The following is a 57,671-nucleotide window of genomic DNA, read 5'->3' on the forward strand; positions in this document are numbered from 1 at the left end:
TTGTTTAAACTTCATAGTAGAGCATCTCCTAAGATAGAATAGTGCCTTCGTCCGGCCTATCTCTATCCTACAGGGATGCTTCCTTATTTACAAAGTCCAAATTTAACGCTCTACAGGAATGCTGAGCAAATGGGATACGCTTATAAAGGAGAGGAAGAAATATGTTCCTACTTCTATTCATGTCTAGCCATACTTTCCTCATCATTTCTATATTCCAAAATATCGCCAGGCTGACAATCTAGTGCTTTGCAAATTGCTTCTAGCGTCGTTAACCGAATCGCTTTTGCTTTGCCGTTTTTTAATATAGAAAGGTTAGCCATCGTTATACCAACTCTCTCCGAAAGTTCTGTTACACTCATTTTCCTTTTGGCCAGCATCACATCAACATTAATAATAATCGCCATATTTATTCACCTCAAACCGTCAAATCATTTTCAGATTTAATAGCAATCGCCTCTTGCAAAAGCTTCTGGAGAACTGCAGCGAACACAGCAATCACTACGGAGGCAAACATAATAACTAAGCCGATAACTATAATACCCGGGGCGTCATCCTTCTCCGCCAACAAATAAAATAGTGGCATACCGATCAAATACAAACCACTGATGATAATCGCACAATATTTAATATACTTCAACGCACGTACCGACAAACTAGAGAAAGCTTCGTTTCTATCAATGTAAGTTAACAGTTGAAACGCTTGATACAAAGCAACATAAAAAGGTACCACCGATGCGTACAATACAGTAGCGATAAGATATTTCAAATATGGCATATCCGGATACAGTTCATCTGAAAACTTAACTATCTCAGGCACTGCAAAAATACATAGAGCAAGTACCGGTATACCGATCAGAATAACAGCTACTTTCAAAAAAAGTGTCGTTCCTCGTTTCATTACAAGCCCCTCACTTATAATTTTAATTACTACGACTTTACCACAAAATTTATCGCAAAACAATAAAAAAATATTATTACACGGATATAATTGTGGTATTTTGTAAATAAAAGTTGACTTTTCTTCCATAACACAAGAACAGAAGAATAGAAGAATAAAAATCAGATAGTGACATACTAGTTTTATTTCATTAAAACGTTTTTATAAAAACAACAAAGATTAGTTATAAGGTTGGACAATGAAGGAGGTTACGCAATTTGTGGAGTAGCATAGTCCGAAAACTTATTGCAACATTAATTACCTTATTAAATTAATAACAGAATTTGACTTGCTTTCTTATCCACTTCTTCTAATTCTTCACCCATAGTAGATGTTGTGGCAAGCTTTATTAAATCACTTCTTAACAATTCCATATATTGCGAAGGTAACTCTTTGACTAAGTATTCTAAACACCAAAATTTCCATATATCATCGCTAGTTGAAAACACATCTTTTATATGAGGAATAATTTCTTTTGGAAAAGATATCAGAATGTTAGCGACTTCGGGTGCTATTGGCCAATTCATATCTTGCATCCACTCCAACAGCCCGGGTAACAAAGGAACAATATCTTTTTTATTCATCTTTTTTATAGTATTAACTCTTTCAAAATCAAATTTATTTCTTGGAAGTTTATTTTCAAATGTCATCATTTCCATCCCCTATATTACAGCTACTTTCTCCAACTACTCCCACCAAACATAATAAGTACCGATCATCTGTTTGAGTTCCTCCATCGTTGCTGGGATATCTAGCGATGTTTCGACAATCGAAACGTCTCCTATAAGAGGCAAAGAGAGGTAGAGTTTATTCAAAATTGTAGTTTCCGCCGCAACGGCAGGTTTTTCCTGCGTCACGCGAATACGCCATGATTCCATAAGCAGCTTATCATACTCTTCTTTTGTTTCGCCACTGCTGTATAGTAACTGCTCTATTTCTGCATCCGTCATGGTAGGCAATCTAGTAACTTCAAGTTGATCATTAATAATTAAGCGGCGAACCAACTTACGCATCATCACGTTTACTCCAATATTAGCAGGAGACGCATGCATTCGAGCCTCTTCCCAAATAAGTTCAGTAATGCGCTTGCCCGCTTCCAGAGTAAATCGGAGATGACCATCTCTGTAATTTATCTGCTTCAAAAGTTCACCCGGAGAAATAGACATATAACCGCCGACATACGCACTCCGAACCCACGAATCCAGATGATCAGCATGGAGTATACCATCCTTGTTCCTCAACAAGCTGCGTTGTAAGCCATCAATATAGTCCATAACTTGGGCAGAATCGATATTCGCTTCGGAAAGTATATTCACAATCTCCTCCGAAAATACGGCCTCCCGCGTCCATGGATGATGATCCACACCTTCTAGTGATTCTAACGTATGGCTAAACGGCGCATGTCCAATATCGTGTAGCAACGCCGCTGCCCTTAACGAGCGGTTATCCGGCTCAAAATATGCCGTCAGTGCAAATACACCTAACGTATGCTGTAATCGACTAAACGTATGGTGGGAATTGATAAACGACGCACCGCCATGCCGAATCAAATGAAGTCGTCGTACTTTTTTGCTTCTCAAGAGTGCTTTTTCCTCATCAAACAACCGAATCGAAAGCCGCCATAAAGGCTCATATAGCTCGTCTAAAGCGCCATCATGTCTTAACCGATAATCCACCATTTAGTGCCCCCTAGTATGTATAAGTTTTAGATTTTATAATAGAAAAGATAATATGATTACGATAGATTAGTTGTTTACTCTATTCGCAAATGTAACTAAAAAAGACTTCTCGTCTGAATAAAGAAATATCATTCGAAACAGAAGGAATGTGATTTTCTAATATAGCAACAATTTCCTTGAATGTACTATCTATATCATCTCTTGAATTTAAAATACGGTACTCATTTGGCAACTTCTTTCTTCGTTTTATTAAGCCATTTGTTTTTACTGATTGTTCCCAGTCTCTAAAATCATTCCCGTTATCTCTAGTAAGAATTCTATGCTTAATTATTTCATCACTATCACCATAAAGAGTTATGATAACATAGTTATAACCAGAAAAAACATTAGGAATATCTATCATTCTTATGTCATCTAAATCCGTAATTATTATGTTTTTAAATCCGTGCTTATTGTAGTTTTTAGCTACCGTAATAAGATTTTCAAACGAAAGTTGTTCTTCTTGTCGTTGAGATATTTTGATTAACGGTGCTAGAGTACGATATTCCGGAATCCAACCGAACTCAAAATATGGCGATTCAAAATGCTCATGAAGTTTTCTTGCTAATGTTGTTTTTCCATTTCCCGGTGAACCGTGTAAAATGATAAAGTCTATGTTCATCGTTTTCAGCACCTCTTACTTCGTTCGATTTGAGGGTTATCTGTTTCGTAAAAATGAATTTGGTGAGTCCTTTCTTCACCACCTAATGAGGTTATGAATCAGTAACATGGTTAGATTCAAGAGGCATATCACTTAAACTTATTTGCTAATTAGTGAACTTTCTTTGCACGTTAGCGCAGTAAGACCGACCTCCGTTTGATTCTAGCTTCCTTGTTCTACTCACTCCGTAAAATTATCCAAATTGTATTCTTTAAGCACATTATTCCAGAAAAACTTAGCAGGAACGTTCTTCTCTATCTGAAAAACTTTCCCTCCAGTTTTATAAAATAAGGAAATCGTCTGTCATAGTCCCCAAATCCATATGAACTTCTTCTAATTCTTCACCCATAGTAGGTGTTGTGATCAGTTTTATTAAGTCATTCCTTAATAATTCTATATACTGACAAGGTAACTCTTTAACTATGTATTCTAAACACCAAAATTTCCATATATCATCGCTAGTTAAAAGAACATTTTTGATATGAGGCATAATTTCTTTTGGAAAAGATATCAGAATGTTAGCGACTTCCGGTGCTATTGGCCAATTCATATCTTGCATCCACTCCAGCAGCCCGGGTAACAAAGGAACAATATCTTGCTTATCCATCTTTTTTATAGTATTAACTCTTTCAAAATCAAATTTATTTCTTGATCACATCATATGTGCTTTTTACTAGAAATGATGTAAAGGACGATGGCGTTGGCATTTCAGAAGTTGAACTGGGACGGATTTTCACACGATTTTACCTAGGAGAAAATTTAGGGAGCTACAAGGAGTTGGCATTGGATTGTATCTCGCTTGCAAAATAGTTGCTTCGCAGCATGGATATATGGAGGTTAACATAAGTATGCTTTCTCAATGTAGCCCTAATTATGTTATTGATCCTTCTTCTCAGGTCTTGTTTTCCAGATTTCTTCAATGCCATTCATATCATTATTATGCAAAAATTCTACTGTTTTTGTCTCTAATTCATCTAACAATATTAGCCAAGCGCTTTGGTTTAACTTATAATTTTTTGAAGTATCTTTATGCGTGACTTTTATCCAAACTTCATTCAACTCGCTTGATTTTTCAATTTGATTTTTCATTTCTTCATCTAATTTGGTATCAGTTTTGAAAACCTCTTCATGCCAAATATAATAAAGACGTGTAAGCATACCAGCATTAGCAGAGCTCTCATTGTACTGATATCCATCTTTTCTCTTTTTTGTAGCAATTGCAAGTTCTCTGGTTTTATTAATTATATCTCTAATTATTTCATTATTATGCATTAAGGTCTTAGATTGTTGTGGTGTAATTAGATTATTAGAGATCACCTCAGTATACGTTCGTTGATTCTCGTCAATTGTCAAAATTAGAGTTTGTATATTACTTGCTAATTGATTAGAAATGTACTTCTTATACATTTGCTTTTCTCTTTGTTGATTAAACATAAAGATCATAAGAATCAAAATAATTACAACGAAAATAATAACATACTTCTTCTCCTTCACTAGATCATCTCCATTTCCTTTTATTATATCACTCCAATTAAAATAACATTTGATTAAACATTGTTCCTATTTTAAGCTTTATTAGAAAAGCGGCAAATGTTGCATTCGCCGCCTGTTTACTAGCCTTTAATTGTATAAGTAAACGGTAATTCTTTATAACCAGCGCCAAATTTCGTTGAAGCTGGATAATAAACTTCCCATTTAATCTTCATCAATCCATTGGTTTTTGTGGCTACAGTAGTTGGTGTACCCTCATATTGTACAGTAGTCTGTAATGTAAGGTAATGTCCAACGTTTTGTTTAGTTGGTGAATCTGTAGATTTGAACATATCTGCGCTTGATTGTTGATTTAATCCTTCAACAATAGTTTTATCATTATTTAGCTTAATATTAGTCGAGCCTAAAGTAATTGTTTTACTCGTTCCAGCATCTATAATTGCATCAACCCATTCCTTAATTTTACCAGGAGTAGGTAATGTGGGTAAGAGATTGGACCACGTTTTCTCAATTATCTTTGATGCCAATGTACTGCCATTACTTTTACCTTGAAGTTTTCCATCAACCATTGCATTAATAATTATTGATTTGCCTCCCACTGCAGTTACAAGTTTTACATTGCGATATTTAAATGGGTTGTCTATGATAGTACTTGTAGTTCCATTAATAGCAAGATGCTCCGCTATTTTAAAGCTATTTGTCCAGATATCACTACCATTAACGTTAGTAGATTTCCATGTACCATAGGGCAATGACCACACTTGAACATAATCCATACCAACATACAAAGTAGTATAATAAGTAGTATCTCCTGCCCAATCTGAAAAACTACCAACTGCCTTTGGGGAAATTCCAGGGTTCACAACACCAAGTTTTTCTTTCAGTGCCTCTGTTGTTGGAATTTGCTTTTGCTCACTTGGTTTAATAACATTTGCGAACCAAAAAAAGTCTTTTAACGTGTCGATTTTATCATCATTTAATATTTGAATATTATTAAGTTCCACTGGAAGTGCAACCTCAAAAAGTAATATATTTCCTGAATTATCAGTAAGATATAATTTTAAATGTGGAGCATTTCTAAGCTCACTATCAATGATAGTCTTGTCATAAGATTTATCATTATAAATTTCAAATTTCAGTATAGTAAAATTCCCATCCTTATCAGTTATGTCTCCAACAATGCTATTTATAGATTCTTGTTTCTTATAACTGTCAAATAAAGTTCCTGTAGCAACCAAATTCTTGTTTTGACCATTATAAGCAACAGTAGCATTAAAACTAATTTCATTTCCCTGTACCAAAAAATCTCCTAAAGTAACTTCTGCATTTTTCTCCAGCTTTAATAAAGCATCATCTGAACTGGTTTGTGAACCATAAAGTTTATTAAAATTATCAATACTAATAGAAACACCTGATACGTTTTTCACATTGATATCTTCGTTTTGTTGAGCTTGCGCCTGCAACGGAATACAGAAAGAAAATAACACAAAAAGTGATATAAATAAACTTGTATACCTTTTCATTTAATTCATCTCCTTGTAATTGTTAGTATTTATAAACTTAAAACCACCCCTCCTTGCTCCTTAAAACTTTATTCAACTGAGTTGTTAAGGGGAATTCATTATTACACCACTTAACAACCATAACTTAACATTTTTGTATCTCTTTACTCAATAGGGCTTAAGTAGTATACTATTATAGGAATTTTTTATATTTATTTCAATTTTACAATTAAATGAGACTTAAAAGTAGTTTGTCGCAAATCCTTTATAGATTGCACTGTAGCTTATGTAAGTGAGCGGTTTTCGTTTATGATGATAACGTTAGATCAATATTCGTCGCACCTGCTTCCACCCCCTCAGCAAGAGTTGTAATTCTCCTGTCGTTCTCCAAGAACAATAGAAATCTCTTTTCCTCTGAGATCCGGTACAGTTTCCCCATTTCGCTTTAACCAGGAATAAAACCTAACTATCCCCTCCTGTGCCAGCTCGAAAACCTTTTCAGGACTCGTACTTTTCCAAATGCATCCGATCTCAGTAAGGATATGCCCCATCCATCGACCATCGGAAGTTCCATCTATGTCAACACGAAACTGCAAAAAGCTCATCACCTCTGTTAATTTTCACCACTTAATATCGCATTAATGCTTTTTCATTGGAGATTATCAAATTTATTCTCTGTCATTCTTACTATCTCGTTACTTTAATCAAATACATACTAGTAATTTTCTTGGTTTTTAGTAAACCAGGATAGTGCAAGTTGTTCCATTTCCCTCACAAATGTTTTTTTTGCTGGGCTATATTCACTTGTGTTTTCGAAACGTTCAGCTAATTCTTCCTTAAACCGGCTATATTTTGCAACTTCTTCAGGATGACATCTCAAATAATCTCTAAATATGAGATGTCGTTTGATTTGAGGGTTATCTGTTTCGTAAAAATGAATGTGATGAGTCCTTTCTTCACCACCTTTTCGGAATAACCTTCTACCAGAAATACCCCACTCTCCAGCTACATCATATCCAAGCAATTTCATTTTATCGTTATATGAATCGATCTTGCTAATATCTTGTACTATACACATCATGTCTATAACGGGTTTAGCTTTTAAGCCTGGTACTGATGTGCTTCCAAAATGATCAAAACGAACGATTTCATCCGTAAATATAGTTGTTAGAAACTTAGCTTCATCTTCGTAAAGTCTTATCCAGTCTTTATTATAGTCGCTTAGTCTGATCTTCATAAAACAACCTCCTAGAGACACCAAATAGTGGATTCCCATTCACTAATGGTACAGCTTTCCATATCACTCTAACGGCTAAATTCTTTGAGCAAAAAGGATCTGGAAGCTTACTTTCAGATCCTTTGTCCATATTAAGGCTTTGAATTCCTTTATTTTTACATCAAACACTAACGAATTTTTCAGGGGTAACTAATTATTATTTCTTTTGTTAACTTCAATCGCAATGAACTCCGGCAAATATTTGGGAGTACATCCCTTTGATACCATTTCATCTTTATAAAGACCCGTTTTCTCACCAAGTTTAATACAACGTGCACGATTATGTTCATCATAAACGCCTATCCAGCCTGCGATGAAATTCATTGCCCATTGAACTTCCGGTTCTTCTTGCGTAATATTAGCTTCAATTGCAGATAGTAAGTCTTCGGTGTTATCAGGCGGTGTTTGTCCAGTCCATCTCAATCGCGCTTGATAATACCAGAAAGCTCGCCTTTGAAGAGCAGAAGGGCTATTTTCCCATAATTCCATCCATGCAATTGTCTTCTTGTCTTTGGTGAGCTGATTAGCCATTAACCAATCCATTAAATTATTTCGCTCATCAAAAGTGTGAGTCTGCATATCCTTATCAAGCTTATTTAGCACTTCTTGTGAAAGAAGTTTTTTATCCATAATTAAGATTGCTAATAGTCTGGGCAAAAACTCTTCGGTTGACCAAAGTTCCATAGCTAGTTCGTGATCTTTTTTAATGTCCTTTGCAATTTTTCGTAAGTCACCTAGCTTAGTTTTACTATTGATCTGAGGTAGAATGTTTTCTGCTTTTGAAGAACGTTTTATTTCTGTACCTTTATTTTCATTCATTTGACACAACTCCTTTATTAGAACACTGTTTCATATTGAGTGAAGTAAAAATGCTTAACCGCATCTGCTATATATTTTTCTCAAGGGAGAGATGAGTATATACATACCATTGGATATTCAAACAGACATTGAGTTTTGTAGTTTACTATATTTACCTAAAATAAAATCATAAGTACTAATGAGGTGTGAGATAATTGAAAATACAAAGTGTGAAGCTTTTAACTAGTAATCTGGAAAAGCAGAAAATATTTTATACCCAACTAATGGAACTCCCTTTATTGAATGATCATTCTGACACATTCACCATCATTGTAGGAACTTCTCATTTAACTTTTGAAAGGTCATCCAATGTGAATGAGAACCCCTTTTACCATTTTGCTTTTGACATTCCTGGGAATAAAGTAGATGAAGCAATAACATGGTTAGATTCAAAAGGCATATCACTAAACTTATTGCCGCAGGATAAGCATCAGATTTACTTAAAAACATGGAACGCTACTTCCATCTATTTTATGACCACATTGGAAACATTGTTGAGTTTATAGCAAGACATAACCTTACTCATTCATCAACTGCCAAATTTTCTAGCGAGTGCTTACTGAATATTAGTGAAATTGGTCTGGTTGTTAATGATGTATCTTCAACAAAGAAATTACTGGAATCACGTTTCGCTTTCATTTGCCGCAGTTGGTGATGAGAATGGCTTATTTATTTTATCTGCAAATAAAAGAGTCTGGCTTGGATCAAATAAACAAGCGGATGTATTTATGACAGAAGTTATAATTGAAAGCAATATAAATAAAGGTGAATTTACTTTGAAAGGTTACCCATATAAAATTATCGCATATTAAAACAATGATCTAGTCTAGTAAAGTAAGGCAGCCCTCTTTGCTCACCACTGAAGACCATCGAAATACTCGGCTACCTGAATGACAGATTTCATTTAATACAAGTAGATAAAAGTAACATGACAATCACTTCATCTGGTTGAACTTCTTTCTTGAACTTCATACACATAGTAGGATATTTATGCAGTCTACTTTTGCAAACGATTGCTGGTTCGGAAGCGGTAACTTCTTCGTCGGATAGAGCCGCTTCTTTTCTATTATACTAAAGCAATTACTACTCTTACTCTTTAATCACTCACAAATCTTTTTTCAAATAATAGTGTGTATGTCCACCAGCATTAGCAATAGTGCCGTATATTTGATAACCTTGATTTTTATAAAAATCTAACGCTTGAAAACTTAGTGTGTCTAATTTTATAAAATCACATTGCTGTTCTCTGGCAAGTTTCTCTGCTTCCATTAACAATTTCGTACCATAACCTTGATGACGTAATTGTTCATCAACTATAAGTATATGGACTTCCATCCAATTCCAACATATTTCTCCTATCAATCCACCATAAATATGACCATCGTCATTTTTAATAAATAAATTAACTTCCTGATATTTATCTCGCAATTGTTCTGGAAAATGGAAATAATTGAAAGCAATTAATTTGTCTCTAACAATAATTTTATCCTCTTGGTTCATTCCTCTGGCTATATGTAGTGCCATAATTTCGCCTCGTTTCTACAACTACTGGAGTGATGAGTCCTTTTTTTCTAAACAAATAGTAACTCATTTTGCTTTGACTGAGTTGTCAATATTAGATAAGTATAGTGAAGGAGATTCCTATTATTTAAACATCAGTATAGATAGTAAGTATTTTCATTCTAAATATTAATTAATTTTCCATATCGATTATTGAAATTCCTTCGTAGTTACAGTTGACATCGTTTCGCCAAACCGCACCAACACATGCCATATTAACTTTAACTCTTGCAGCACTTTCTCGTAACTTCCCCTATCGCTCCATCGTTCCGGATTACTGTGCAAATTATTAACTGCCATACCATTGGTATATGCATCAATTCGATGGTGAACAGCTATTCGTTGGGCTAGTGAAGGCATCGTTGGTTCTCTATTTTCCTCCTATGACAAACGATTAGTCAGTCAATGATTAGCCCATTCCGACACTTTTTTCATTATCTCATTGGCAAACGACTGCTTACTTTTTTGAATGTTTATATGCTCCGTAGCGTAAATATGGACATGATGCGTTCTACTATTACCACCTTTCGTAAAATACCTTCTTCCAGCGTAAGTAATTTGCCGAAATCCGACTCGAATAGGACATATCTGAATGAGTTCCGTCTACGCTACATCTCGGTATAACTTCGCACGTAACGTATAGAGGTGTGGATGCTCTGCATCCCACTTGATTGGATTAGCTATCGAGAACACCTTTTTTTGTAAAGACATCTGTGAATCAAACAAAATTACCGCTTCGTCCAAAGGAATGGTGTGCTGCTCTGGGTCTAATAACTTCAATTGGATTACTGCTTGCTCTGCACTACCTAATTCAACTCCAAGCATTACCGTTAATTCTGCATCTGTGTAATCCGCATCAAATTGTACATCATAATGTAATTTAGTTATATGTGTGTGTGGAACTGCAATAAGCTCAACACTATTAATTATTCCGCCGATATTATGATGTGCATAATAACTTCCGACAGATGGGTCCAGAATATTATCCATGAATTCTACAATAATTTCTGTTTGTTTTCCTGCCATCACATGAGCAGTAATATCGCAATCCCACGTAGTGAATCCGCCTTTATGACTGCGAATACACGATCCATTCACCCATACGGAAGTTGTGGAACAGCGACAACTGTCTTGTAGTAATATGGCGTATCATTTTCAATATCGTATCCCTACATGGCTACTTCACCAGGAACATGAATATCGCTCCATTTGAAAACACTATTTTCCAATTACAGCACTTCATCAATCGAGTTGGCACCGCATCCAAACTTCCATACAGCATCAGCACTACTGTTTAAATCAATAACAGACACTGGTAATCCAAACGAATAAACCGCTCTCCACACTAGCTTTACTAATGAGTAACTTCATTGCTTCCGGTGAGTTAGAATCCAACGACAGGCCTGTTCCTCCAATTGAACAACTGTCTGTTCGAATTTTTTAATTGGATGGTAGCCTAAGTCGTTTTTTATTTTGTTGTAACTATACGTCATTCTTATTGGGCTACCATCGGGTATGATGAGCTGTTTTTGCATAGCAAGCGCAATACGTACAGTAAACTCCTTTTCTGTATAGTTTCCGTCCACAGCGTTGTAAATTTGATTTACTGCCGCAGGATGTTTCGCTGCTAATACACACATCTCAGCCAAGTTATCTGCATGCACCCATGGGGTCAAATCATCAGGATGAATCCATGTTACATTTTCTACTTCAGCAAGTTTTGTAATCAGTTTATCGCCCCAGTGAGAGTTATGTTCGGCGCAAACAACGCCAGGACGTAAAATTACACATTCTAGCCCATTAGCTATTGCATCTTGTAAAATTCGTTCCGATTCACATTTCGTTGAAATGTATACCTCAGAGTGACCGTATGCTAAATCACTTGCTTCATTCAACTCCACATCTCCTTCAAGATGACCATAGACAGATACAGTAGAAATATGTACGAAGCGTTCAACTCCTGCTGATATAGCCCCGTCTACTAAGCTTTGAACCCCTTGAATATTTGATTCCTCAGCAATGGTTCTATCACCACCGAGATACGCAGCAGCGTGAATGACAATGTTTACATTTTTGAGCGATTCCTCAATCGCACCTCTATTCGTTAAATCTCCGATTATTGGTGTAATGCCGAGTTTGTTACAAAGGGAAATATCCTCATTGTTACGTATAAGCCCTTTGACCTTTGCACCCTCTCTAAGACATTTAGTGGCAATTTTGTCCCCTACGGTTCCCGAAACACCTGTTACAAGAACAACTTTATCGCGAAGTTTCATTTAACCTCTCCTTTATCTAAACTAGCAATTGCTTTGCAAATGAATTTTATACTTATATCGCTTTATCCTAACCGTGAGCTCAAAACCATTTTAAGAAATTTTTGGTATACATATCTATCATATTCGTGTTCTAGAGCAAAGACCCTTTTTCGAAAGTCACATCAAGTTTAATTTTCCTGATGCCCTTAGAGTGTTTTAATGGACTGTATTGCCTTTTATTGAACATGATTTGTTTTTTTAAATCGTTTCATTTCTACTTCATGGAATGGATACGGCGAGTTGATATCTTCTACACTTTTTTGAAGGATCAGCCGGACACCAACCACGTACCAAATAACCATAATAGCAATACCTATAACCCATATTTAAATGAAGGTGCTACCTTATAACATTACATTACCGCCAATTCATCAAATACACCAAGTTCAAACGTAAGCACTGGGCGTCCTTCTTTCTCGGAAACAACGAACCGCATAATCAACTTTATTATTTCTTCTCGGTAATAGTCATTCGTTTTCCACTTCAATATCTATTAGTTCCGTTTGTTTCTCTTCCAACTGTTCAACGGCGGGAGTATTAATACGATCCTTTAATTTGTCGATTTGATCGAGAAGCTTCATTAATTAATTTCATCCATTTTTTTCCGTTAGGCTTCAAATAACTGGTTAAGCATCTTTTCCTTATTATTTATAAATTCTCTCATAATCACGTAATGATCTGTTTCCTCCAAAGAACTGATTTCTATACCATCTGGCTTCAGATTGTATATAATCGAATCCGGATATGCCATAAGAATTGGGGAATGAGTTGAAATAATAAACTGGGAGTTTTGTTGAACCAATTCATGTATTCGAGTAAGCATCGCCATTTGGCGCAGAGGAGACAATGCGGCTTCGGGTTCATCCAAAATATATAATCCTTTGCCCCCAAAACGATGCACGAATGCAGAGAAAAACGACTCACCGTGTGACTGCTCATGTAATGACTTCCCACCATAAGATTCTTTAAGTGGAGGACCAAATGAAAATTGGCTATCGAGATCGTCCATATTTGTAGCAAGATTGTAATAACTTTCGGCTCTAAAAAAGAAACCATCTTTGGGACGATGCGGACCTTTTATCAATTGAATGTATTCATATAAGTTAGAATGTGTAGATCGAGTCGAAAAGGAAAAGTTTATCGTACCACCCTCAGGATTAAATCCCCATGCTACAGCAATTGACTCCATTAAAGTCGATTTTCCCATCCCATTTTCGCCAACGATATACGTTACTTTAGGGTGTAAATCAAGCTGATTGAGGCTTTTAATTACACCTAAGTTAAATGGATAGGAATTATAAGAGGGGATTAACGTTCTCTTAAGCTGAATTTGCCTTAAGTAGGAGTTATGAAAATTCATTTCTTAACACTCCAGTTCAATCTTATTTTACTAAGGATATTGTTTCTTTTTCAATTTTAACATAAAGAAAAACGCTTATAATAATCACATAATAAATCATAACGGAGAACTGCACAGAACTCCCGTTAGTTTAGCGCTCTTGCTTGAAGTAATGTTTCCTTTGTAAATGTGCATCGCAATTGCTGGCAACTCCTCGAACTTCCCGATATCTTTCAGAATAATCATCCATCTTCCCCTCCAGTTTTATAGAAGTAAATCAGTGCTCTACTTCTAAAATCGTTCTATAACTCTTTTCATGAAACCTTCAGCTGCTTTACTCAAATATTTGTCATTACGATAGAAGATATCAAGTTCTCTTGTTGGTGCGTTTTCAATTGGTATTGATCGAATACCTAGCGATTGGAAGTTTTCGATAAGTTGGCTAGGTTGAATAGTAGCACCAATGTCTTTTTGAACGAGTTGAAATAATGATGTAGCCGAGCCGGTTTCCATCACACTATTAATCGTTATTCCTTGTCTAGCACACCATTTATCGACTAAGTCACGACCACATTTCCCTTGAGGATACATGACAAGTGGTACATCTACCAACTCTTCTGGTTTGATGTTCTTCCTCTGAGATAAGTCATGATTTTCATTCACAAATAGACTGTACCTCTCCGTATAGAATGGAATACGCTCTAAATGAGGCTCTGCTTCTACCTTTAAGCCAATGCCAATATCAACTTCATTACCTAATACTTTTTTTAAACATTCTATTGTCGGAAACACTTGCACTTTCGTATTCGGGAATTCCTTTCGAAAATCAATTAAAATCTCGGTTAAGCGATAATCAAGATCCGAAGGCAATATTGCGATGCGCAAATGTCCCTTGTTTAAATCTATCAAATCAGAGATAGCTTTTTTGGCATTTTCTAGGTCCTGAATAACTTGTAGAGCATAGTGCTCAAGTAACTCACCAGCTTCCGTTTTCACTGTTTTTTTGCCGATTCGATCGAACAATGGTACCCCAATTTCCCCCTCTAGAACACGTATCTGCTGACTTAACGTCGGTTGAGAAATCCCCAATTTAAAAGCAGCTTCCGAAAAATGTAACTCTTTACATAGCATGAGGAAATATTTTAATTGTCTAATCTCCATATCAACTTCTCCTTTTTAATAGCCAATAACTATTGTTTGTATAGAAAAAATAGTATTGAACTATTATACATCAAATTTTACAATGAACGTATAAAGAAAGAAAGGAACTTAGGTAGGATATTGTGATGAGAAATTATCTGAAAAGGAGATTTTAAATATGAAGAACAGATATATTGAATGGATGGAAAAGAGGCGTTCCACTTACGCCCTAGGAAAAAATTTGGAACAGACGGAAGAAATACTTCAATACACTATTATGGAGGCAATAAAGCATAGTCCAACTGCTTTTAACTCACAAACTTCACGAGCAGTGATTTTATTTAACGAACATCATAATAAATTATGGAACCTAGTCGAAGAAAAGCTACGCTCCATTGTTCCAGCAGAAAATTTTGCCCGAACAGAAGAAAAAATAGAATCTTTCCGTGCAGGTTTCGCTTCCATTTTATTTTTTGAAGACCAAGACGTCATCCAACAGTATCAAGATCAATTCTTTCAATACGCAGAACAGTTCCCTATCTGGTCTGAACAAGCAACCGGAATTGCGCAGCATTCTGTATGGATGGCATTAGCACAAGAAAAAATAGGTGCCTCCCTTCAACACTACAATCCACTTATCGATCAAAATGTGAAAGAGGTATGGGGAATTCCGGATTATTGGAAATTAACTGCACAAATGCCATTTGGAAGTATTGAAGCAGTGCCAAGTGAAAAAGAATTTATGGCAAATGAAGAGCGCTTTAAAGTGTTTCGCTAATAAAGAATTGGAGTCGTAAAAATGTCTAAAAAAACAAAAGCTTATTTCGCTGCAACCATGTATGCACTCATCATCGGCTTTTCATTTATGTTCGTAAAACTGAGCCTTGTTGCCGCTTCACCGCTTGATACACTGGCACACCGCTTTTCTATAGCTTTTATCATCGCTACTGCTATTATTGTCTTGAAAAAGATTCGCTTAAATGTGACAAAGAAGGACGTATGGCGGATTGTTCCGTTAGCTTTGGTTTATCCTACTTTGTTTTTCACATTCCAAACGTTTGGCCTAGTCTACACTTCTTCTTCAGAAGCTGGTATTATTCTAGCTACTGTACCAATTTTCACACTGATTCTAGCAGCAATATATTTGAAAGAACATACAGTTCCATTACAAAAGGCATCGATTTTATTATCGGTCTCAGGTGTTATTTTCATTTTTGTTATGAATGGAGCAGATGCAGGTTCACAAAATGTAAAAGGAATTGTCCTTATGTTACTGTCAGCCCTTACTGGTGCTTACAATACCGTTTTAGCACGTAAACTTGTGCAACATTACTCATTTTTCACGATAACTTACGTTATGACGTTCTTCGGCTTTATCTTTTTTAACATGATAGCTATTGGTAATCATATGATAACGAATACGATGCATCAATTCATCGAACCATTTTCAAGCGGAACGTTTATCATCGCTATTGTTTATCTTGGAGCACTATCATCTTTAGGAACTTCCTTTTTCTCAAATTATGCACTTTCGCAAATTGAAGCGTCAAAAATGAGTGTCTTTAATAATTTAGCTACATTAATTACGATTATTGCCGGTGTCCTTTTCTTAAACGAAACGATACAATCCTATCATATTTTCGGTACCATCATTATTCTCCTAGGTGTTTTAGGATCAAACTATAACGCTAAGCAAAAAAGGAAAAGAGCCTATGCTATTCCTAGACAAGCAAATGAGGAATAATAATGATGATTATTAAATATGGCTTATTACCATAACTTAGGATAGAACTTATAGCAATTTAAGAATTTTACAATTCACTATAGTATAAAAGCGAAAACTCACGTATCGTAATTGTTGCCGAGACAAATCACGTTAGGAGTTTTCGCTTTGTGTTATCATTCTATTAATTTACTTTACAATTACCTTTTTAATATGTTTATCAGAACCATGTTTCCAAAAGTTTGGATGTCTCTTACATAATCATAACCTGCTGGATTTCGCTCGGTTTGATTCACATTCGTACTGCCACTACATTAAATTCAAGTATAACTAATACAGCATTTCCAAAAATGCCAAGTGATTGGAAAGCCCCCTTGGGAAGCTCCCCTAGTTCTGACATATTGCGATGTCTATCCTGTACCCACCAAAAGAAACCATTGCGGGCAAGGTTTCGTTAACCCAAACTAAGTTTTCATTATTTTCTTTTCTCCAACCTGTTTCTGAGAAGCCATACGGCGCTAGAACCTTTTCTTCAATAATCGCAGCAAGGGGGCGACCAAATACTTTTTGAACAATCCTCATAAGCAAGTTGAATTGACCCAAGACATATATCATATTAGTGACCCACCCCAAGGCCCCCTTTTCCGAGTTTTTATTTTTATTCTTTTATTGTCGGAGAAATGTTCTTTTTATTGTTCTACCAAATATTCCACAGGTGATTGTAATACTACTTTAAAAAAGGTTGAATTTTACAATTTAGTGAGTTATTATACTACCATTACCGAATTTAGTAATAATAAGGACTGTTTCTTAAATTAGCATATTTTAACATAAAGTAGTTTATCAAACCTCATATTCAAGTGACAATTACTAATTCATAGGGAACTATAATCTACAAATGAAATTATTTTGTGTACCATCAAGAAACAAGTAAAGGTCTAAAAGAGGTTATATTAGCAAAGAGATACAGTGTAAAGGTGGAATAATCATGTATCAGTTTATTTTTCGGCAATGGAAAAATAGAAAGGCAACAATTCTATTAATTGTTATTGGCTTTTTTATTGGTAGTTTAGTAATGTCACTTGGGACAAGCGCATCAGTGGAATCAATAGTATATATCAATGATCAAAGAGCTGGAAATCCTGAACAGCAATTAGATATATTTTTATCACAAGATGATGAATGGAATCAAAGAGATGTTGAAGATACAGTAGAAAGATTAAGTGAATTTGGAGAAATACAACTTCTTAGTATGGGAAGTCGAAAGCTCGATCAATATAATGACAGCTTTCCAATCGTTCCAGTGTTATTTCATCAGGATCCAAGCTGGCATATACCTTTAGTAGAGGGGAAGTACTTTTCAACAGAAGACATGGGGGGAAATAAATCAATTATCATCGGGAAAAGTATTGCGGATAAGCATAAGATTAATTTAGGCGATAGAGTAGTCATTGAGGGTGAAAAATTTCACGTAATTGGTATTGGCGGGCGTTCGTCGAGAGAAACTTCATGGGAGCATGCTATATATATGCCTTGGAAAGATTATCTGGATATATATGATGATTTTTTTCTTGAAGAAAACAAGCTTCATACTGTTAGCATTCGTTTAAAAAGTGGAAAAGACCTATTTATGCAAAACAGCAAGGGGCTTATAGAGACAGCGAACCAGAATGGGATCAAATTAGTTTACGAGAATGTGAATGATGTAGATAATAGTTCCTTGCGAAATACACTTATTATCACTATAGTAGCCACAATACTTATCTATACGATAGCAATTATCAACATTATTCATTTAATGCTGTATTGGTTATTAGAGCGAAAAAGAGAAATTGGTATTATGAAAGCTTTAGGAGCGAACAACGGCTATATTGCCAAAACAGTTCTGCTTGAAGTCTTAATCATGTCTATCATTGGTGGCTTACTAGCGATCTTAGTACAATATCTTGCAATGCTATTTTTATCTAATTCTTCAATTGGAAAAGAGATTACCTTTCAAGTAACATGGTTAAATTTATTCTCTGCACTTGGTGTGTCTTTATTTTTCGGAATGATTTCGGCAATAGTTCCTGCGTTGAAAGCTATGCGTTTTGAGCCAATCAGTGCAATTAATCGTACGTGAGGTGTTATATTTGATAAGACTTATCTACCAATCAATGATCAATAAGAAAAGTAAATTTTTATTGCTGATGGTACAGTTTACAATTGGTTTTGCTGCGTTAATATTTGGATTAACCTCTATTTTTAATCTGCTACAATATAAAAAAAGTGTTGAAGCGTTGGTACCCTTAGATACAGTTCATGCTTATATTAATATAGATATTGGTTTAGCAGAAAAAAATTTAGATATGCTTAATGAATATAGCAATGTTTTCAAACAACTAAAGGAAAAGAATCTAGTTGAAAAACTAGGTTTGTTTGAGACTATGTATGTTTATGACAGTCCCAATCAACAAGAAATAAAGAAAGAATCACGTTTATATATTCTAAACAACGACAGTATTGAAATGTCGAAACTTACTTTGCAGGAAGGAACAATAAAACCATTAGAAACTAATTTGCATTCTTCTAAAAATATACCTGTTGTTGTTAGTTCTGCACTGAAAGATCAATATAAAGTAGGAAAAACTTATCAACTATATTATATAAATGGACAGACACAAAAGTATGAAAAGATAGAAATTAAGGTTGTTGGAATACTGGCATCTTCTGTACTTTTTTGGCCTGGGAATTCAACTTATATTAGTGAAAATATTATAAACAATAAAGAGTTTATCTTAGCTCCCCAATTTAAGGAGTTTGAATTAGCTATGTCATTTGCATACAACTCGTTAATTCAATTGCCAGAGCACGAAACAAGAGAAGAGAACTTGAAGCAAATTAAATCGGTGTTTGATCATAACGGGTTGGATTTACAATATACTACATTGCAGGATGAAATAGACTCCTATAATGAAGGTAGAAAAGTAGTTATTATAAGTACAACAACTTTCGCTGCCATTCTTTTATTACTATCGTTGTTAGGAAGTATCGGTGCTATTTTAACTAGTATATCTACAAGGTACAAAGATTTTGGCATTTACTATTCATTAGGATTTACAAAAAACAATATGATTCGTTTAGTATTCGGGGAAATAATCATTGTTTTTGGGGTTTCCTTCATTTTAGCTATAGTTATTTGTAAAATTCTGTTTGCAACCCTTTTAGTTAATGAAGCACTCATAATGAATTCATCTGTTATTGCTATTGCATTCGTCATTATGATTATTTGCATTATGCTATCTACAATCATGCCTTTTATAAAACTAAAGAAGATAGAACCAATTGATTTGATTAAAGGAGTGAATAAGTAGATGAGCTATATTGAGCTAAATGGAATTAATAAATATTTTGAAGTAGCAGAAAGAATAAATGTCTTAAAAGACATATCCCTACGCATACATCATGGTGAAATGATTGCCATTATGGGTCCATCTGGATCGGGGAAATCTACATTACTTAATATTCTGGGACTACTAGACCGACCGTCACTTGGTACATATTTCTTGGATGATAAAGATATGAGCTTATTAAAAGAGAAAGAGAGAGCTTTCACCAGAAACAAGAACATTGGGTTTGTATTTCAAAACTTCAACTTAATCAATGAGTTATCTGCGTTGGAGAATGTTAAGATAAATCTACAATTTTATAACTTGTATAGCAAGAAAAAAGTAACTCATAAAGAGGCATTACAAAGAAGCAAAGATGCATTAATATCTGTAGGCTTAGAAGACCACATGTATAAACGACCGTTACAGCTTTCTGGGGGACAGCAACAAAGAGTAGCAATTGCTCGTGCGATAGTGAATAATCCATCATTTATTTTGGCAGATGAACCAACAGGAGCACTCGACTCAAATACAACTGAAGAAATTATGCAGGTATTAAAAAGATTAAATCAACATGGAAACACAATTATTATTGTGACACATAATACAGATGTAGCAAATCAATGTAATCGTATTATTGAATTAAAGGATGGAGAAATAGTTGCAGATGGAGCATAGCTAGTACGTCAATAAGAGAGCCATCCCAATTTGAGATATCCCTCAGGAACAATATACCTTAAGATTGTGGAGCTTTTCTTTAAGGGCAACTAGGAACCACTCGTCAATAATGAGAAGCCTGATCTTCCTGTACTGGATTATGACCTTCTTATATGATCCTTCATCATAAAGCCGGGGATGGAAGTAGATCCGGTACAACGATGACGGCGTGCGTAATTGGGATGCCTACCTTGTGTTTGATATATTCATAGGGACACTGTAATGCATATTGCCCACATCTATTTCGTTACTTATGACACGGTTCTCCTCTCTGTCTGTAACGGTAAGTTTTATTAAAAAAACGGGGCACCTAATCCGGCGCGTCCGTTTTTTTATATTGGTATTCGACTCAAAATTCCATATGCCAAAATCTACTGAATGCCGAGACTAGAAATAATTCTGTCGTATTCCTTCAAATCATCATCCTGGTACCGAGTCTTATCAACAAAGAACATTATAGTTGCAAAATTGGAATCCTTTTGGATAAAGAGCAACTTGCCTACCGCATCACTTGTCTCGTATGTAATCTCCTTGGCTTCTGCTCCAGCGACCTTTGTGTTCATCTGCTGGGTCACTTTGAGATACTTAAATGTACTTTTCAATTCCTGCTTGACATACTTATCCAAACTTAAGCCTTTCTCTGACTCTAAATAGAAGTCCACTCCCATATAATAGTTACTGTACATCTTTTGACTTTCAGTCATTATCGAGGGTTTCCAATTGCCGTTAACAACAATATGGAAGAAGTTTTTGGTGACCCGATCAGACACATTTAAGTACATAGGACCGCCGATGATTAGTTTATTTGTTTTTTTGTCAAAAACAAGCTTCGAAGTTAGACCAAAATAATCAGAAACACTTTTAGCTGGCAAATATAAACTTCCATTATACTGTAACGCTTTGACACCATCCATCTCCTGCCCGTTCAATTCCACTTTGAGTGAAGAATTAAAAAGTGCCTTTACTTCCTTCCAAGCAGATCCTGCCCATGCTCCAGTTGCGTTGCCAAGCAAGAACACTGCCACAATTAATCCTATCCAATATTTCTTGTTCATTTGTCTTCCCCCCTATTATTAAATAACACCCAATTCTACTATATATTGTTTTATAAATGAAATTTTAAGATAACGTCGCACGTGACTAAATGGATAAAAAGTCTCCATACCTCAACTCTGTCACTTCACTATGGATCGTCTTTTCTCGTGCTAATAGTAGACGGTCAGAGTTCCCGATAGCGAATGCTTCTACTCCGCTGCTTCTGCCAAGCACATTTGCATAGCCGGTGATTCCGCCCGATTCAAACGAAGGGCGATTTCGGTATTGATCTCATCCGGCGGCATGACTTCGACAAGGACGCATATCGACTCTCGCGGCTGATTCGAAGAAAACACGCCTTCATGATCGAGTATTTTCGTCTCCAGCTCCATGGCCTTTAGCCTCAAATCAAACTCGCGATTTCCTTCGTCATTCTCAAGATCCGCTATGAAAGGACGCTCCATAAATCGTTGTTTAACGTGATCAAAGTTCTCATCCCCGAAACAACAATAGGGCGAATCGGCGTAGAACCATTTGATGAGTTGCGCAATCGTCGATTCCGATGTGTCACTCACTTCTCCTTGCCTAGTCGATTCCATCTCCAAAGCTTCCCACGACCAGGTTCGGAGATGCTTGGCGCATGTCCCTCTCCAGTAGTATATAGCGTACAGTAATAGTAACGTTCACCATTTTCAAAAAGAGTGCGAAATGACGTTCTGGCAGCATCGGCGATCTCTATCGCCATCGTCTCTATTTCTTGCATCGGCTTCATAACAATAGCCCTCCTTTCCGTTAGTCGATTTGCACAACGCGATTATCGATCAAAGCCCACTTTTCTACTTTTTGCACGTTTGTAAATCCTCCTATAATCTGTTGAACCTACGGATCAGCTTAACTAACGGGTCTATCGCCGAAAAATTTGCCGCAGGGCATAGCTTCCAACCTACTCATCATTTATTCTTATTTAAGAGCGCTCGTCAATCAGCCGTTCTAGAAACTCTGCAAACGTTGAAGCATACTTGTCGATCAAATCATTCATGAGATCATAACACATGATCAGAAATTCTCCCTGTTTATCTCTAGTAGACGTATCGAAAAAATAAAGCTCGTCGCTATCCGGCACGAACAAGTCCAATCTGTGGGGAAAGCGGCATACCCACCATTCCTCGGCTTTATTCAGTCTGTGTATGTAAAGAAGGTCGCCGTCGTAATACTCTCTGTGTTCCGGAGCATCAATCGTTAGAATATACCCGCCACTCAACTGGGCATTACCGTAATGCACCAGCCACCAGCGATAGGATGGCGGCAGGCGGAATCCTAATTCCTCTTCGACTTCCGCTATCCAGCTCTCTTCCGCACCATGACCAGGAAACCATTTTAAAGCGGAAGTCGTTTTCAGTTTTTCTGCCAAACGTTCATACATAAGTTCGATCCTCTCTCCCTATACATGGGTTTATTGTAAGTTTTGAATGTATCTCCTGCCTTCTACAAAAGATATGGCGGCGCTTTTCCTACTATAATGTTGTCAGGATGAACGTCAGTTGGCCCATAGTCATTCATGCGGAGAAGGATATACTCAATTTCTTCTAATGGCATTTGCAATTTTCGGCTGACTTCATAAAGTTCCATGTCTTGCGAAAGAAGTTTTCGTGCTTGATTTATCTTTCCATTTAGCCAATTGTTTTCAAGCATCCATTTTCTCACCAGGTCCATTAGTTGATTTTGCGTTTCCTTATCCGCATGCTTACTATATTTAGCAACTGACTCTGACAGGTACTTACAAAGGTGAATACCTAATACCTCGCGTTGCTCATGCTTGGATATCCGTTGGTACTGCTCATAACTTATACTAATATCTAATTCGAGTGTATGATCCCTGCTATCAAAACGTCTGAATGTTTTCCGACCATAACTTTCTGGTAAAACACGCAATACAAAAAAGATATCATAGGGAAACTTCCATGTATTTGCTAACTCCTCTAATGGCAACAGTTCATCTCTCAATTGACCCACACACGTTCCATGTGTATCCAGAGTAAAAACTAGTTTCATGCATACCTCCCTCTCCCATACTTAGGAGCACCCAGATCATCTGTTATTCTCTAAAATTGCTTGGCACCCTTTCGACAAGAGCCACTTCTCTATAACGACAAACGCCTGTTGTGCATCCTGTTCATAGAAGACGACGACCTCTTGCTGGTAGGCATAATTCAATCGTACTTAGCCACCTAGTTGCCTGTAGAACAGGAAACAAGCATATCGGGTCTCAATGAACAAATCTGGTGGAAAATCCGCTCCGCACATTCCGGCAAGATCAGGCAGTGAAAGCTGGTCCTGCCCTTGTGGCAATCGAAAAAAAAGATGGCTCCGAGTGCCCGTCCACGGTTCATAATAGACGGCTTCCTCTTGACTAATTCCATACACCTGACGATATATTTCATCCAGCACCAAGGCGTACATCCCTTCGTCTTCCTGCTCCCGTGCCTGCAGGGAAATCGCCTTTACGTGCTCCGCATGCCGAGGTAGCCAGAGCAGCCCAGCCGTCTGGGGATGTACGGCTAGAAAATCACCGTCCACCGTTGTACCTATAACGATACACTCGCCGATCTGTTGCTCAGTAATGGGGCTGCCTTCGTCATGCTCCCATAACCCGTACTCAGCAAAAGGTTTAAGCACCTCCGTATCCGGAAACTGGACATTCAACCACCCTCTATAAGTACCTTCGCCGAATCGCCGCAAAAACCGGAGGTAGCCCGGTGGATAAACAGTGGCGTCTTCCTTCGTAAGTGCTTGGTTTTGGCTATCAGACAACAGTTTTGGCCTAGATACGATGTACATAAATACTCCTCCTATTACCAAAATGATTTTCTTTTATATGCATTAGCCAATTGGAGTAAATACCTTTAAAATATTGCAGGTTGAGTCTTTTCATCCCCAATGCTTCGGTATTATATAGCTCATGTATTTTCAAAATACGTATTTACTAAATCGTTTTCTGAGAGATTCTTCGTGCGGTATCCACTCCGAATCACTCCATAAAGACATTCTTACGAGTTCCGACAGCTTATCTACGGCTTGTTCCGGACTCGTAACGCTAATGAAGTCGTCAAAATCCTCATTATGGATATCCAACGCTTTTCGCAGGTAGTCATCATTAAGACGCTCTTCTTTGAGTTGTTCATATTCATCCCTCGTCCACTGTTCACAAAAGATTCTTTCAGCCCAAATGTCTCCATTCTCGAAAAACGACAACTCCAATATTTCCTCATTCATATATCCGACGGTCATCACTGGCTCCTCGATCAGTCGGGACAACGTTTTGCCGATCTTCTTCACTGTACCCCATACAAAATAATCGTGGAGTACACTGATCCAGTTCTCGTTACTTTTGCTTACGTACATGATAACTTTGATCTCTTGAGCCTCATTATTTGGATGGCCTAATAGTTTGCCATGCGCTTCGCTTAGCGCTCTTAATGCTTCGACAGTCTTCTCAAGATTTTTGGACTTGATATGCAAATTTGCGAATGATCTTCCCACAAGATAGCCTCCTCTAGTCGTTTTCTTACTCATAATGATGTTTGTTTATATTCTATAAGTCGATTTTATGTATGTCTCTTATTTTCATTATAGTGATCGTTTATCTTGAGTCTACCTATTTTCACCTGAATTTTGGAAATGACCTTTGCAGGAAGAGATATAGCCTTGTACGTTCAGCACAATCTCCAGCTCCTTACCTACGCACTTCGCTTCCTCATTAAAATAAAAGAGAGTGTCCCTCCGTCATTTTATGACTTTTGGAGCGCCCTTTGTCGAACTATTCCACATCCCCTACAACACTTTCCAACTTTTCACACCAAAATTTTTCGCCGTCACTTATGATATGGTTCTCCTTATCATCATATTTTTTAAAATAAATTCCTTTAGTGATATTTATACGCTTCACTAAAAATCTAATCTTAACGTAATACTAATTAAAACCAAGCGCGGTGCAGAGCATGAACCCCTTTTACAATATCCTCAATACGCAACCCGCCAAAGCCGATTAGAACCATCGATGTTTCGACTTGGGATGACTGCGCCCAAAAGGGGGACACGGCGTAAACCCTCACTCCTGCTTGCTCTGCAGCCTGAATTAGTTCAGCCTCATCCATCCCGTTAAGTACACACAATAAAACATGAAGTCCAGCATCCTGGCCGATCACGATAGTCTGTTCACCCATCAACTCCCGAATTGTTCCAATCAGCACGGATTGCTTTTTATGATATACATTGCGCATCTTACGAATGTGGGCTTCCCAATGCCCATTTTTCATAAATAACTCCAGTGTATTTTGATGAAGCTGGGACACCGTTTGATCGTAAAGTCGATAGTTTTGTTTATTATAAATCTCCAGTAAAGCTGGAGGCAACACCATATAGGCAATACGTAGAGATGGAAGAAGACATTTGGAGAAAGTTCCTAGATAGACGGTACGATGATGGCTATCCAAACTCTGCAAAGAAGGGATTGGTTTGCCGACATACCGGAACTCGCTGTCATAATCATCTTCAATAATAATGCCGTCTTGTTCTTCTGCCCACTTCAATAATTGCATTCTTTTGGCGAACGGCATGACCATCCCGTATGGAAACTGATGAGAGGGGGTAATATAGACAATTCTGGACCTACTCTCATATAACTGGTGAATATTAAGCCCATCCTTATCCAGCTGAATAGGGATTACGTTGAATCCATAATGTTGGAAAATGGTTCTAGCCCCATCATAGCCTGGTTCCTCCATTCCAATGCTATTGCCTCTTGCACCCACTAATCCGGATAGCACACCAAGCAGATATTGAATGCCTGCTCCAATCATAATTTGATTAGGCGAGCAGTTTACTCCTCTCGAGTCGTACAAATACCTAGCAATTTCAATACGCAGTTCATATTCTCCCTGAGGATCGCCATAAGAGAACAACTCAGCTTGTTTCCGTTGTAAGCATTGATTAGATAACTTACGCCAAGTAGTAAGCGGAAAGTGTTCGACATCCACGTCACCATATCGAAAATCATATGGAACCTTAGTACTGTCCTGCTTGCTTATTTCTAAGGGCTTTCTACTTTCTGAAAACGGCGCAGGCAATTTTTCCAGTTCCAATTCAATGACAAATATTCCGCTCCTTGGTCTGCTTTGAACATAGCCTTCCGCTATCAACTGGTGATAAGCCAATTCTACCGTATTGCGGCTAATATGGAGATGGGATGAAAGCGCACGGATGGAAGGCAATCGTGTCTTTGCAGCTAACTTGCCTCTTATAATATCTTTTTTGATATGTTGATACAGCTGTAAATATAACGGTTCTCCGGACTCTTTCTCCAGTAGCAGCGTCATATCAATCATGATAGCCCTCCTCATTATCAAATCTGACCCCATAATATTATTAAGAGTTGTCTCTACCATTGGGGTCAATTAGCGATTACAATTATATCACTTCCAGAGGAATGCGCGAATATGAACATCATTGCGTCTGGATGATTACATTCGAATAAGGAGGAACCATATGGCTGATTATGTGATAAGAACTGCAGAGCGACAGGATATCCATTCGCTCAGCTTGCTTATGCAGGAGTATATCGTCGATTTCTACAAAAGTCCCCAACCGACGGATGAGAGCATACTTGACCTTATTCAGATGCTGCTTCGAGGAGAGGAAGGCATTCAATTCGTTGCCAAACAGAATGGCAGGCTCGTAGGATTTGCAACACTTTATTTCACCTACTCCACAAACAAAGCTCATAAAATCGTGATTATGAACGACTTGTATGTTGTAGAAGATATGCGTAGTGAAGGAATCGGAACCGGTTTGTTTGAAGCTTGCAATTTATACCGAAACACAAATGATTATGCATCTATGGTTTGGGAGACGGCAAGCAGTAATGAGCGAGCGCAAACGTTTTATATGAAAATGGGTGCAACGCAAGAAGACTGGATCACATATTGTTTAGGAGCTGAATCAATTGGACATGAATCTAAGACACATGGAACAACCTGAGAAACGAGAAATACCAACTGCAACAAAGGAAAAGTTTATGGAACATCCCGGTTTTCGCCGTATGTTTGCTCCCGATAAATTGACGATCGGTATATTCTTACCGTTAAGATTTTATGATGGTCATATGGATATCCTGAAGGGACAGGCCGATATCGTGGAAATGATTGACCAACGGAACTTCTCTGCTGTTTGGGTGCGAGATGTGCCGCTGCTTGATCCTGGCTTCGGGGATGCTGGACAACTTTTCGATCCGTTCACCTATTTGGCCTACCTTGCTGCAAGAACTAAAAATGTATCTTTAGCAACGGGCAGTGCAATTTTCACACTTCGCCATCCCGTTGATTTGGCGAAATCGGCGTCATCGATTGATGTACTTTCTGGCGGGCGACTTGTCATGGGGATTGCCTCAGGTGATCGGCCCATAGAATTTCCGGCTTATGGGATCAATGCTGAGCATCGTGATGTACGATTTCGAGAATCGATTGCGTTCTTTCGCAACCTCATTCAACATCGGCGACCATCCATTCAATCGCTCCTTGGACAGCTTGAAGGAGTAGAATTGCTTCCCAAGCCTGCAACCGGGGATATTCCACTCATTGTAACAGGATCAAGCCAGCAATCCCTCGACTGGACTGCAGAGCACAGTGACGGCTGGCTCACTTATCCAGGTTCGACAGCAGACGGCTCCGGACCTCAAAGGCTTGCGCAAAAGATAAGTGCTTGGCGTGAAAAAATACCCGGCGGGGTGTTCAAGCCGCATATGACCAATGAGTGGATTGACCTTGTGGAAGATGTCAATTACCCTAGAACTCCGCTCCGCGGCGGTTATATTTTGCGTACTGGACGAGCAGGTCTGATCCAGCTTTTGGAGGAGTGGCAAGCGGCTGGCGTCAATCATGCTGCACTTGGCATTCAATTTGGGAATCGGCCTCCTGTCGAAGTAATTCAAGAATTGGCTGAGGAAGTGCTACCACTCTTTCCTACGCATGCCGGACCAGATCCTCTGTACTCCAGATGGTAGAAGATGAATACTTCTTAACTAAAATTTAATGGTCAACGTCTACGCAGATGGTTTGTATATTGTAAGCGAGCGCGATATAAATGGAAGATGGATGTTATCCTTCTTCTCAGATTGTAGAGAAACCCACGTTTTTTTCGAAACGTGGGTTTTCAAATAATAATCAAATCGTTCCGTCCAGATTTTTATTTTGATGGATCATTTAATCGCTTTGTTATGTTCCTCCAATGATTTTTAACCTGAGTTTCCATTAGATAGTGAGTCGCAGCATTAACATCAAATGTTTTTGTGCTCTCAAAACATTACATAATCGAACTTTCCGATATGCCCTTCTATAAAATAATAAGACACAATTTGTAAAGATACCACACCATAAATTTCGCTCTACTTATGATACGGTTCCCCGTATAATAAGTAGGGCGAAATCGAAGGGTACGACAACTATTCTGACACAGGGGGACCAAGAAGTATTCTTTAAGCTTAGCCTCTTCTACTGAAAAAAAGCAGAAGTTTTTTTCTTTAACTCCTATACTCAAACATACATTAATTCTAACAATTCGAGTCAATTATAGCAGTTGTCACCGCTTGGCTGGTGCCAGCTTTATGGCTCTTTCTTCTTTCACCATAACAAGAGAAGGGTCTTTTAGATACCTACAGCGCTCGATTATTATCTCCTAGCAGAGCTTATATAGACCATACTTGAAAGCTAACTTTCAAGTATGTATGGCCATTTTCATATTCGCTTGTCCTATCTTTTGCAACTGTAATAACAAGGAATGAATTAGGTCGAAGAATTATATGATTTGTTTTTCTATCGTATTTATCCTGAACACCTATAATACACAATTCATCCCTTGAGCTAAATTCTTTAAGATCAAACTTATAAAAATCTATAATTGAAACATCCAGCTGGGAATATGTATAGGTATAGAGATTGGTTGGTATATTATTATCCTCAACACAATCGTTTACTCTGTTCAAAGTATGAATAAGGCTGACATTATCTGATTGTCCCGTATATTCCAGTTCTAACTTCAATACCTCTCTGAGCTCATTATTAGTATTATGATTTTTAATTATACTATCCTTTTCACGAGATAGTAATAAGGAGGCCGGAAGCGGATTATAAAAAAGGTATATGTCATTTGAGTTATATGGCCATCTTGCAACTCCACCATCTACAAAAATATGCTTATATGTAGTATGTGATTCGGTAGTTCCTACTTCTAGCCTAAGTTTCCCAATGAATACTTCTTCTTCAACCTCTGACTTTCCGCTTTTTCTTAACAGAAAAGTACTTTTTGATTTAGATTCAAAATATCCATCGTCTTCTGCACCTCGCCCAGTAGAAGGGATAAATATCGCCTTGTAAGGATAGGATAGCATTGATAACTTTTGATTATTTTGATCAATCTGCGAATCGGGTGAAGGTGAACAACCTACATGAACCTTTTTGTAGTATAGCTTCCCCTTATTAATGTAGTTTTCAATTACCATTAGATGATAAGCATCGTATATATCAAACGAGTTGTTATAATTCCCGTATTGACATATAGCATTAACAAACCCCATCTCGTATTTCCCTTCATTGATCCCTTTAAGGCATTTCAATGTCATTCGAAACGTTTCAATATCCTGATTGTAAATGTCAATCTAAACATGTATACTTTCGCTTGTTTAATAATGTGCAAAATCACTTGTCTTCTTTCGCAAAGTGATCTTTCAAACGGTAAGATTCGCCTACAATCGTGACAACTGTTGCATGATGTAAAATACGATCTAAGATCGCATGAGCGAGCTAAGGTTCGCGAAATACTTCATCCCATGCTTTGAAATTTACATTCGTTGTAAAGATCGTACTTCGCTTCTCATAACGCATATTAATGAGCTGAAAGAAGAGTTTTGCATCCTCAGGTTCAATCGGAAGATATCCAATCTCATCTATGAGAAGTAGCTTGTATTTCGTGTAGTGTTTGAGTCTTGTTTCCAGCCTATTCTCTAATTTTGCGCGCTTTAGGTTCTGAATGAGATCGTGGCATTTAATAAAATACGTGCTTGTTCTTTTCTTAGCTGCAGCAATGCCAATCGAAGTAGCTAGATGCGTTTTCCCGACCCCACTGGGGCCTAAAAATACAATGTTTTCATTGGCTACGAGAAAGCGCAGGGTACTAAAATCTAAGATTTGCTGTCGATTCACAGAAGGTTGGAAGGTAAAGTCAAAGTCTTTGAGTTCCTTCTTGTGAGGGAAGGCCCCAACCTTGACCATCGCTTCGATCATGTTCTGTTCACGCACATCAATCTCCTAGCTTAGTAACTTCACGAGTGTGTCGATAAAGGACAATTGGTTATGGACGCTAAAATCGACGACCTCATTCAGATGAGCAACCATTTGTTTTAACTTCAAATATTCTAATTGCTGTATCGCTTGGTGATAGGAAGTTCCCTTCATTCAAAGACCCCTCCTATCGTGCGAAGATTCTTCTTCGCTAGGTCATCAATATCTGGATAGCTTGGCATAGACAGCTTAAGATTCTCTTTGTAGTGTTCTTCTTTGTAGTTTAATCGTGTCTCACCTAAAGGGTGGCGTACCACAAGTTTCGTGTTATAATAAGCATACAAATGGTTGTCATAAACTTGTAAGCCTACTGTTTTTCCTTGATACCCAGTGGGGACTGAGTATTGTCTGGATTGGTAGGAGATCATGTTTGATGTATTGATCTTCACAAGCTTATGATGTAGGCGATAGGAACTTCTTACACGCTCTGTTGGCAGGGGATGTAGGGAGTTCTTTTCCTTTTTCAAGGAAAGAACGGGCACATTCCCCGTGCCTTGATGGAACGATTGGTTGACTCGGTTACACAGCTTTTGAATAAAGTCATGAAGCTGAGGTAAGCTTAATTTCCCTTGGTACGTATGGATCTCATCGAGTAATTTCATCTGTGCTTCTACCTTTCCTTTTGTCCGCGGACGACCAGCCACACAGGGCTTCACTTTACATCCGAAATCGGTAGCGAATTGCTGGAACTTAGCGTTGATTTTCCCAGCAGCATGTTCCGTTCTCGCTTCATCCATCACCGTTTTCATGTTGTCGGTTAAGAGCTCATGAGGCACACCACCTAGGCTTTCAAAAGCTTCCGTTAAGAACGACAGTAACACGGCTTGTGACTTTGTTATACTCATATGGTAAAAGCGAAAACGTGAATAGGATAGCAGTAACACGGCAACATGGATCTCTACGTGCTCCCCTTCATCGGTTTCAAAGCGAATAATTTCCTTCCAATCTAGTTGGGCTTGCACGCCTGGTGCCGTCTCGAAACGAATCGTTCCTTGTGGTGATGGAAGACGATGTCCTTGTTTGAAGTAGGCTGCAAACGCTGGCTTACGAGCAATGTACGCTCTAAAAGCAGAAGCAGGGCATTCCAACCCATGATTATCCTTCAAATATTGCCATAACACACGCTTGTAATAGAAGGTTTGCTTGCTATCTTCCGAAAGCAAAGCGGCAATGATCTCGTAATACTCCTCGATCTTGGAACCTTTGTCTTTCGTTGTTTTCTTTGTAAATCCATCGAGATACTTTTGGATGGTACGGGAATCTACGTTAAGCTCCCTAGCCAATTGACTTTTATTAATTTTCATGTTGAGATTCTCCATTAACGATTTGAATTTAGGTAAGTCTAGTAAACTACGAATCTCAAATTCCGTTTGAACATCCAACGTCATGTACATGTGCTCATCTCTCCCTTGAGATAAGTATGTCGCATGTCGTCAAAACTGTACAATATTATTCAAGCGTTTCTGTACATATTTAGACTAGCATTTATATCCAATATGATCTAAATAACGCAAAAATGGGATGGAAAGTTGCAGTGATTTTGGGGCTACCAGACTAAAAATAAGGAGGAGTTACATAAGTTACTGATCGATTTTATAACTGAGTGAGCTTGCGTGAAGAAACCCAGCGCCTAAGTTGCTGGGTTTCTTAGATAACTATTGTAATTCATTACTCAGAAGGAAGCATTAAACAAGCCACTAGAAATGGTTTAGTAGCATCCCAGTAATTAATAACATTGTCTGGTACCCGTCTTTCATGGTGAATATAAAGATTTAATAAATCAATTACTCCACTTTTTTTCATACTGGAATGAGCAGAGTCAAGATCAGTAAACGTCATAAAATTACTAAATTCTTTTGCCAATTTATCTGATAAAGGAGTATCATTCAGTAATAAAACGTTGGTTGCTTTATCAGCCGGTAATTTGTTTCTTAATTTATTGAAAACATTATTTATATTTGTTGATAAAGCATTTTCTTTATACGAAATATCAGTATAAAAATTACAGGCCTTTCTGCAACATAGCTCAATCAATATCCTAAAAAGAGCTACTACTGCGATCTTGTTCATATTAAAATCTAGATTACCAAGCTCAACGATGGTATCTTGAATTTTTTTCGATAAGTCACCTGTTGGGAAATTGAATTTCTTATATTCGGATTTAGAAAAACTAAATTGATTTGATTTGATTTGAACAGTGTATTTATTATTCCCTTCCCTTGTGGAAGTACTACTATTTGGATCTACCACCGTAAATTTGATTTCGGCCATACAACTCTGTTGAAGCTGATCTTTTGCTGTATAACTCAAGATATACTCGCCTGGGGTTCCTGCATCTAATGGAGAATTCTTGTGAGTAACTAATAACGGAATTTTGTTACCTAAATAATCAAAACCATCAGCAAAATCAAGAGCATTGAAATACGTATTTACATTAAGTATTATCGGGCCTTTTTCTGCCCCATTCTTTTTTATAATTTTAGGCTTTTTTGCTGATCCGGTCGTTCCTCTGATTGTTCCTCTGGTCGTTCCCCCAGTTGTTCCTCCGGTCGTTACCCTGGTTGTTCCTCTGGTCGTTACCCCAGTTGTTCCTCCGGTCGTTACCCCGGTTGTTCCTCCGGTCGTTCCTTCAATTGTTTTTCCGATCATTCCACCAGTTGTTCCTCCGGTCGTTCCTCCAATTGTTTCTCCGATCATTCCACCAGATGTTCCTCTAGTCGTTCCTCCGGTTGTTCCTCCTGCATTACTTTTTCTGCTTTTTATAAGTTCTTTGGTATTTTTATCTATCAGTTTCCTGATACTATTCTGTTTTAACCACTCTAGAAAAGACTCTTCAAACATTATATACTCTTGGGAGTCACTTAAAACTTCAGTTTTGGTTACGTTTGACCTGAAATTTTGTAAATTAATTACACCAACTAATAATCGCATTTCGGGATGCCTATCTAAACCTATCCAAATCCCATAATTTAAAAGTCGTCCATTTAAATATAAATGAAAACCATTATCTGTTTTTGATGTAGTAGAATGTTCTGGGGATTTCGATACACCTACCCAACCAGAAACACCACATTCTTTCCCATTCATATTTTGTACTGAAAAACTAAATTCTTTTTTCCAGTAGGGATCAAATATATATGGCGTTACTATTTTATCATCAACTACTAACTCTAGCTCCATTGTCTGTAAAAATATTGAAAATGTTTTTGAAAAATGAGCAGTCGCATTCTCAATGTCATTTTTATATCTTGGACGATTCAACTTAGATACCTTAATTGTAGTTCCCTGGGGGAAGGTCTTTGAAACTTCCAACGCTTGAACTTCCCATATACTAGAGTACTCCAATTGTATACTTTTCACATCTTCTTTCTCGTTTTCCAGTTTTACATATAGAGCTGATCCCATGTCTTTTGTAGTAGTGATTATTTCTAAACAGTTTCCAAGAAAAGCTGAAGCAGTTTTTAACCCAAATCCATACCCCCCTACTGTTGAACCTGAAGTTTTGCTACTTTCAGCAGGGGTCAGTGCTTTAGTCAACGCTGGTATATCCATTCCACTTGAATTATCAGTTACAATTATATGATCTTCAAATAATTGTACAGTGACTGAGGTACTGTCTAGCCGTGCATCGATTGAATTATCAATAAATTCTGCGATTGCTCTACTAATAGTTAAATTTTGATTACCCATCGCCCAAAAAAGCTTGGATGAGATGGGTAGTGTTATTTTATGTGAACTCATACAAGACTTCCTTCCTTAGTATTTGTTACTACTGCCAAAATATCATAAATTTCTTTAGCAACAGCTTTAGCTAGTAACGGAGGAACAGCATTACCTACTAACCTAAAACCGTGCCACTTAGTTTCATGAAATATCATCCAATCCGGGAAACTCATTAATCTCGCAGCTTCTCTTACCGTTATTACTCGAGGTTGTTTGTAGTGAATCGGTCTTAAAGCAGTGTAGGAACCCTTGTCACTCTTTGTTCCCGCTCGAATTGTAGGAGATAGCCCGTTTGCGTTTAGTTTTTTTCTACGACTCTGGTGCGATTCTCCTTGCTTTAACTTAATAAACTCTCTAACTATCCTTTCATCATGATTTGTCCTCTTTGTATTTGTTATAATTCCTTTATCCCAATCGGGTCTAGGAGTAGAATAGCCATCACTTGTTAATATCAATCTCCTCATCATCTTAGCAAAGTTAGAAAGATATTGACCACCTGTTTTATTTTTAACAGTATCTCCTTTTATTAAAGAAGGATATAAATTAGGATTAGGTAAATCACTTATCGCATCTGCTACAGTAGGACAATACAGCATATCACCCGATTTATCAGAACTTGCATGATCTCTATAGTCTGGGTGATATTCATACCTTGCATCAGAAGGCCTAATATGGGTTGGAGTTGGGTAACTTAAGGCTAAATCCAAATCTAAACGAACACCTATAACGAAAATTCTTTCCCTATTTTGCGGAACTCCATAATCAGCCGAATTCAGAACTTTAACTGGCGAAACAATTGAGTACTTTTCTGACATTTTACTAATAAATGTCCGCAGCACTTCACCTGAATTAAAAGAAAGCAATCCTTTTACATTCTCCATAACAAAAAATTTAGGCATAATTTCCATAACTACTCTAGAATATTGATACAATAATTCATTTCGCTCATCATCTGAAGCTCGCTTACCAGCTAATGAAAATCCCTGACATGGTGGGCCTCCTATTACTGCATCGACCCCACCTCTACTCACCTTTAACCTCTTTAATAAATTATCGCCACTAACTTTATTAATATCTTCCTTTATAACTTCACAGTTCGGGAAATTTTTTTCGTGCGCTTCACTTGCATACTGATCTAACTCAACCGCTGCTTTAACAGAAAAACCGGCCATTTCAAAACCTAAAGATAATCCACCTGCACCTGAAAATAGATCTATGGCAATTGGTTTATTATTTATATTAATAGCAATACACCTCTTTATTGAAGTTACATTTATTGATAGTATTCGACGAAATAATCACTTTCCCTTTCTTAAATTTGTAAATATACAAGATAGTCCCCATCAACAACGCAAAATAAAGGATAAAATTATCAACAAATATACATTTTGTTTCTTACGTTTAAGTTTGTTGACAGGTCAGAATATAAAAATAAATATAAAAGCCCTACTAATTTTAAGGGATTCTATACTTATTTATATTATATCTATAGAATTATGATTATATAATTACTTTAGAAAAACTAGGAAAATGTCGATAGTATTGAACATAATTTTCAACTTCTGCTTCAAAAGAAGGAATCTCCTGATACCCCAATTCAGATATTATTTCCTCATGAGTATCGGTTGGGAGCTTTGAATTAATTATTAATCTTTCTTTTAAAGTTAGATCGGGAATGTTAATTTTATAGATTTTTTGATCCGGTTGAAATGAATATTTCCAATTTTCAAGTTGTATATCATTTATAAAATCAGAAGACTTATCAAGTAAAACGCCCGTAAGTGTTAGCATTTGATGATTTATATCTGTGTAAACAAATGAAGATACAGGAAAAAATTTTTTATCATCACGTCGGGTTATTTGATTAGCAGCATTAATAAGGGCTCCTAATAAAACATTTGGTAACCCTTGAATTGTCATATCATCAGAGGTTATATCTTCATCCAAAAAAACTGAAATTCTTGATTTTAGCTTATCCAATCTTTTTTGCAGAGTTATGTCTCTATCTTCATTTTGGCTTTGATTTCCTAGAGTGTCTGGATTTGAATTTATTGATACTTTTATTATGTCATATATACCACACTTTTCAATTACAGATTGAAATTCTCTAATTTGTTCATTAATTTGTTTAGGTGAAACATAATCTAACCAAATTATACAATTTTCATCAAAATCAAAACTTTGAATAAATTCACCGGATGAACATCTTCTCAAATCTATACAGCTTATTGGTTTATTAAAAAGTTGCCGCATATGTATGCTCTTATCTTGCTCTATTGAAATTAATTTATTTAAACCAAGAATAGTATGGATTTGTTTGAAATCCTCCAAATGTGTTGCTCCAAAACCTATGTAAGTGTATTGATCAATTGGTTGATACTTATTCATTTTAATAAGAAATTCTATAAAAATTGAACGATCAATTGCTTTATTGGTTCTCAGATTATAAGGTAGAATAGATGAAGTCATTATTATATCTCCCTTTTTGCTTGTTTCAAGATTACATTAAAACATTCGATTCCAACTTCACTTGCTGGACGATCAATATCTTCAAATAAGTATTTTGATACAATATTAATTTCTTCTTCTTCCTTAAGGAAATGAATTGTTTTAGTCGTCGAACTAATTTTCGGAACAGGTAAATTGGGTTTTAATCTCACAGCGTTTATCTCATTTTTAGTGGTATTTCTAACAGCTTTCATTTTTTCTCTTGGAAAATTTTCTTCTTTGTTAAAGTCTTCAAATGAAATTTTTTTGCTATTATCCAAATACTCTTTTTCGATTTTTATTTCTTTTTTAATTTGATTAGTGTAACTGGTAAATATTTTCGTACCTTCACGCATATATTTTTTTACATAAATGTATAGTTTGGATGAACCGTCAACACCTCTTTTAGTAGTGGTTAATGGTAGTTTACTTACATCATCTGACTTAAAATGTACAACCCCAGTAATTCCTATGAATTGATTATGAAAATTTGGTACTGTTGCCTCTCCCCAACCAGTTAATAAAGTTTTATCATTATATAATACCACTCTATCATTACAAATAATTGTCCAACCAGAGTCCTCTGATGTCCGTTTAATTTTTTGCTCATTATCTAAATCATCATCAGTTGGCGTTTCTCTATATATTCCAACTTTTAAATCAACTTTCACTCCGTCAATTTCACCTTGATAAATATATGGTGAAATACTTTTTTCATCATGATCATGTGAATAAATAAATAATATATTATGTGGTTTTATCTCAGACTCATTAATGTAAACCTTAAACCCTTTATTAATTATAAATGAATAATGATTTGAAATTAATTTTTTTAAATTATTCACATATGTACTGTCATTAAATTCTTCTGTTATTCCTTCATATAAATTAGTTACCTTTATTAATGTTCCCGGAGCATTTAGAGTAACATCTTGATTTGTTTCTATTGGAAGTTCCCATTGGTTATCATTTTCTAACCACTCTTTATCAATATGTACCTTAAAGCTGTCATTATCAGTTATTGAAGTTATTGTTGAATCTTGTCCCATCTTAAATATAGCTCTCTTCATTCCAATACCATACAAACCAACTGTTGGTAAATCACGAATGTGGCCTTCAGGTCTCCCCATTCTAAACGCATACTCTTTTGCAATTTCTAAAGGAATTCCTCCACAATTATCTTCAATACTAAACACTTCTCCATTTAAATTTATTTTGGCAAAATAACCCTCATAAGGCATGTCACTTCCAGTTAAATTATTAGTAGATCTAATAATTCCATCAACACAGTTATCTAATAAATCTAAAATAGCATCAGAAAGATCAATATCCCTTGTCAGCATGCTCACAAAAAATGCTTTGGCAGGGTATGCTTTTGCATTATCCATAATTATTTTTCCTCCAAACAACTATTAATAATTTTCAATATACCTTCACCCATTAAGGGGCTAACACTATTTCCTATTTGTTTGAAACTATGCCATTTAGTTGGATGAAATAAAAACCAATCCGGAAACCCTTGAATTCGCGCTGCTTCCCGCGGCGTAACAACTCTGTTAAAAATAGGGTGAATCGGTCGAACGGCCTGGAAACTTCCATTTGAACTTGATGTTCCTGCTCTTAAAGTAGGACATAATCCATAGGGATCTAACTTAGTACTCCTTGATATTTTATCAGTTTGCCCAGGTTTTAACTGACCAAACCTTTTTAATACTTCTATGCTATGATTTGTACCAATCATACCAGTAACTTCCTTTTTTTCGAAATATCTAATTTTACCTTGTTCATTACCTACTTTATGAAACGAACGTTGAGATATGCTTTTTGCATAAGAGTTTTCTTTAATGTCTTTTAATGTAATCCAAACGTGATTATTATTTTTTGAATCGCCCATAAATAAATTATCGTATTCAAGCCCTTCAAAAGCGTCTAAAATAGTAACAAGACTATTGTTTATATTAAAAAACGAAGTAGTACCTAGACACTGATTTATGTCCTTTCTAACTCCTACAAATAAAATACGAGCGCGAGATGTTGGAACACCAAAATCTTTTGCATTCAATTCAACTGGTGATAACATATTATAATCTTCTACTACATAGTTAAATGCTTTGTCAACAATATCACTGAACTTATGATCAAGGATTCCCTTTACATTTTCCGCTAGAAAAAAAACTGGCTTCATTTCGTTTACTAGCCTAAAAAAATGAATAAAAAGTTGATTCCTTGGATCCTTAACATTTCTTTTACCAATTGAACTGAAACCTTGACAGGGTGGACCTCCAATAAGGCCATATAGCTCACTTTGTTTAAAGGCTTTCAATAAATCTTTTCCATTTAAGTTAGCTATATCCGCTCTCATATGATTCATGTCTGGAAAATTTATTTGATGAGTGTTATATGCAATTTCATCTAGCTCTACCGATCCGACCAGATCGAGTCCTGAATGTACAGCTCCTAGACTCAATCCACCTACACCTGAAAATAAGTCAATTACACTCTTCACTTCAAAATCCTTTCAAATAACGATTTTAACTTTAATTTAACACATAAGGTCTTATTTGTCGATCGTCAATATATATATACAAATTTTTGTATGATAAATGAACTGCAATTAATATAATTATTCAATATCCTTACATCATAAGTGCAAGTTTAATCATTATATGTAACTGAAAATCTCTATTTTAGAAGACTCTATTCTAATTAGTAATTAGAATTAAGGGCTTGATCAAAGCCACAGCAACAAGAAAATTCTCCCTATTTGTGGCATTGTTCACCCTGACTAACCTTCAATTTTAGATAGTGACTTGTTGTTGAAAAACCCCTAACAATATCATTTAATGGTTTAAATATATTACTTTGTTCGAGTATCTTGAAGATTTGGGGTTTGTATAAATATAAAATAGATGCAAGATAGTTTTGTAAATTTCTTCTTATTTAAAAAGTTTATTCCACATTGACTCTCAAACTATAAAAAATACACCACCAGTGTATAAAAATCACATGATGATGCAGTCATACGTAAAGTACTGTTAGTTAACTTTCATCTCTTACTCTTCCCCCACCGCCACCGGATTCTCTTCATAGCTTATCCAATCGCTCCAGCTACCTGCATAAAGTCTTACTTTGTTGTAGCCCGCTTCCGTTAAAGCTATAATGTTAGGCGTTGCTGTTACTCCTGAACCACAATATACGATAACTTCTTGGTTTTTATCTATTTTGCTAAATCGCTCTGCTTGCTCATCGCCGTTGTTCCATTTGCCATCTGCTGAAAAACCATCTTTCCAGAAGTAATTAACAGCGCCAGGGATATGACCTGCTTTTTTATCTAATGGTTCTACTTCCCCACGGTAGCGAGGAGCTTCACGAGAATCAATAATAGTTACGGACTCTTCTGCAAGCAATTCCTTTACTTCGTCCATCTCTACCAACATCGGGTGCTCAACTGTAGCCAAATATTTCGCAGGTATAAGCACTTGTTGTTCCGCAGAAATCGGAAATCCAGCTGCCTTCCACGCACTGTAGCCTTGATCCATCACAGAAACTTGCTCATGCCCAGCATACTTTAATAACCACCATAAGCGAGAAGCCATTGCTCCTCCTTGATCGTCGTAAATAATAACTTGCGACTCGTTACTAATTCCTACTTTACTTAATGCAACTGTCAAATCAACCATATCTGGTAACGGATGACGTCCGCCATGCTCGGCTACTTCTCCAGACAAATCTCGTTCCATATCTAAGTAAACTGCCCCCGGTATATGATCTGCTTCATATTGCTGACGACCTGCATCCGGTTGTCCCATAATAAACCGACAATCTACAATTACAATATTAGCTTCGTACATACGTGCTAACAACCACTTCATTGTTACTATATTCTTCATCTATAATCCGCCCTTCACTATTAACCATTTCTAGTTAACATTATAACAAATAGAGAAGCGTTCTGTTAACTATCTATCTGTAGTCTTTGTTTTGGACGCAACAAATCACTATAGCCATACTAGCACTAGTCAACATGGTATCTACTTTCATTGTTCATGCTAGTATGGCTATAGTCAACTAGAGGTAAAAGCTACCCTACCTCAACTTACAACGCTTTTACCATCCCACCATCGACCAGCACCGATTGTCCGGTCACATAGCTGTTAGCGAAAGAGCCGTAGAAGACAACTATTTTTGCAAATTCTTCTGGTTCACCCATTCTGCCTAGCGGAATATGCTGTAGTGCAGCCGCTTGTATGGCATCGAGTGTCGTCTGTTGTTTGTCGGCTTTTAATTGATCTAGTTCAAATATCCGATCTGTAGCAATGCGACCCGGTGCAACGGTGTTGATCAAAATATGATCGCTTGCAAGTTCACTAGCCAAGCTTTTCGTAAGTGACTGAACACCTGCACGAAATATGCTAGACAATATTAATCCATCTATTGGCTGCTTAATTGAAGTAGAAGTAAGGTTAACGATCCGCCCACCGCCAGCCTGGCGCATATAAGGGATAGCTTCGCGAATCATCCGAATGACGCTAAGCAGATTAAGTTCAAACGCCGCTTGCCAATCGGCATCGTCCATCTGTTGGAACGTTCCCCCTTTCGGACCTCCTGCATTAGTAACTAACACGTCCAGCTTGTTATCAACTGCCGCAGTACGTACCGCTGCTTGAATTTGTTGGAAGTTGCGAACATCCATTTCCACGATTTGAACTTGTTTACCAGTAGCTGCTAATATCTCTGCTTGTGCTTGTTGTAATTGTTCTATACTACGGCTAGCGATCGTTACATTCGCACCTTCCTTGACGAATTGCAACGCACTTGCTTTCCCTAGTCCTTTGCTTGCTGCCGTCACCAATACTGACTTCCCTGTAAGCTCCAAATCCACTAGAATAGCCCCCATTTTATCTAATATAAAGTAATGACCTGCTTCGTAACCGTCCATCTATCGACTATTTGTTATAATTCGACTACGTTATCTACTTTATATTATAACAACGAAGAGCTGCTATTCCAACAAATTCAACCAGCTGTGTCTTTATCTATATCCATATCTGCTATAGCATTTATCTTTTAACCTAACATACCATCTCAGCATATCAATCGGTAAATACATGCTGATATTTCGCCATTGGCTGTTCCTCAAGCCGCATAACCTGCACGATTCCCGCCTGCTGATCCCAGCGAATATATCGTTCTTCTCGCAATAGGTGTAGCGTAGCTTCTATAAGAGAGATGTCTCGACCTGCTAACAATTGTAATCGTTCCACCTCTAGTGGAGCTGCATGCATTCTATTCAAATTAAACAAAATACGCAACAGCTTGCGCGCTGTATCATCCAGCATGAGAGATCAACTCCACATCAACAATATTGGGGATAGAAAATATTCGAAAGGAATTAGCAGTGTAACAATATGCTTTCATTCGCTTATCTTTTACTGATAGTACTTTCACCTTACGGATCGTTACTTGTCGTTTACGATCAATGTAGATTTGACCAATATAGTTATCCAATCCTATCACCTCATAACAAGAACATTTGTTCTTATTATATACGATCATACGTTCCATTTGCAACTTTTATTTTTGTTACAATATAGTTAATGTTATTAATACTTCACAATGTGTACCTTATTTAAGCACAAAAAAAATACAACCTCATCTACAGATACCACTTTCATAGATAAGGTTGTACTACATCCGCTACATTTATTACCTTTTCATACAAACTTCTTCGTTCCACTACTCTGTTCTACTCGAGACTATTGTTCCATTCTAATACTACCTCAATGCCACCCCAATACAAGTCACTATCCCGTTCCACTGCTAACTTTCTTCGTTCCACTACCAGCTCTACTCTGCCCCACTTCAACCTAGCATTCCGTTCCACTATTCCCTATACTAGTTCTATTCTAACCCACTTTAAGTTAGTATTCTATTCCACACCAAATTAACATCCCGCTCTACTTTGAGCAACGTTGTTGCAGCCCAACAGTAACTATTTCAGCTGGTCCAATAGCAAGCGTCCAACTATCGCCCACACGTTCCAGAGATTCACCATTTGCTTCTATAATATTACTTTTGTACATATTCGTGAATAATTCTCCTTGCACAGCAAGCGCTGCTTTATCTAAACTTGTATTGAATAAACGGAACATAACGTCATTGGATTTTTCAGCTACTTTTAAAGCTGTTACAGCTAACGCCTCTCCTTGCCACTGAAATGGGACAAAAGATACGGGCACATCTCCTTGATGAATCGTCGTTTGGTTCGTTACCCAAGGTATTTTAAGCTGATATGCTTCGACGTATGCTTTTGAACTTATTACATCACCGTCGTGAAAAATAATCGATAATTCTGTAGCGTTTGTACCAAGACATTGCGCTTCTGGAGTAGCGAATACTCCCCAATCTCCTAGTTCACGCACACCGCGAAGTAATGTAATCGCCAAAGTACCATCTGCCAAAGCTTCATATTCATGCAAACCAATATTAGCAACAGTCACTCCCGCTTCTCCATCACTAATACTTACAAAAGATTGCTGATGTTGTGCATTACTTGGATTCGTCCACAGTTTTTCCGGCTGAATAGAGCGAGTTGCTAATTCATAAATCGAATCCACCGTTACCGCTTCCGCAGAAATTGTAGTAGGAAATAGCATCCGAATACGGTGATCCAACACAGTGTTATCAATCGTGCTCCCAATTTGAAGTGCGCGAGAACCTCGCTCCAACGTTAACGTCGTTTGTACCAACACTTCTTTTTGCTCCGCTACACGCTGTGCCTTTCTATCTTTGAAGGGTGTCATGGAAGCAATTTCTTCCTCTAGCAAAGCATCAGCTTGTAATGGCAACATCCAGCGATGAGTTAACCGTACAACTCCTCTTAGTTCACTATTTTCCACTACTTCCAGTTGAGCTAGCAATCCTTCTGTCGTAAGTGCCGCCTCACCATCTGGCTGTTTATACATATATTCATTACCTAGATCACCAGTATCTTCATATAATCCTAATTTAGTATACGTGCGACCTGTTGTTTTATCTTCCACGCTAAAGGAACCGTCATCGGCAATGTCAATTTTTAATTTATCATTTTCTAGCAATTTACCATCCATTGAAACAATCGAATGAGCTGTCGTCACTGAAGCTGCATGCCCGGTACCATTTTTCAAAGCACGATCAGTATTCACCGCAATATGCTCACTACTTACTAAAGCGTAGCCGCGACTAGCAAAAGCATGTAAGTCTTCTACGAACAACGTAACTTCCACTTGATAAGCCCAGTAAGGTTGACGGAAACGATCATCTGGCAAATCATAACCAAAAGCTAATCCTTTGTGTGTAATTTCTGCATCGATTCGCATACCATGCTCATTAATAATAACTAACTGGTCTGGGCGATAGGATTGCAGTTCCTTATAAGCTTGCTGTACAGGTACATGAAGGTCAGAAAAATAACGACGGCATACATCAACTACCACTTTCACCGCACCGCTTCTCATATACCCACTCGTATTAAAAACGAGGAATGGAGCAGCTTGCCCATTTTCACCGCTAAAATCAACAGCACCCTTATATTTCGCAAAAATAGATGTGTCACGCGTATCGCTAATTTGTTGCAAACTGCGCGTCATAAGCGCTTCAGCCATATGCTTTGATTTTGCAAAGCGGGTCATCATTTCTTGATGCACTTCATCCACACTACACCCACAAATACTATCGTGAGGATGATTTTGCAACAGCGTCTTCCAAGCATATACTAATTCTTCTCGTGGATAGGAAGCACCGGATAAATGGGCTAATACAGCAAGTGGTTCTGCTACATTTTCTAATAACGTTTGTACTTCGACGTTCGCTTGTTTCAAATAAACACGAGCCGATGCTGTATTTACAAGTGTTCCCCAACCATCCGTCCATTGACTGCGTAGCTCTCCATGCACCGTCGCCAAATCAGCAGGTATGCGCGCTTTGACCGCTTCAATATATTCTGGAAAGCTAGAATGTTTAAACTGAATGTCAGGACGAACTTCTCCAGCTACTTTTATTGCTTGCGATAAGTTTGTTTGTAGCGGTTGGTGATCGCAGCCGTTCATAAATAGTAATTCTGATGTCGAGGCAAACGCTTCTACTTTCGGTAATCTCTCGTTCCAGTAGGCAAGCGCTTCCTGTTTATTCTCCGGTATTTCCATACCATTATGGTACCAATTAGCAAACAAGATCGCGAGCACCTTACTACCATCTGGAGATTGCCAGTACATCTCGGAATATTTGGATATGTGCGGGTTTTCTCCACCAACTTCATTATTAAAGCCGACAGCTTTTACCCCACGCCCATAAACAGCCGTATCTATCCCCGCTTGCAAAATAATTTGTGGCGCTTGCCCCATATTGCCAAAAGAGTCTGGGAAATAACCTACTTTAGCATAACTTCCCCACTTTTCAGCATCGGTAATACCAATAAGTACGTTACGTACATTTGCTTCACTGCTAATTAAAAACTCATCTTGCAAAATATAAAACGGGCCGATAATAAGTTTCCCTTGCTCCACCAATCGTTTAATAGCTGGCGCTTTGTCTGGTCGTATTTCCAAATAATCATCAAGGGGCAACGTCTGTCCGTCCAGATGAAAACTACCGTAATCCATATCTTCCTCTACTTGCTCTAACAAACGATCTAATAATTCTACTAATTTCAATCGATGAGTTTCAAATGGCATATACCATTCTCTGTCCCAATGGGAGTGGGCGATGATGTGAGCTGTCTTTTGAACTGTCATAGCAATACCTCCAAGTATATTGATTCTTTATCTAAGCTGATAAGTTACATAACAATGGTAGCTAAATAGTACGTTATACGTTTCAGTCATATCTTTAACTTGTATTATAAGTTGTATATTAACTTGTATTTAATATATACAATAGTTCAACCATTTGTAAATGTCTTTTTTAGATACAACTCATAAGTAAATCGTTTAATTTTCTCAGTTAAATAACGGTTTTCGTAACTTATTAGGTTGTATTGGTCATACGATATAGAGTAGACAGTTGTCACACTTGTTTTAAAGTTGTAATATTGTTCTATATGACTAGAACGAAAGAGTAGGAGCAGTTTAATAATGACGAAACATATACCGATGTACAAAGAAATCGAAAAATATATTATCGATCAAATCCGCAGTAATAAATGGCCGCCACTAAGCCGCATTCCTTCGGAAAACGAATTAGCTGAACAGTTCCAAGTTAGTCGCATTACTATCAAAAACGCACTCACTGCTTTAGTCGAACAGCGTATTGTATTTCGACAACAAGGGAAAGGTACATTCGTCGCATCGGATTACCACCAAGCATTACAGCGTTTAACAAAAACCGTTTCATTATCCGAAAAACAAGATCGCACGGTTGCTTTTCTAATACCCCGATTAGACAATCGTTTTACGGCTCGCATCCTTAGCGGCATAGAAGATGAACTAGCGAAAAATAATTGTAAACTGCTATTCGCCAAAACGAATGATTCACAACCGCTAGAGATTTTGAAAATAAAAGAGATGATGGAATATCCTATTGATGGACTTATTATTTATCCTGTTGAAGGTGAAACGTACAATAATGAGCTGCTTTCTTTAACATTATCGAAATTTCCATTGGTACTTGTTGATCGCTTATTAAAAGGAATTGAAACCAACTCCGTTAGCTCCGACCATTACGCTGCTTCGATTGCAGCTGTACAACATTTGTATCAACTTGGTCATACTAATATCGGCTTTGTTTCGAGTAAACCTGAAGGAACATCTAGTATAGAGGAACGAATTGCCGGCTTCGAAATGGGGCTAGAACAGCATCATATTCTTATAGATCGCAGTTTGCAACTTACGACGCTCAATTACAGATTGCCGATGGAGGAAAATGTAGTACACTTGCGACAATTTTTAACCGATCATCCCCAGTTAACTGCAATAATCGTTTCTGGCTTTGGACCACATGCAACCAAAACAGCGATAGATATGGGATTAGAGTTGCCTAGAGAGCTTTCGATTATTTACTTTGACGATATTGAATATCCCGAACTTTCTCTTATTTCACCTACCGTTATTGCACAACCCGCACAAGAAATAGGCAGAGAAGCTGTTCGATTACTACTAGCGCAAATGGACGGAAATATAGCTAAAGCACAACAAGTTCGTCTACCTACCGAGCTTATCGTTCGTCATTCCACTGCGCCACTTTAAATCGGGTAGGAGGCTGAACATTATTTGTTCAGGCGACCTCCCACACTACCAAGCATATCGCTCGGTATTTGGCGGTTGGCAACTGCCAGCCCCTATAGCCGACTTTTACCGCCTAGCTATGGCCATGGATGACGTACTAAAAAATACAACCTCATCTACATTAACTTGTAACATAGATGAGGTTGCTCATTAAACACGGCTATTTAGTTAATTGCTACAATCTGATTTAGTTTATATACTAGCCAAAGGTTGTACGATTCTAGGTACGTTTTCTCCTTCAATGTATAACACTGTACTTTCGAGATCGGAAGGATCGTAGAGAGAAATGGTGATTGTTTTTTCTGTACCAGCATCCATTTCAAAATAATTATCACTATACTTCGCCCGTTTGTCCAAAATATTCAGCCTCACGTGACGAGCAAACTTATCCGCTCTTAACGTAACAGTAATGCTATTATCTTGGCGCTTCGTATTCATGATGCGAAGTCCAGCATCCTCTAACTGTAATTGATTGATTTCGTGAATGTCTTTGAAATAATAACGATTATCTAACGTTCCATTATCCGTAATAAAAGCAACTCGCAAGTACTCACGTGCAGCATTTTTGATTGGAATATCGCTAGTATTCACATGACATATAAGCGTTGAGCTATCTTTTACAGACAGAGCATCTAGCTGTTTAATTACTGTTACCTGACCTGAAAAATCACGGTGTTCTACAGTAACTAGCCCTTTAATGTCTTCCATTAACTCACTAATGATATAAACATCGTAACCATCTGGCGTCTCTTCGCAAGTAACGATAACATCATCGTAAGCTCGGCGCGTATAGTAGAATGTCATCTTCGGCAGTTGATACATATCAACAGTAGCCATATGAGTTGGGAATATATTATCTTTATTAACGTCCGCTACAGGGTCATTAAACTTCCAATAAAGAGAACCTGCACATGTCCATTTTAAACTTCTAAAATATTCAATCCAGTATTTAAACGCCATCGAGTTATATACTTGACTGTAATAAATAAGTTTATCATGATCAAGATTATCGATATATTCGTTCGTAAAAGGTAGAAATTCCGTCATTTCTCCACGAGCACGAATTGGTTCATTTAAAAAGTTGAACTTATAAAACGTATCTTTTTCTGGAAAACTAATAAAACCAAATTCGCTCATAAATCGCGGTTTAAATCCTTTGATCCGTTTGTAATAGTTTTTACCGTAATCACGATATTCCTGCACTCCTGGATCAGCAGACATAATGTAAATATGAGCATCTCCTTGATATGGCGAAGAAGGGTTATCTCCACCTTTGAAAAACTCGTCAGGGCTATATGGTGATGTTGGCATATAAAAACGATTAGGGTCTAAACGGCGACATGCTTCTTGTAGTACGACATTACTTACTTTGTCATTCATAAATTCATATGGTCGACCAGCCCAGCCGTAAGCTTGTCCATTTTCGTTATCGCCTGCCCATACGACAAGTGACGTATAGTTTCGATATTCTTTAATAATCAATTCCGCTTCATTAGCTGCGTTCGCCAAAAACTCCTCGTTTTGTGGATAGATCCCGCAAGCAAACATAAAGTCGTTCCAAATCATAATCCCTTTTTCGTCGCATAGCTCGAACATCTTATGATGTTCGTATATACCACCGCCCCAGATGCGTAGCATACTAATGTTACCATCTTCGGCATAATCCATAAGTACTTCATAATCTTCATCAGTAATATCGGTATAAATCATTTTGGTTGGAACCCAATTGGCACCACGAATAAATAGTTTACGTCCATTGACAGCAAAGATAAACGAACGACCATCTACTTGATTTTCTTGTATAATTTGAACCGTTCTAATTCCAAATCTTTGTGTTTTCTGTTGCACTATTTTCCCATTTTTTTCAATAGTCAATGTAAAGTCATACAATTCCGGATTACCGTAAGGACGTGGCCACCATAATAATGGCTGATCTACCGTTAAATCTAGAGATAGGTGGTGATCTAGACTTCCTTCGCTTAGCAAAACGTTTTCTCCGTCTTTATCCAAAGATACACGGTATTGATATGCCGTTAAATCTTCATCATTAGCAAAAGTATCTATTTCCAACGCCAAATATGCTTTATCGCCTTCTACTCGCTTCGTATACAAATAGTAATGGTCAATCTGTGCTTCATTAAAAGCATTAATTTCTACAGACTTCCATATTCCTGTCGTTACACAGCGTCCACAGAAATCCCAACCATAATTCATCTGAGCTTTGCGTGCCAATATACGATCGCTCGTAGTAATCGAGAAGATGTCAGTTTGATCCAAATGCTCCACATATTTAATCGGAGAATAAAATCTAACAACAAAAACGTTTCTTTCGCCGTAGCGTAAACTATTCGTCACATCAATTGTTAAGGCAGCATGCATATTTTCGCCAAAGCCAATTTTCTCACCATTTAAATAGATGTCACAAAAAGTATCCAAACCTTTAAAAGTAATGTTTACTTGCTTTGCTTGCATCGATTTTGGGACAAATAATTCTTTATAATAAACCCAGTCAGCTTCTTCTATCCATCTCTCTTCATCGGTATCCTTACTATATACATGCCCACGAATAATACCGTTATTTCTGAGCGTCGCATGGATTTCTTCCGGTATTTGTGCATCCAACCATCCTTCAGGAACAAAGGAAGGTTCTAGCAATGGAGCGATCGATTCATTATAGGCAACATGGGTTACTTTCCATTTGCCATCCAATAATAGTTGCAACGTATCTCCCTCTTTTCTACATCATTAAGCTTTTGTATATTTACGCATTAACTGTTCTAAATCTGGGAATGTTTCACATTGGTCGAAGTGGAAGGAAGCAGGTAGTTCATAAGCTTCTTCCCAAGGTAATTGCTGTAGAAATGGTTTCAAGTTCTGTTCGACACAAATGGCTTGCATAATGGAACGCATTCTAAATTGAAGCGGATAGCGAAATTCTTTGGAGATCGGCTGGAAATATGTTTCTGCCATATAATCTACTAAAGCTTCGCCTTTCGCTTGTTCTTCTTCCTGGTTCCATACTTCTTTAATTTTTCTTGTAAATGTGAGCCAAGCTGTATCCTTTTTAGGGTAGGTAAGTGCCATCGACGCAGCATCTTTATACGTCCATAATGCCCACGAAACATTGTTAGCTTCGAACAGATCAATCATATCTTCCAGTAAACTTACATCAAAACCAATCGAATCAGGTTGTAGTGAAACACCGAATTCACCGCACCATAACGGGCGTTTATACTTTTCACGAATGGTCAACATTTTTTCAAATGCTTTTTTGAAGATCGCTTGTCTTACTGTTCGATCCATCTTAGGGTCAAGTACTGCTGGCTCATCAACAAAGGGATAAAAGTGAAACTCATATGCAACTTGTGGATCATCTATTGGATCTAACATCGAAAAGTCCGTAGTAAATGCATTACCTTCAATAAAAATAATATGGTGTTCGTCGTGTTTACGAATTTCAGCAACTACTTTTTGATAGAAATCGTTGAACACATCCGCATCCTTAACTAAAGCTGGCTCGTTGACAATATCATAGCCGGCTACCCACGAATTATCTCGATAATGGCGAGCGATATGTCCCCACATCCCAATAACGGTATCCCGCAAAGCGCCATACTCCCATAACAATGGTAAACCGCTTGACGTATCACAATGCCAGTCTGGATTTTGACCACCAGGTGCAGAATGTAAATCTAAAATCGCATAGATTTCATATTTCTCACAAAGCGATACAATATAATCTAGATAAATAAATCCTTCTTCCTTATACTGTCCTGGACGTTGATCATCAATAAAATACTTATAATTGAACGGCAAACGCAGTGAATTAATTCCTAAGCTTTTCAAATAGGCAAAATCTCTTTCGTCCATAAATTCCAGCAAAAAGCGGTGAAAAAATTGCTCACTACGTTCTGCGCCATAAACATCTTGAAAAGCTTGCTTGATCATCGTATCTGTACCAGGTAACCCGATCATAAAGTGCTCCAAGTTCATCCACGTACCTAGTCCAAAGCCACGAAAAAATATTTTTTCACCGTCAATCGTAAAATCTTCCCCTGTAACTTGAACAAACTTTTGCAAATCAACTGTCATTGGTAATCTCCTTCGCCCGTTTAGTTTTTCATCCCTGTTGTAGCAACGCCTTTAATAAAGAATTTCTCGCCAATTAAAAACACAACAATCATCGGTATAGTCGCTAACACAGTTCCAGCCATTAGCAAGCCGTAATCTGTCGTATGTTCGGTTTGAAACAGTTTCAAACCTAGCTGCAATGTTTTCAGCGCATCATCTTGTAAATAAATTAAAGGTGCTAGATAGTCATTCCACATAAAGGTAAATGTAAAGATAGTTAGTGTAGATATTGCCGGTTTAGATAGTGGTAAAATGATGCGCCAATATATACCCCATTCATTTAATCCATCTATTCTGGCTGCTTCATTCAACTCATTCGGTAGAGACATAAAGAACTGTCGTAATAAGAAGATACCGAAACCACTAAATAGTTGAATAAGTACGTAACCAGTATGCGTGTCATACAATCCGAGCTCACGTACAATATTAAATTGTGGAACCATAATCGAATGCCACGGCATCATTAAGTTAGTCATAAACAACATAAACACGAGATTTTTAAACGGTATTTTTAATTTAGCAAACGCGTAGGCAGCTAATGAACAAATAAATACCTGTAGCACAGTTGTTATGACCGATAATTTAATCGTATTAGTTAAAAACGCTGCGAATGGAATAGCTTTCCATACTTCTTGATAATTATTTAAATATAAGGAGCTAGGAATCCAATTCATTGGATTTTTGAACAAATCAACATCCGTCCGAATAGATGCAGATATCATCCACAAAAATGGAAACAGCGCAATAACCGAAGCAAGGAGAAGTAAAACTAACAACATCACATATACTGTCTTTTTTCTAACTTTGCTCGTGAATATATGTTGCAATCTAAACTCTCCTTTCTAATAGGTTACCCATTTTTTCTCTAAGCGGAATTGGATAATGGAGATGATCATTACAATGGCGAACAATACGATCGACATCGCTGACGCATAGCCCATTTCGTAATTAATAAATGCTTCCTGATAAATCCGGAAAACAAGTACGTTAGTAGAACGTCCCGGTCCACCTTCAGTCATAACAGACACAAGATCGAATACTTGGAACGAACTGATAAAGGTTAAAATAGTAACCATGAAAATGGTCGGTGACAAGCTTGGTAATGTAATGTACAAAAACCGTTTAAAAGCGCCAGCACCATCTAACTTTGCTGATTCATACAAATATTCTGGAATGCCTTGAATACCGGCTAACAAAATAATCATATAGTAACCAAAGCTTTTCCAAGCAGCCACTATAACAATAGCTATTAACGCCCACTCGGAAGACATTAACCATTCTGGCGGATTACTAATACCAATGGCTTTCAACACACCATTAATTGGTCCCCGTATGGGGTTTAACAGTAAACCCCATACAATTGCAATGGAAACCATCGACGTAATGTGTGGAAAATAAAACGCCATTCGGAAAAATTTAGTCAAGTGCCATACATAGTTTAACGCCACCGCTGACAGTAAAGATAATATTAAAGTTAACGGTACAAACATCAACGTATAGAACATGTTGTTTTTTAAAGAAATAAGAAAATAATCATCCTGCCATAATTCTATATAATTCTTTAACCCGATAAAGTTAGGCTGAATATCGAATCCACCATAGTCGGTGAAACTTAAATAAAGCCCGTATAGCAGAGGTGCGAATATAAATACCGCGAATAATAAGAAAGCAGGAAGTATAAACAATGTACCGGGTGCATATTCTCTGCTTAGCTTAAGGAATTTAGCCACCTAACAACAACTCCCTTTGTTGAGCTTATTACTTTTCAAGTAATTTATCTCGCTGCTTCATAAATTCATTAACTGATTTTTCTGCATTCTGCTCTCCGAATAAAAACAATTCCCATTGTTCCTTAAATACACTTTTCACTTGATCTATTTGTGGAATAGGTTGATCTTCGATAATTGTTTTTGCTTCAAAGTAAGCTTTACTTCCTTCTAAGCCAGATGCTTTCAAAAAGGCTTCTTTCGTAATATCATTGGCATATGCTGGAAGCACGCCTGCTTCTGCAATAATTTTTCCGCCTTCTTCTCCAGTTGCAAATGCTACGAATTTGAATGCTGCATCTTGATGTTTACTTCCTGGATTAATTCCCATGAAAGTACTTAATCCACCGACAGAAGTCGCATCCGCTGCGCCTGCAGGTTGTGGCAACATCGCCATTTCGTATTTCACGTCAGTTTTACCTGCTGCAACATCAGCGTTCAACATGTTCACAGCCCACTCACCATTGATCATCATCGCCACATCGCCACTTTCAAACTCTTTCAGCCAGTCACTACTTTCAGCTTTCATTTGTTTGTAGCTCATATGTGATTCATCTTTGTAATAAATAGTATCTAGAAATTGTAGCCAATCCTTTAGACTATCTAAATTGTCATCCAAAATAGTATGCCCTTGTTGTAATGTAGCAATTGGAATCGTGATCCAATCTGCCAAATAACCGCCCCATTGTTTATTCGTACCTTCACCTTTTGTCAGCTTTTTCGCTAACTCTGCATATTGTTCCCAAGTAAGGTTTGTTGGGTAGGGAAGCCCTGCTTCGTCAAAAATAGCTTTGTTATAAAATAAAGCGTAAGAAGATGTACGATACGGAAGTGCATAATACTTATCATCCGTTAGCTTACCTGTAATATCTTGCAAAATTGGACCATAAGCGCCTACTTCTACCCCTGCTTCTTTAATTTTATCTCCCAAATCAAGCAATTGATTTTTGGATGTATACAAGCCAAGGTTGGCAGGACCATTCATACTATAAACGTCTACCTTAGAATTACTGGACAAGTTCAACATCATTTTTGTGTTATACTCTTCCGATGCATTACTAATTGTATTGATGTTCACTTGAATGTCATTATGTTGCGCATTAAAAGCGTCAACAACTTTCTTCATGTACTCTGCTTCGTCCGTCCAAGTATAATATTGTAAAGTAACTTTTTCTTCCCCTGTTGTTGTTTCTGGTTCTTTTGTTTTTTCACCAGCGCCACAAGCACTGATCAACATAGCAAGTACTAATGTTGCCGTAATGCTAACTAACCATTTTCTATTTTTCATTTTTTTAGCCTCCTATATGCTTTGATATTAATATCGTATCTTGAAAGCTTGTTTTCCATAAGGTTGAACTTTCATCATCCAACCTGCCCCAATGATCTTCCTTGATATTCTCTCTTACTTAAGCTAAATTAATGAACGTTAGTTTTTGGAAAACAAATATTAGAGGAGGGTTGATGATTCTTCAACCTTTACATGATACTTAAACAAGTTTAAAATTAATATAATTACCAATAATATAAGGATTGCATACTTATGAAAGGACGTAACCTGCATGGTCATTTTCTTCATGTTTATTCTATTTATTGCAATCGCTATCTTTTGTCTTACACAGCAGAAATATACAAAGGCTACTCTATTTATGCTGGTCATGGGGTTGTCTTTTTTATTTGTCATAAGTAGCATCATTATTTATATGTCCAAAGATGCTTATCATTATTACAGCTTATATAATTACTTTGGGGTTACAAAAAAAGTGCAGAATGAATTAATGTTTCTGCCCATTTCACGTTATTTATTAATACGCATCATGAACTTCTCTTCCATGCTATTTTTATTTTCTGGATTATGCTCGGCAATATTTTTTGCTTTGCATATAGAAAAACATAGAAAATTATTATATATTGCGATAGCTTTACCCTGTTTAATACAAGTCATTCTCTATGATCCAACCGTTTACGCCTATTTATATTTCAAACTATATCCTAGTTTTGTTTCTTCGCAGCAGTTTATTTCTTTTTATGAAACTATCCATCAAGCCACTTTTATTATTAATACTGCTTATATTGTTGCTGGTATTTCTCTTGTAATATATGCACTATTCGATGCACCAAAAGTAAAACAAATTCGCAGTACAATTGTAATGATTACAATAAGTTACATTTCTATGCAGGTGACTTATTATTATATTAATTTTTGGGCGCCTAATATATTAATTAGCGTTTCAAAAGCAGCCGACTTTATCCGTTTCAAACCAATAATATTAGTTGGCAAACCGTCCATGTATGCACTACTTCCTTACATCGTAAGCTTTTGTTTGCTATTTAGTTTATATGGCATTTACATGTATGCTCGTATTCAAAATAAAATAAAAAATCAAGAAGCCGTTATCTCACATAATATCGATTCTGCTACATTAACTTCACGAGTATTTAGTCATTTTATGAAAAATGAATTGCTCGCCATTATGGTTCAATCTGAAATATTGGGGGAAATGGCTATAGATTCACCCGAACTGGTGAAAGAAATTAAAGTTATTGAAAACCGCTGTCAAAATATTTATAGTCGACTAGATATCATTCATCAAAAAACAAACAGTTCCAAAATGGAGCTTAAACCAGTTGTCCTGCATCCATTGATTACGACTGTATTATCGGAAATGAAAGAGGATTTGAAAGCGGTAAATATAACCTATCATGAGCATTCACAAACATTAACGATTATGGCCGATCCTTATTATTTTTCACAAGTGTTAGAAAACATATTATCCAATGCGGTTGATGCCTTACAGCAAGTGCCAGAAAAAACACGAAGTATAGAACTGGAGACTATTATCAAAAATAAGTGGGTAGAATTAATTATTCGTGACAATGGAATAGGTGTTCCTGATGAATTTAAGGAGCTTATTTTCCAACCTTTTTTCTCATCCAAACCAACAGCAACCAATTGGGGGATGGGATTGGCACTTTGTCAAACAATTATTAATACACATGGTGGACAATTAACATTAAATAGTAAACTAGGAGAAGGCAGTTCCTTTCATATAGTTATGCCTTTGCTAAGAACTTCTATCCATTAGGAGGGACAACTTTGAGCGACTTAATAAAAGTTCTTATTGTTGAAGACGATGATCTTATAGCCAAACGTTATGAAATGATTTTGAGTAAAGATTCGCAAATGCAATATGTTGGAAGAGCAGCTAGTGGTTATGAAGGAACAATGTTGGCAGCGCTCTATCAACCTGACATTATTTTAATGGATATTGAACTAGAAGAAAAACAAGCGGGTCTGAAAGCTACAGAAAAAATATTGAATTATTTGCCTGATATTAAAATCATTATCCTTACCGTCATTGATACGGATGATGTTTTGTTTCAAGCATTTGAAATGGGCGCGACTAATTATTTGCTTAAAAACATGCCAGCAGAAACTATTTTGACTGCGATTAAAGACGCTTATTGCGGCATGCCGTCATTGAATGCTAACATTGCTGGTAAAATTACAAAAGAATTTAAACGGATTAAAACAGTTGAAGAAAGTTTGTTACGTTACTTTCATATGTTAGTTTTGCTTACACCAACAGAAATGGAAGTATTAGATTTATTACTGAAGGATTATAGCCGACAAGAAATTTGTAAATTACGGCAAGTAGAAGCATCCACCTTAAAATCGCAGGTGCATAGCATTTTGAAAAAATTCGAAAAAAATAGCATTCAAGAAGTAGTTACAGTACTACGGGAATTACAAATTCCACAAATATTAGCAAAGCACAATGGTTTACTCACCTTATAAAAATCGTATATCCAGCAGCAAAAAGCCAATAACTACCCAAGCGATAGGGGATTAACCCCATAATCCGCTTGTAGTTATTGGCTTTTTAATTACATATCAAATGCTTTAGCTCTTATATTAATCGTAGCTTTACTCTGCCAATTGATCAGCAATCATCTGCAATATAGCAATAACGTCAGCTGTGTTCACTAAGCCATCTTTGTTCAAGTCAGCAATGTCCTTCACAGCAGCAAGCTCTGCTTGATCTTGTGCCACAATCATTTTTAGTAGCATCCGCGCATCAACAATAGTAATGGCAAGGTCACCATTGATATCGCCTAAAAGACCACTTGCTTTAATCGTAATCGAAGCATTGCTTACTTTTACATCTTTAGCGACTGTACTAGTTTCATTCTCATCAATAGAAGCTTGAACTTTTTTCAGCACTAATGATGCCACAGCATCTTCTGTCAAATCTGCCTTAGCACGGAAAACCGCTTG

General features: G+C 37.1%; 56 protein-coding genes and 3 pseudogenes (1 of these 59 running past the window's edge). 12 read left to right on the forward strand and 47 right to left on the reverse strand.

Annotation, left to right across the window (positions count from 1 at the left end; genetic code table 11):
- Positions 1-173: 173 nt before the first annotated feature.
- From ACFSTH_RS02335 to ACFSTH_RS02380, 10 genes and pseudogenes are all read right to left on the reverse strand, one after another.
- Positions 174-404: a helix-turn-helix domain-containing protein gene (locus ACFSTH_RS02335; RefSeq protein WP_377769812.1), complete on the reverse strand. Its 231-nt coding sequence runs from the start codon at positions 402-404 to the stop codon at positions 174-176.
- Between the two features lie 11 nt (positions 405-415).
- Positions 416-898 carry a DUF2975 domain-containing protein gene (locus tag ACFSTH_RS02340; protein ID WP_377769811.1) on the reverse strand — a complete coding sequence of 161 codons (483 nt, stop codon included), beginning with the start codon at positions 896-898 and terminating at the stop codon, positions 416-418.
- Positions 899-1,203: 305 nt separating this feature from the next.
- Complete coding sequence (locus ACFSTH_RS02345) at positions 1,204-1,590, reverse strand: DUF5071 domain-containing protein (protein WP_377769810.1); 387 nt, start codon at positions 1,588-1,590, stop codon at positions 1,204-1,206.
- 33 nt (positions 1,591-1,623) lie between these two features.
- Positions 1,624-2,616: an HD domain-containing protein gene (locus ACFSTH_RS02350; RefSeq protein WP_377769809.1), complete on the reverse strand. Its 993-nt coding sequence runs from the start codon at positions 2,614-2,616 to the stop codon at positions 1,624-1,626.
- 79 nt (positions 2,617-2,695) lie between these two features.
- Positions 2,696-3,277 (reverse strand): hypothetical protein, encoded by a 582-nt coding sequence (locus ACFSTH_RS02355; RefSeq protein ID WP_377769808.1) that lies wholly within the window; start codon positions 3,275-3,277, stop codon positions 2,696-2,698.
- Between the two features lie 319 nt (positions 3,278-3,596).
- A pseudogene (locus tag ACFSTH_RS02360) lies at positions 3,597-3,953 on the reverse strand (DUF5071 domain-containing protein); the annotation flags it as partial.
- Positions 3,954-4,192: 239 nt separating this feature from the next.
- Positions 4,193-4,810: a hypothetical protein gene (locus ACFSTH_RS02365; RefSeq protein ID WP_377769807.1), complete on the reverse strand. Its 618-nt coding sequence runs from the start codon at positions 4,808-4,810 to the stop codon at positions 4,193-4,195.
- A gap of 119 nt (positions 4,811-4,929) precedes the next feature.
- On the reverse strand, positions 4,930-6,330 hold the full coding sequence (locus ACFSTH_RS02370; protein WP_377769806.1) for a hypothetical protein: 1,401 nt from the start codon (positions 6,328-6,330) through the stop codon (positions 4,930-4,932).
- A 694-nt stretch (positions 6,331-7,024) separates the two neighbouring features.
- Positions 7,025-7,546: a GrpB family protein gene (locus ACFSTH_RS02375; protein ID WP_377769805.1), complete on the reverse strand. Its 522-nt coding sequence runs from the start codon at positions 7,544-7,546 to the stop codon at positions 7,025-7,027.
- 189 nt (positions 7,547-7,735) lie between these two features.
- On the reverse strand, positions 7,736-8,404 hold the full coding sequence (locus tag ACFSTH_RS02380; RefSeq protein ID WP_377769804.1) for a DNA alkylation repair protein: 669 nt from the start codon (positions 8,402-8,404) through the stop codon (positions 7,736-7,738).
- Between the two features lie 194 nt (positions 8,405-8,598).
- Here ACFSTH_RS02380 and ACFSTH_RS02385 point away from each other — a divergent pair, with 194 nt between their 5' ends.
- Both ACFSTH_RS02385 and ACFSTH_RS02390 read left to right on the forward strand, forming a co-directional pair.
- A complete protein-coding gene (locus ACFSTH_RS02385) occupies positions 8,599-8,949 on the forward strand; it encodes a hypothetical protein (RefSeq protein WP_377769803.1) in 351 nt (116 codons plus the stop codon).
- A gap of 84 nt (positions 8,950-9,033) precedes the next feature.
- Positions 9,034-9,255, forward strand: a complete 222-nt coding sequence (locus ACFSTH_RS02390) for a hypothetical protein (RefSeq protein WP_377769802.1) — start codon at positions 9,034-9,036, stop codon at positions 9,253-9,255.
- A gap of 292 nt (positions 9,256-9,547) precedes the next feature.
- Here the strand turns inward: ACFSTH_RS02390 and ACFSTH_RS02395 are convergent, their stop codons facing one another.
- From ACFSTH_RS02395 to ACFSTH_RS02430, 8 genes and pseudogenes are all read right to left on the reverse strand, one after another.
- A complete protein-coding gene (locus ACFSTH_RS02395; RefSeq protein WP_377769801.1) occupies positions 9,548-9,967 on the reverse strand; it encodes a GNAT family N-acetyltransferase in 420 nt (139 codons plus the stop codon).
- A gap of 186 nt (positions 9,968-10,153) precedes the next feature.
- A pseudogene (locus ACFSTH_RS02400) lies at positions 10,154-10,375 on the reverse strand (DUF3626 domain-containing protein); the annotation flags it as partial.
- 231 nt (positions 10,376-10,606) lie between these two features.
- Positions 10,607-11,101, reverse strand: coding sequence for a hypothetical protein (locus tag ACFSTH_RS02405; RefSeq protein ID WP_377769800.1), 495 nt, complete (start codon positions 11,099-11,101; stop codon positions 10,607-10,609).
- A gap of 269 nt (positions 11,102-11,370) precedes the next feature.
- Positions 11,371-12,279 carry an NAD-dependent epimerase/dehydratase family protein gene (locus tag ACFSTH_RS02410; protein ID WP_377769799.1) on the reverse strand — a complete coding sequence of 303 codons (909 nt, stop codon included), beginning with the start codon at positions 12,277-12,279 and terminating at the stop codon, positions 11,371-11,373.
- Positions 12,280-12,670: 391 nt separating this feature from the next.
- Complete coding sequence (locus tag ACFSTH_RS02415) at positions 12,671-12,805, reverse strand: hypothetical protein (protein WP_377769798.1); 135 nt, start codon at positions 12,803-12,805, stop codon at positions 12,671-12,673.
- A gap of 120 nt (positions 12,806-12,925) precedes the next feature.
- Positions 12,926-13,678 (reverse strand): AAA family ATPase, encoded by a 753-nt coding sequence (locus ACFSTH_RS02420; protein WP_377769797.1) that lies wholly within the window; start codon positions 13,676-13,678, stop codon positions 12,926-12,928.
- A 96-nt stretch (positions 13,679-13,774) separates the two neighbouring features.
- Positions 13,775-13,903, reverse strand: a complete 129-nt coding sequence (locus ACFSTH_RS02425; protein ID WP_377769796.1) for a hypothetical protein — start codon at positions 13,901-13,903, stop codon at positions 13,775-13,777.
- A 45-nt stretch (positions 13,904-13,948) separates the two neighbouring features.
- Positions 13,949-14,818, reverse strand: a complete 870-nt coding sequence (locus ACFSTH_RS02430; protein WP_377769795.1) for a LysR substrate-binding domain-containing protein — start codon at positions 14,816-14,818, stop codon at positions 13,949-13,951.
- 157 nt (positions 14,819-14,975) lie between these two features.
- Here ACFSTH_RS02430 and ACFSTH_RS02435 point away from each other — a divergent pair, with 157 nt between their 5' ends.
- Both ACFSTH_RS02435 and ACFSTH_RS02440 read left to right on the forward strand, forming a co-directional pair.
- Positions 14,976-15,575 carry a nitroreductase family protein gene (locus ACFSTH_RS02435; protein ID WP_377769794.1) on the forward strand — a complete coding sequence of 200 codons (600 nt, stop codon included), beginning with the start codon at positions 14,976-14,978 and terminating at the stop codon, positions 15,573-15,575.
- A gap of 21 nt (positions 15,576-15,596) precedes the next feature.
- A complete protein-coding gene (locus tag ACFSTH_RS02440; RefSeq protein WP_377769793.1) occupies positions 15,597-16,541 on the forward strand; it encodes a DMT family transporter in 945 nt (314 codons plus the stop codon).
- 366 nt (positions 16,542-16,907) lie between these two features.
- On the opposite strand, the gene ACFSTH_RS02445 is transcribed toward ACFSTH_RS02440, so the two are convergent.
- Positions 16,908-17,135 (reverse strand): hypothetical protein, encoded by a 228-nt coding sequence (locus ACFSTH_RS02445; protein ID WP_377769792.1) that lies wholly within the window; start codon positions 17,133-17,135, stop codon positions 16,908-16,910.
- A gap of 373 nt (positions 17,136-17,508) precedes the next feature.
- On the opposite strand from ACFSTH_RS02445, the gene ACFSTH_RS02450 reads away from it, so the two are divergent.
- From ACFSTH_RS02450 to ACFSTH_RS02460, 3 genes are read left to right on the forward strand one after another with little or no spacing between them, the layout of a single operon-like run.
- Positions 17,509-18,642 (forward strand): ABC transporter permease, encoded by a 1,134-nt coding sequence (locus tag ACFSTH_RS02450; protein ID WP_377769790.1) that lies wholly within the window; start codon positions 17,509-17,511, stop codon positions 18,640-18,642.
- A gap of 10 nt (positions 18,643-18,652) precedes the next feature.
- Positions 18,653-19,873 carry an FtsX-like permease family protein gene (locus ACFSTH_RS02455; RefSeq protein WP_377769789.1) on the forward strand — a complete coding sequence of 407 codons (1,221 nt, stop codon included), beginning with the start codon at positions 18,653-18,655 and terminating at the stop codon, positions 19,871-19,873.
- Complete coding sequence (locus ACFSTH_RS02460; protein ID WP_377769788.1) at positions 19,874-20,566, forward strand: ABC transporter ATP-binding protein; 693 nt, start codon at positions 19,874-19,876, stop codon at positions 20,564-20,566. It abuts the gene before it with no gap.
- A gap of 410 nt (positions 20,567-20,976) precedes the next feature.
- On the opposite strand, the gene ACFSTH_RS02465 is transcribed toward ACFSTH_RS02460, so the two are convergent.
- The 8 genes from ACFSTH_RS02465 to pdxR all read right to left on the reverse strand — a co-directional run bounded on the left by ACFSTH_RS02465 (position 20,977) and on the right by pdxR (position 27,024).
- Positions 20,977-21,660 carry a hypothetical protein gene (locus ACFSTH_RS02465; protein ID WP_377769787.1) on the reverse strand — a complete coding sequence of 228 codons (684 nt, stop codon included), beginning with the start codon at positions 21,658-21,660 and terminating at the stop codon, positions 20,977-20,979.
- Positions 21,661-21,849: 189 nt separating this feature from the next.
- Positions 21,850-22,239, reverse strand: coding sequence for a DUF4303 domain-containing protein (locus ACFSTH_RS02470; protein WP_377769786.1), 390 nt, complete (start codon positions 22,237-22,239; stop codon positions 21,850-21,852).
- The gene (locus tag ACFSTH_RS02475) at positions 22,212-22,412 is read right to left on the reverse strand and encodes a DUF4303 domain-containing protein (RefSeq protein WP_377769785.1); all 201 of its coding nucleotides are present in this window, start codon (positions 22,410-22,412) and stop codon (positions 22,212-22,214) included. Before ACFSTH_RS02475 ends, ACFSTH_RS02470 begins: the two co-directional genes overlap by 28 nt.
- 192 nt (positions 22,413-22,604) lie before the next feature.
- Complete coding sequence (locus tag ACFSTH_RS02480) at positions 22,605-23,063, reverse strand: SMI1/KNR4 family protein (RefSeq protein WP_377769784.1); 459 nt, start codon at positions 23,061-23,063, stop codon at positions 22,605-22,607.
- 62 nt (positions 23,064-23,125) lie between these two features.
- A complete protein-coding gene (locus ACFSTH_RS02485) occupies positions 23,126-23,692 on the reverse strand; it encodes a hypothetical protein (RefSeq protein ID WP_377769783.1) in 567 nt (188 codons plus the stop codon).
- 168 nt (positions 23,693-23,860) lie between these two features.
- On the reverse strand, positions 23,861-24,478 hold the full coding sequence (locus ACFSTH_RS02490; protein WP_377769782.1) for a hypothetical protein: 618 nt from the start codon (positions 24,476-24,478) through the stop codon (positions 23,861-23,863).
- Positions 24,479-24,607: 129 nt separating this feature from the next.
- On the reverse strand, positions 24,608-25,180 hold the full coding sequence (locus ACFSTH_RS02495; RefSeq protein ID WP_377769781.1) for a hypothetical protein: 573 nt from the start codon (positions 25,178-25,180) through the stop codon (positions 24,608-24,610).
- A 434-nt stretch (positions 25,181-25,614) separates the two neighbouring features.
- Positions 25,615-27,024: a MocR-like pyridoxine biosynthesis transcription factor PdxR gene (pdxR, locus tag ACFSTH_RS02500; RefSeq protein ID WP_377769780.1), complete on the reverse strand. Its 1,410-nt coding sequence runs from the start codon at positions 27,022-27,024 to the stop codon at positions 25,615-25,617.
- A gap of 160 nt (positions 27,025-27,184) precedes the next feature.
- Here pdxR and ACFSTH_RS02505 point away from each other — a divergent pair, with 160 nt between their 5' ends.
- Together ACFSTH_RS02505 and ACFSTH_RS02510 are read left to right on the forward strand one after the other, a co-directional pair.
- Entirely contained in the window at positions 27,185-27,676 is a 492-nt protein-coding gene (locus ACFSTH_RS02505) for a GNAT family N-acetyltransferase (RefSeq protein WP_377769779.1), read from the forward strand.
- The gene (locus ACFSTH_RS02510) at positions 27,648-28,697 is read left to right on the forward strand and encodes an LLM class oxidoreductase (RefSeq protein ID WP_377769824.1); all 1,050 of its coding nucleotides are present in this window, start codon (positions 27,648-27,650) and stop codon (positions 28,695-28,697) included. The genes ACFSTH_RS02505 and ACFSTH_RS02510 overlap by 29 nt, the downstream gene beginning before the upstream one ends.
- Positions 28,698-29,378: 681 nt before the next feature.
- On the opposite strand, the gene ACFSTH_RS02515 is transcribed toward ACFSTH_RS02510, so the two are convergent.
- The 14 genes and pseudogenes from ACFSTH_RS02515 to ACFSTH_RS02580 all read right to left on the reverse strand — a co-directional run bounded on the left by ACFSTH_RS02515 (position 29,379) and on the right by ACFSTH_RS02580 (position 46,010).
- The gene (locus tag ACFSTH_RS02515; protein ID WP_377769778.1) at positions 29,379-30,266 is read right to left on the reverse strand and encodes a hypothetical protein; all 888 of its coding nucleotides are present in this window, start codon (positions 30,264-30,266) and stop codon (positions 29,379-29,381) included.
- A gap of 121 nt (positions 30,267-30,387) precedes the next feature.
- Positions 30,388-31,143, reverse strand: a pseudogene (gene istB / locus ACFSTH_RS02520) (IS21-like element helper ATPase IstB).
- Positions 31,140-32,423 (reverse strand): IS21 family transposase, encoded by a 1,284-nt coding sequence (gene istA, locus ACFSTH_RS02525; RefSeq protein WP_377769777.1) that lies wholly within the window; start codon positions 32,421-32,423, stop codon positions 31,140-31,142. Before istA ends, istB begins: the two are co-directional and overlap by 4 nt.
- A gap of 274 nt (positions 32,424-32,697) precedes the next feature.
- Positions 32,698-34,770 (reverse strand): ATP-binding protein, encoded by a 2,073-nt coding sequence (locus ACFSTH_RS02530; RefSeq protein ID WP_377769776.1) that lies wholly within the window; start codon positions 34,768-34,770, stop codon positions 32,698-32,700.
- Positions 34,767-36,038 (reverse strand): DNA cytosine methyltransferase, encoded by a 1,272-nt coding sequence (locus tag ACFSTH_RS02535; protein ID WP_377793590.1) that lies wholly within the window; start codon positions 36,036-36,038, stop codon positions 34,767-34,769. Before ACFSTH_RS02535 ends, ACFSTH_RS02530 begins: the two co-directional genes overlap by 4 nt.
- A gap of 214 nt (positions 36,039-36,252) precedes the next feature.
- Entirely contained in the window at positions 36,253-37,221 is a 969-nt protein-coding gene (locus ACFSTH_RS02540) for an O-methyltransferase (RefSeq protein ID WP_377769775.1), read from the reverse strand.
- A 2-nt stretch (positions 37,222-37,223) separates the two neighbouring features.
- Entirely contained in the window at positions 37,224-38,627 is a 1,404-nt protein-coding gene (locus ACFSTH_RS02545) for an ATP-binding protein (RefSeq protein WP_377769774.1), read from the reverse strand.
- A 2-nt stretch (positions 38,628-38,629) separates the two neighbouring features.
- On the reverse strand, positions 38,630-39,745 hold the full coding sequence (locus tag ACFSTH_RS02550) for a DNA cytosine methyltransferase (protein ID WP_377769773.1): 1,116 nt from the start codon (positions 39,743-39,745) through the stop codon (positions 38,630-38,632).
- Positions 39,746-40,292: 547 nt separating this feature from the next.
- Positions 40,293-41,129, reverse strand: a complete 837-nt coding sequence (locus ACFSTH_RS02555; protein ID WP_377769772.1) for a sulfurtransferase — start codon at positions 41,127-41,129, stop codon at positions 40,293-40,295.
- Positions 41,130-41,335: 206 nt separating this feature from the next.
- Complete coding sequence (locus ACFSTH_RS02560; protein WP_377769822.1) at positions 41,336-42,121, reverse strand: SDR family oxidoreductase; 786 nt, start codon at positions 42,119-42,121, stop codon at positions 41,336-41,338.
- Positions 42,122-42,332: 211 nt separating this feature from the next.
- Positions 42,333-42,578 (reverse strand): hypothetical protein, encoded by a 246-nt coding sequence (locus tag ACFSTH_RS02565; protein WP_377769771.1) that lies wholly within the window; start codon positions 42,576-42,578, stop codon positions 42,333-42,335.
- Positions 42,568-42,747 carry a hypothetical protein gene (locus tag ACFSTH_RS02570; protein ID WP_377769770.1) on the reverse strand — a complete coding sequence of 60 codons (180 nt, stop codon included), beginning with the start codon at positions 42,745-42,747 and terminating at the stop codon, positions 42,568-42,570. Before ACFSTH_RS02570 ends, ACFSTH_RS02565 begins: the two co-directional genes overlap by 11 nt.
- Positions 42,748-42,985: 238 nt before the next feature.
- Positions 42,986-43,123, reverse strand: coding sequence for a hypothetical protein (locus ACFSTH_RS02575; RefSeq protein ID WP_377769769.1), 138 nt, complete (start codon positions 43,121-43,123; stop codon positions 42,986-42,988).
- Between the two features lie 73 nt (positions 43,124-43,196).
- On the reverse strand, positions 43,197-46,010 hold the full coding sequence (locus ACFSTH_RS02580) for an alpha-mannosidase (protein WP_377769768.1): 2,814 nt from the start codon (positions 46,008-46,010) through the stop codon (positions 43,197-43,199).
- A 339-nt stretch (positions 46,011-46,349) separates the two neighbouring features.
- Between ACFSTH_RS02580 and ACFSTH_RS02585 the strand changes: the two genes are divergently transcribed.
- The gene (locus ACFSTH_RS02585) at positions 46,350-47,459 is read left to right on the forward strand and encodes a GntR family transcriptional regulator (protein ID WP_377769767.1); all 1,110 of its coding nucleotides are present in this window, start codon (positions 46,350-46,352) and stop codon (positions 47,457-47,459) included.
- A 231-nt stretch (positions 47,460-47,690) separates the two neighbouring features.
- On the opposite strand, the gene ACFSTH_RS02590 is transcribed toward ACFSTH_RS02585, so the two are convergent.
- The 5 genes from ACFSTH_RS02590 to ACFSTH_RS02610 are packed head-to-tail and all read right to left on the reverse strand — an operon-like array spanning position 47,691 to position 54,683.
- A complete protein-coding gene (locus tag ACFSTH_RS02590) occupies positions 47,691-50,219 on the reverse strand; it encodes a beta-mannosidase (protein WP_377769766.1) in 2,529 nt (842 codons plus the stop codon).
- A gap of 24 nt (positions 50,220-50,243) precedes the next feature.
- Positions 50,244-51,590 carry a glycoside hydrolase family 5 protein gene (locus tag ACFSTH_RS02595; RefSeq protein ID WP_377769765.1) on the reverse strand — a complete coding sequence of 449 codons (1,347 nt, stop codon included), beginning with the start codon at positions 51,588-51,590 and terminating at the stop codon, positions 50,244-50,246.
- A gap of 20 nt (positions 51,591-51,610) precedes the next feature.
- Entirely contained in the window at positions 51,611-52,456 is an 846-nt protein-coding gene (locus ACFSTH_RS02600) for a carbohydrate ABC transporter permease (RefSeq protein WP_377769764.1), read from the reverse strand.
- A 15-nt stretch (positions 52,457-52,471) separates the two neighbouring features.
- Positions 52,472-53,359 (reverse strand): carbohydrate ABC transporter permease, encoded by an 888-nt coding sequence (locus ACFSTH_RS02605; RefSeq protein WP_377769763.1) that lies wholly within the window; start codon positions 53,357-53,359, stop codon positions 52,472-52,474.
- Between the two features lie 28 nt (positions 53,360-53,387).
- Positions 53,388-54,683 carry an ABC transporter substrate-binding protein gene (locus ACFSTH_RS02610; RefSeq protein WP_377769762.1) on the reverse strand — a complete coding sequence of 432 codons (1,296 nt, stop codon included), beginning with the start codon at positions 54,681-54,683 and terminating at the stop codon, positions 53,388-53,390.
- Positions 54,684-54,954: 271 nt separating this feature from the next.
- On the opposite strand from ACFSTH_RS02610, the gene ACFSTH_RS02615 reads away from it, so the two are divergent.
- Together ACFSTH_RS02615 and ACFSTH_RS02620 are read left to right on the forward strand one after the other, a co-directional pair.
- Complete coding sequence (locus ACFSTH_RS02615) at positions 54,955-56,478, forward strand: sensor histidine kinase (RefSeq protein WP_377769761.1); 1,524 nt, start codon at positions 54,955-54,957, stop codon at positions 56,476-56,478.
- Between the two features lie 11 nt (positions 56,479-56,489).
- Positions 56,490-57,191, forward strand: coding sequence for a response regulator (locus tag ACFSTH_RS02620; protein WP_377769760.1), 702 nt, complete (start codon positions 56,490-56,492; stop codon positions 57,189-57,191).
- Positions 57,192-57,320: 129 nt separating this feature from the next.
- On the opposite strand, the gene ACFSTH_RS02625 is transcribed toward ACFSTH_RS02620, so the two are convergent.
- Positions 57,321-57,671, reverse strand: the 3' portion of a protein-coding gene (locus ACFSTH_RS02625; protein ID WP_377769759.1) for a LamG-like jellyroll fold domain-containing protein. The gene runs 2,613 nt beyond the window's last position; only the last 351 of its 2,964 coding nucleotides appear in the window; its start codon lies beyond the right edge, outside the window; the stop codon is at positions 57,321-57,323.

The organism is Paenibacillus yanchengensis (genome assembly GCF_042684845.1).
GTDB lineage: Bacteria > Bacillota > Bacilli > Paenibacillales > Paenibacillaceae > Pristimantibacillus > Pristimantibacillus yanchengensis.

Coding starts and splice junctions, on each gene's coding strand:
- ACFSTH_RS02335 (WP_377769812.1), bottom strand. CDS start 404: ATGGCGATTATTATTAATGTTGATGTGATGCTGGCCAAAAGGAAAATG.
- ACFSTH_RS02340 (WP_377769811.1), bottom strand. CDS start 898: ATGAAACGAGGAACGACACTTTTTTTGAAAGTAGCTGTTATTCTGATC.
- ACFSTH_RS02345 (WP_377769810.1), bottom strand. CDS start 1,590: ATGATGACATTTGAAAATAAACTTCCAAGAAATAAATTTGATTTTGAA.
- ACFSTH_RS02350 (WP_377769809.1), bottom strand. CDS start 2,616: ATGGTGGATTATCGGTTAAGACATGATGGCGCTTTAGACGAGCTATAT.
- ACFSTH_RS02355 (WP_377769808.1), bottom strand. CDS start 3,277: ATGAACATAGACTTTATCATTTTACACGGTTCACCGGGAAATGGAAAA.
- ACFSTH_RS02370 (WP_377769806.1), bottom strand. CDS start 6,330: ATGAAAAGGTATACAAGTTTATTTATATCACTTTTTGTGTTATTTTCT.
- ACFSTH_RS02375 (WP_377769805.1), bottom strand. CDS start 7,546: ATGAAGATCAGACTAAGCGACTATAATAAAGACTGGATAAGACTTTAC.
- ACFSTH_RS02380 (WP_377769804.1), bottom strand. CDS start 8,404: ATGAATGAAAATAAAGGTACAGAAATAAAACGTTCTTCAAAAGCAGAA.
- ACFSTH_RS02390 (WP_377769802.1), top strand. CDS start 9,034: ATGATGTATCTTCAACAAAGAAATTACTGGAATCACGTTTCGCTTTCA.
- ACFSTH_RS02395 (WP_377769801.1), bottom strand. CDS start 9,967: ATGGCACTACATATAGCCAGAGGAATGAACCAAGAGGATAAAATTATT.
- ACFSTH_RS02410 (WP_377769799.1), bottom strand. CDS start 12,279: ATGAAACTTCGCGATAAAGTTGTTCTTGTAACAGGTGTTTCGGGAACC.
- ACFSTH_RS02420 (WP_377769797.1), bottom strand. CDS start 13,678: ATGAATTTTCATAACTCCTACTTAAGGCAAATTCAGCTTAAGAGAACG.
- ACFSTH_RS02425 (WP_377769796.1), bottom strand. CDS start 13,903: ATGATTATTCTGAAAGATATCGGGAAGTTCGAGGAGTTGCCAGCAATT.
- ACFSTH_RS02430 (WP_377769795.1), bottom strand. CDS start 14,818: ATGGAGATTAGACAATTAAAATATTTCCTCATGCTATGTAAAGAGTTA.
- ACFSTH_RS02435 (WP_377769794.1), top strand. CDS start 14,976: ATGAAGAACAGATATATTGAATGGATGGAAAAGAGGCGTTCCACTTAC.
- ACFSTH_RS02440 (WP_377769793.1), top strand. CDS start 15,597: ATGTCTAAAAAAACAAAAGCTTATTTCGCTGCAACCATGTATGCACTC.
- ACFSTH_RS02445 (WP_377769792.1), bottom strand. CDS start 17,135: ATGATATATGTCTTGGGTCAATTCAACTTGCTTATGAGGATTGTTCAA.
- ACFSTH_RS02450 (WP_377769790.1), top strand. CDS start 17,509: ATGTATCAGTTTATTTTTCGGCAATGGAAAAATAGAAAGGCAACAATT.
- ACFSTH_RS02460 (WP_377769788.1), top strand. CDS start 19,874: ATGAGCTATATTGAGCTAAATGGAATTAATAAATATTTTGAAGTAGCA.
- ACFSTH_RS02465 (WP_377769787.1), bottom strand. CDS start 21,660: ATGAACAAGAAATATTGGATAGGATTAATTGTGGCAGTGTTCTTGCTT.
- ACFSTH_RS02470 (WP_377769786.1), bottom strand. CDS start 22,239: ATGGAATCGACTAGGCAAGGAGAAGTGAGTGACACATCGGAATCGACG.
- ACFSTH_RS02475 (WP_377769785.1), bottom strand. CDS start 22,412: ATGAAGCCGATGCAAGAAATAGAGACGATGGCGATAGAGATCGCCGAT.
- ACFSTH_RS02480 (WP_377769784.1), bottom strand. CDS start 23,063: ATGTATGAACGTTTGGCAGAAAAACTGAAAACGACTTCCGCTTTAAAA.
- ACFSTH_RS02485 (WP_377769783.1), bottom strand. CDS start 23,692: ATGAAACTAGTTTTTACTCTGGATACACATGGAACGTGTGTGGGTCAA.
- ACFSTH_RS02490 (WP_377769782.1), bottom strand. CDS start 24,478: ATGTACATCGTATCTAGGCCAAAACTGTTGTCTGATAGCCAAAACCAA.
- pdxR (WP_377769780.1), bottom strand. CDS start 27,024: ATGATTGATATGACGCTGCTACTGGAGAAAGAGTCCGGAGAACCGTTA.
- ACFSTH_RS02505 (WP_377769779.1), top strand. CDS start 27,185: ATGGCTGATTATGTGATAAGAACTGCAGAGCGACAGGATATCCATTCG.
- ACFSTH_RS02510 (WP_377769824.1), top strand. CDS start 27,648: ATGAATCTAAGACACATGGAACAACCTGAGAAACGAGAAATACCAACT.
- ACFSTH_RS02515 (WP_377769778.1), bottom strand. CDS start 30,266: ATGGGGTTTGTTAATGCTATATGTCAATACGGGAATTATAACAACTCG.
- istA (WP_377769777.1), bottom strand. CDS start 32,423: ATGTACATGACGTTGGATGTTCAAACGGAATTTGAGATTCGTAGTTTA.
- ACFSTH_RS02530 (WP_377769776.1), bottom strand. CDS start 34,770: ATGAGTTCACATAAAATAACACTACCCATCTCATCCAAGCTTTTTTGG.
- ACFSTH_RS02540 (WP_377769775.1), bottom strand. CDS start 37,221: ATGACTTCATCTATTCTACCTTATAATCTGAGAACCAATAAAGCAATT.
- ACFSTH_RS02545 (WP_377769774.1), bottom strand. CDS start 38,627: ATGGATAATGCAAAAGCATACCCTGCCAAAGCATTTTTTGTGAGCATG.
- ACFSTH_RS02555 (WP_377769772.1), bottom strand. CDS start 41,129: ATGAAGAATATAGTAACAATGAAGTGGTTGTTAGCACGTATGTACGAA.
- ACFSTH_RS02565 (WP_377769771.1), bottom strand. CDS start 42,578: ATGCTGGATGATACAGCGCGCAAGCTGTTGCGTATTTTGTTTAATTTG.
- ACFSTH_RS02580 (WP_377769768.1), bottom strand. CDS start 46,010: ATGACAGTTCAAAAGACAGCTCACATCATCGCCCACTCCCATTGGGAC.
- ACFSTH_RS02585 (WP_377769767.1), top strand. CDS start 46,350: ATGACGAAACATATACCGATGTACAAAGAAATCGAAAAATATATTATC.
- ACFSTH_RS02595 (WP_377769765.1), bottom strand. CDS start 51,590: ATGACAGTTGATTTGCAAAAGTTTGTTCAAGTTACAGGGGAAGATTTT.
- ACFSTH_RS02610 (WP_377769762.1), bottom strand. CDS start 54,683: ATGAAAAATAGAAAATGGTTAGTTAGCATTACGGCAACATTAGTACTT.
- ACFSTH_RS02615 (WP_377769761.1), top strand. CDS start 54,955: ATGGTCATTTTCTTCATGTTTATTCTATTTATTGCAATCGCTATCTTT.